Annotated in this window: 46 protein-coding genes, 1 other RNA gene and 3 pseudogenes (1 of these 50 running past the window's edge); 22 read left to right on the plus strand and 28 right to left on the minus strand. The window is 41.0% G+C overall.

The annotated features are described in order from the left end of the window. Positions 1-141 precede the first annotated feature (141 nt). The 3 genes and pseudogenes from RM368_RS22390 to RM368_RS22400 all read left to right on the plus strand — a co-directional run. Positions 142-1,023, plus strand: a pseudogene (locus RM368_RS22390) (ribonucleoside-triphosphate reductase, adenosylcobalamin-dependent); the annotation flags it as partial. Positions 1,024-1,311: 288 nt separating this feature from the next. After that, positions 1,312-2,385, plus strand: a pseudogene (gene nrdJ / locus RM368_RS22395) (ribonucleoside-triphosphate reductase, adenosylcobalamin-dependent); the annotation flags it as partial. 197 nt (positions 2,386-2,582) lie between these two features. Then, positions 2,583-2,804: a hypothetical protein gene (locus tag RM368_RS22400; RefSeq protein WP_322696078.1), complete on the plus strand. Its 222-nt coding sequence runs from the start codon at positions 2,583-2,585 to the stop codon at positions 2,802-2,804. A 427-nt stretch (positions 2,805-3,231) separates the two neighbouring features. Here the strand turns inward: RM368_RS22400 and RM368_RS22405 are convergent, their stop codons facing one another. Next, positions 3,232-5,001 carry a WD40 repeat domain-containing protein gene (locus tag RM368_RS22405; RefSeq protein WP_322696079.1) on the minus strand — a complete coding sequence of 590 codons (1,770 nt, stop codon included), beginning with the start codon at positions 4,999-5,001 and terminating at the stop codon, positions 3,232-3,234. 405 nt (positions 5,002-5,406) lie between these two features. Then, positions 5,407-5,802: a hypothetical protein gene (locus RM368_RS22410; protein ID WP_322696080.1), complete on the minus strand. Its 396-nt coding sequence runs from the start codon at positions 5,800-5,802 to the stop codon at positions 5,407-5,409. Positions 5,803-6,141: 339 nt separating this feature from the next. On the opposite strand from RM368_RS22410, the gene RM368_RS22415 reads away from it, so the two are divergent. Further along, positions 6,142-6,819, plus strand: a complete 678-nt coding sequence (locus tag RM368_RS22415) for an SDR family oxidoreductase (RefSeq protein ID WP_322696081.1) — start codon at positions 6,142-6,144, stop codon at positions 6,817-6,819. A gap of 1 nt (position 6,820) precedes the next feature. Here the strand turns inward: RM368_RS22415 and RM368_RS22420 are convergent, their stop codons facing one another. The 3 genes from RM368_RS22420 to RM368_RS22430 all read right to left on the minus strand — a co-directional run bounded on the left by RM368_RS22420 (position 6,821) and on the right by RM368_RS22430 (position 9,723). Beyond that, positions 6,821-7,873: an aromatic ring-hydroxylating dioxygenase subunit alpha gene (locus RM368_RS22420; RefSeq protein WP_322696082.1), complete on the minus strand. Its 1,053-nt coding sequence runs from the start codon at positions 7,871-7,873 to the stop codon at positions 6,821-6,823. Positions 7,874-8,056: 183 nt separating this feature from the next. Continuing rightward, positions 8,057-8,494, minus strand: a complete 438-nt coding sequence (locus tag RM368_RS22425; protein WP_322696083.1) for a secondary thiamine-phosphate synthase enzyme YjbQ — start codon at positions 8,492-8,494, stop codon at positions 8,057-8,059. A 59-nt stretch (positions 8,495-8,553) separates the two neighbouring features. Then, positions 8,554-9,723, minus strand: coding sequence for a pyridoxal phosphate-dependent aminotransferase (locus tag RM368_RS22430; protein WP_322696084.1), 1,170 nt, complete (start codon positions 9,721-9,723; stop codon positions 8,554-8,556). A gap of 753 nt (positions 9,724-10,476) precedes the next feature. Between RM368_RS22430 and RM368_RS22435 the strand changes: the two genes are divergently transcribed. The 3 genes from RM368_RS22435 to RM368_RS22445 all read left to right on the plus strand — a co-directional run bounded on the left by RM368_RS22435 (position 10,477) and on the right by RM368_RS22445 (position 13,182). Beyond that, entirely contained in the window at positions 10,477-11,469 is a 993-nt protein-coding gene (locus RM368_RS22435) for a hypothetical protein (protein WP_322696085.1), read from the plus strand. A 285-nt stretch (positions 11,470-11,754) separates the two neighbouring features. Next, on the plus strand, positions 11,755-11,946 hold the full coding sequence (locus RM368_RS22440; RefSeq protein ID WP_322675070.1) for a hypothetical protein: 192 nt from the start codon (positions 11,755-11,757) through the stop codon (positions 11,944-11,946). 90 nt (positions 11,947-12,036) lie between these two features. Further along, positions 12,037-13,182 carry an AI-2E family transporter gene (locus RM368_RS22445; protein WP_322696086.1) on the plus strand — a complete coding sequence of 382 codons (1,146 nt, stop codon included), beginning with the start codon at positions 12,037-12,039 and terminating at the stop codon, positions 13,180-13,182. A 229-nt stretch (positions 13,183-13,411) separates the two neighbouring features. Here RM368_RS22445 and RM368_RS22450 read toward each other — a convergent pair whose 3' ends face one another. After that, positions 13,412-14,308 (minus strand): DUF4231 domain-containing protein, encoded by an 897-nt coding sequence (locus tag RM368_RS22450; RefSeq protein ID WP_322696087.1) that lies wholly within the window; start codon positions 14,306-14,308, stop codon positions 13,412-13,414. A 427-nt stretch (positions 14,309-14,735) separates the two neighbouring features. Between RM368_RS22450 and RM368_RS22455 the strand changes: the two genes are divergently transcribed. Further along, entirely contained in the window at positions 14,736-15,905 is a 1,170-nt protein-coding gene (locus RM368_RS22455) for a homocysteine biosynthesis protein (RefSeq protein ID WP_322696088.1), read from the plus strand. A gap of 137 nt (positions 15,906-16,042) precedes the next feature. On the opposite strand, the gene RM368_RS22460 is transcribed toward RM368_RS22455, so the two are convergent. Then, complete coding sequence (locus RM368_RS22460) at positions 16,043-17,065, minus strand: hypothetical protein (RefSeq protein ID WP_322696089.1); 1,023 nt, start codon at positions 17,063-17,065, stop codon at positions 16,043-16,045. A gap of 378 nt (positions 17,066-17,443) precedes the next feature. On the opposite strand from RM368_RS22460, the gene RM368_RS22465 reads away from it, so the two are divergent. Next, positions 17,444-18,337: a tetratricopeptide repeat protein gene (locus tag RM368_RS22465; RefSeq protein WP_322696090.1), complete on the plus strand. Its 894-nt coding sequence runs from the start codon at positions 17,444-17,446 to the stop codon at positions 18,335-18,337. A gap of 159 nt (positions 18,338-18,496) precedes the next feature. On the opposite strand, the gene RM368_RS22470 is transcribed toward RM368_RS22465, so the two are convergent. The 3 genes from RM368_RS22470 to RM368_RS22480 all read right to left on the minus strand — a co-directional run bounded on the left by RM368_RS22470 (position 18,497) and on the right by RM368_RS22480 (position 20,543). Beyond that, positions 18,497-19,117, minus strand: coding sequence for a TMEM165/GDT1 family protein (locus RM368_RS22470; protein ID WP_322696091.1), 621 nt, complete (start codon positions 19,115-19,117; stop codon positions 18,497-18,499). Positions 19,118-19,361: 244 nt separating this feature from the next. Beyond that, positions 19,362-19,529, minus strand: coding sequence for a DUF29 family protein (locus RM368_RS22475; protein WP_322696092.1), 168 nt, complete (start codon positions 19,527-19,529; stop codon positions 19,362-19,364). A 54-nt stretch (positions 19,530-19,583) separates the two neighbouring features. Further along, complete coding sequence (locus RM368_RS22480) at positions 19,584-20,543, minus strand: protochlorophyllide reductase (RefSeq protein WP_322696093.1); 960 nt, start codon at positions 20,541-20,543, stop codon at positions 19,584-19,586. A 585-nt stretch (positions 20,544-21,128) separates the two neighbouring features. Between RM368_RS22480 and RM368_RS22485 the strand changes: the two genes are divergently transcribed. The 3 genes from RM368_RS22485 to recQ all read left to right on the plus strand — a co-directional run bounded on the left by RM368_RS22485 (position 21,129) and on the right by recQ (position 26,779). Next, the gene (locus RM368_RS22485) at positions 21,129-22,520 is read left to right on the plus strand and encodes an AAA-like domain-containing protein (RefSeq protein WP_322696094.1); all 1,392 of its coding nucleotides are present in this window, start codon (positions 21,129-21,131) and stop codon (positions 22,518-22,520) included. Positions 22,521-22,674: 154 nt separating this feature from the next. Next, entirely contained in the window at positions 22,675-24,249 is a 1,575-nt protein-coding gene (locus tag RM368_RS22490; RefSeq protein ID WP_322696095.1) for an AAA-like domain-containing protein, read from the plus strand. A gap of 367 nt (positions 24,250-24,616) precedes the next feature. Continuing rightward, positions 24,617-26,779, plus strand: coding sequence for a DNA helicase RecQ (recQ, locus tag RM368_RS22495; RefSeq protein ID WP_322696096.1), 2,163 nt, complete (start codon positions 24,617-24,619; stop codon positions 26,777-26,779). 229 nt (positions 26,780-27,008) lie between these two features. Here the strand turns inward: recQ and RM368_RS22500 are convergent, their stop codons facing one another. Next, the gene (locus RM368_RS22500; protein ID WP_322696097.1) at positions 27,009-27,533 is read right to left on the minus strand and encodes a pentapeptide repeat-containing protein; all 525 of its coding nucleotides are present in this window, start codon (positions 27,531-27,533) and stop codon (positions 27,009-27,011) included. A 162-nt stretch (positions 27,534-27,695) separates the two neighbouring features. On the opposite strand from RM368_RS22500, the gene RM368_RS22505 reads away from it, so the two are divergent. From RM368_RS22505 to RM368_RS22515, 3 genes and pseudogenes are all read left to right on the plus strand, one after another. Next, positions 27,696-28,268 (plus strand): Uma2 family endonuclease, encoded by a 573-nt coding sequence (locus tag RM368_RS22505; RefSeq protein WP_322696098.1) that lies wholly within the window; start codon positions 27,696-27,698, stop codon positions 28,266-28,268. Positions 28,269-29,193: 925 nt separating this feature from the next. Beyond that, positions 29,194-30,429: pseudogene (locus tag RM368_RS22510) on the plus strand (glycosyltransferase family 4 protein); the annotation flags it as partial. Positions 30,430-30,924: 495 nt separating this feature from the next. Further along, positions 30,925-32,658 (plus strand): NFACT family protein, encoded by a 1,734-nt coding sequence (locus RM368_RS22515; RefSeq protein ID WP_322696099.1) that lies wholly within the window; start codon positions 30,925-30,927, stop codon positions 32,656-32,658. A gap of 86 nt (positions 32,659-32,744) precedes the next feature. On the opposite strand, the gene tnpA is transcribed toward RM368_RS22515, so the two are convergent. Next, positions 32,745-33,158: an IS200/IS605 family transposase gene (gene tnpA, locus RM368_RS22520; protein WP_322696100.1), complete on the minus strand. Its 414-nt coding sequence runs from the start codon at positions 33,156-33,158 to the stop codon at positions 32,745-32,747. 550 nt (positions 33,159-33,708) lie between these two features. After that, positions 33,709-36,342 (minus strand): DNA polymerase III subunit alpha, encoded by a 2,634-nt coding sequence (locus tag RM368_RS22525; protein WP_322696101.1) that lies wholly within the window; start codon positions 36,340-36,342, stop codon positions 33,709-33,711. 193 nt (positions 36,343-36,535) lie between these two features. On the opposite strand from RM368_RS22525, the gene RM368_RS22530 reads away from it, so the two are divergent. Next, complete coding sequence (locus RM368_RS22530) at positions 36,536-37,828, plus strand: dicarboxylate/amino acid:cation symporter (protein WP_322696102.1); 1,293 nt, start codon at positions 36,536-36,538, stop codon at positions 37,826-37,828. Between the two features lie 20 nt (positions 37,829-37,848). Here RM368_RS22530 and RM368_RS22535 read toward each other — a convergent pair whose 3' ends face one another. From RM368_RS22535 to RM368_RS22550, 4 genes are all read right to left on the minus strand, one after another. Further along, positions 37,849-38,028 (minus strand): hypothetical protein, encoded by a 180-nt coding sequence (locus RM368_RS22535; protein ID WP_322679176.1) that lies wholly within the window; start codon positions 38,026-38,028, stop codon positions 37,849-37,851. A 1,028-nt stretch (positions 38,029-39,056) separates the two neighbouring features. Next, positions 39,057-40,118 (minus strand): hypothetical protein, encoded by a 1,062-nt coding sequence (locus RM368_RS22540; protein ID WP_322696103.1) that lies wholly within the window; start codon positions 40,116-40,118, stop codon positions 39,057-39,059. Between the two features lie 395 nt (positions 40,119-40,513). Then, positions 40,514-42,226, minus strand: coding sequence for a diflavin flavoprotein (locus RM368_RS22545; RefSeq protein WP_322696104.1), 1,713 nt, complete (start codon positions 42,224-42,226; stop codon positions 40,514-40,516). A gap of 152 nt (positions 42,227-42,378) precedes the next feature. Next, positions 42,379-44,118, minus strand: a complete 1,740-nt coding sequence (locus RM368_RS22550; RefSeq protein ID WP_322696105.1) for a diflavin flavoprotein — start codon at positions 44,116-44,118, stop codon at positions 42,379-42,381. Between the two features lie 1,083 nt (positions 44,119-45,201). On the opposite strand from RM368_RS22550, the gene RM368_RS22555 reads away from it, so the two are divergent. Next, positions 45,202-45,657, plus strand: coding sequence for a helix-turn-helix domain-containing protein (locus tag RM368_RS22555; protein WP_322674311.1), 456 nt, complete (start codon positions 45,202-45,204; stop codon positions 45,655-45,657). A gap of 506 nt (positions 45,658-46,163) precedes the next feature. On the opposite strand, the gene ssrA is transcribed toward RM368_RS22555, so the two are convergent. The 10 genes from ssrA to petL all read right to left on the minus strand — a co-directional run bounded on the left by ssrA (position 46,164) and on the right by petL (position 53,464). Continuing rightward, positions 46,164-46,556, minus strand: a transfer-messenger RNA (tmRNA) gene (gene ssrA, locus RM368_RS22560). Positions 46,557-46,727: 171 nt separating this feature from the next. Next, complete coding sequence (locus RM368_RS22565; RefSeq protein ID WP_322696106.1) at positions 46,728-47,675, minus strand: F0F1 ATP synthase subunit gamma; 948 nt, start codon at positions 47,673-47,675, stop codon at positions 46,728-46,730. A gap of 96 nt (positions 47,676-47,771) precedes the next feature. Continuing rightward, on the minus strand, positions 47,772-49,286 hold the full coding sequence (atpA, locus tag RM368_RS22570) for a F0F1 ATP synthase subunit alpha (RefSeq protein WP_322696107.1): 1,515 nt from the start codon (positions 49,284-49,286) through the stop codon (positions 47,772-47,774). Between the two features lie 233 nt (positions 49,287-49,519). Beyond that, the gene (atpH, locus tag RM368_RS22575) at positions 49,520-50,074 is read right to left on the minus strand and encodes an ATP synthase F1 subunit delta (protein ID WP_322696108.1); all 555 of its coding nucleotides are present in this window, start codon (positions 50,072-50,074) and stop codon (positions 49,520-49,522) included. Beyond that, positions 50,071-50,643, minus strand: coding sequence for a F0F1 ATP synthase subunit B (locus RM368_RS22580; protein ID WP_322679161.1), 573 nt, complete (start codon positions 50,641-50,643; stop codon positions 50,071-50,073). The genes atpH and RM368_RS22580 overlap by 4 nt, the downstream gene beginning before the upstream one ends. A gap of 187 nt (positions 50,644-50,830) precedes the next feature. Then, positions 50,831-51,262 carry a F0F1 ATP synthase subunit B' gene (locus RM368_RS22585; protein ID WP_322679160.1) on the minus strand — a complete coding sequence of 144 codons (432 nt, stop codon included), beginning with the start codon at positions 51,260-51,262 and terminating at the stop codon, positions 50,831-50,833. A 181-nt stretch (positions 51,263-51,443) separates the two neighbouring features. Next, positions 51,444-51,689: an ATP synthase F0 subunit C gene (atpE, locus tag RM368_RS22590; protein WP_012411162.1), complete on the minus strand. Its 246-nt coding sequence runs from the start codon at positions 51,687-51,689 to the stop codon at positions 51,444-51,446. 148 nt (positions 51,690-51,837) lie between these two features. Continuing rightward, positions 51,838-52,599 carry a F0F1 ATP synthase subunit A gene (gene atpB / locus RM368_RS22595; RefSeq protein WP_322652708.1) on the minus strand — a complete coding sequence of 254 codons (762 nt, stop codon included), beginning with the start codon at positions 52,597-52,599 and terminating at the stop codon, positions 51,838-51,840. 60 nt (positions 52,600-52,659) lie between these two features. Further along, positions 52,660-53,100 carry an ATP synthase subunit I gene (locus RM368_RS22600; RefSeq protein WP_292873069.1) on the minus strand — a complete coding sequence of 147 codons (441 nt, stop codon included), beginning with the start codon at positions 53,098-53,100 and terminating at the stop codon, positions 52,660-52,662. A gap of 268 nt (positions 53,101-53,368) precedes the next feature. Beyond that, positions 53,369-53,464, minus strand: a complete 96-nt coding sequence (petL, locus tag RM368_RS22605; protein ID WP_099101760.1) for a cytochrome b6-f complex subunit PetL — start codon at positions 53,462-53,464, stop codon at positions 53,369-53,371. Positions 53,465-53,690: 226 nt separating this feature from the next. Here petL and aroB point away from each other — a divergent pair, with 226 nt between their 5' ends. The 3 genes from aroB to RM368_RS22620 all read left to right on the plus strand — a co-directional run bounded on the left by aroB (position 53,691) and on the right by RM368_RS22620 (position 56,189). Further along, positions 53,691-54,857, plus strand: coding sequence for a 3-dehydroquinate synthase (gene aroB / locus RM368_RS22610; RefSeq protein WP_322696109.1), 1,167 nt, complete (start codon positions 53,691-53,693; stop codon positions 54,855-54,857). Positions 54,858-54,921: 64 nt separating this feature from the next. Next, positions 54,922-55,500, plus strand: a complete 579-nt coding sequence (locus tag RM368_RS22615) for a Uma2 family endonuclease (RefSeq protein ID WP_322696110.1) — start codon at positions 54,922-54,924, stop codon at positions 55,498-55,500. A gap of 368 nt (positions 55,501-55,868) precedes the next feature. Next, a complete protein-coding gene (locus RM368_RS22620; RefSeq protein WP_322696111.1) occupies positions 55,869-56,189 on the plus strand; it encodes a hypothetical protein in 321 nt (106 codons plus the stop codon). A 157-nt stretch (positions 56,190-56,346) separates the two neighbouring features. Here RM368_RS22620 and RM368_RS22625 read toward each other — a convergent pair whose 3' ends face one another. Continuing rightward, on the minus strand, positions 56,347-56,562 hold the full coding sequence (locus RM368_RS22625) for a hypothetical protein (protein WP_322696112.1): 216 nt from the start codon (positions 56,560-56,562) through the stop codon (positions 56,347-56,349). Between the two features lie 466 nt (positions 56,563-57,028). On the opposite strand from RM368_RS22625, the gene RM368_RS22630 reads away from it, so the two are divergent. Then, on the plus strand, positions 57,029-57,340 hold the full coding sequence (locus RM368_RS22630) for a hypothetical protein (RefSeq protein WP_416212252.1): 312 nt from the start codon (positions 57,029-57,031) through the stop codon (positions 57,338-57,340). A 223-nt stretch (positions 57,341-57,563) separates the two neighbouring features. Beyond that, on the plus strand, positions 57,564-57,671 hold the start of the coding sequence (gene trxA / locus RM368_RS22635) for a thioredoxin (protein WP_322696114.1). It continues 231 nt past the right edge of the window; only the first 108 of its 339 coding nucleotides appear in the window; it begins with the start codon at positions 57,564-57,566; its stop codon lies beyond the right edge, outside the window.

Consider the following 57,671-nt stretch of genomic DNA (forward strand, 5'->3'; position numbering starts at 1 on the left):
TCACGCACGGTTCTGAAGCCGAGTCACATTGGCGACAATGTGGCTTAGGGTAATACAGACTGGATAGCCAAGCCAAAGAACTTTTCCGGAGCTTATAATTGCACTTCTACCAATCTCGAAGACTGGAGTGCCTTCGGCTTAATGATGGATCTAGCAATGATGGGCTGTGGCACTGGAGCCGTCTTAGAACCACAATTTATTAACCAGTTGCCTCCGATTCGCAATCAACTGAATGTCACTGTAAAAGGTGAAATTGGCAGCACTCCTGTCGAACAGCAGCGTGAATATACTGAAACTCATATAGAAGGAAATAACGTCACTATTCACGTTGGAGATAGCCGTGAAGGTTGGGTTGAATCATATCAAGCCTTATTAGAACTCTCCACTGATGAGCAATTTTCAGCAGAAGTTGAAGTATTAGTTGATATCAGCGATGTCCGAAAAGCAGGAGAAACTCTCAACGGCTTTGGAGGAGTTGCTAATCCTGTAAAATTGCCCGGACTTTATCAGCGTTGTGCTTCCATCCTGAATAAAGCTGTGGGACGGCAATTAAATTCAGTTGAATGCTGTCTGTTAATCGATCAAGCCGCTGTAACAATTGTTGCCGGTAACATTAGGCGATCGGCTGGCATGAGGCAAGGTTCAAGCGTTGATAGTTTGTTCGCCGATGCCAAAGATAACTTATGGCAGCAAGATGAAAATGGCAACTGGCGAATCGATCCAGAGCGTGATGCACTACGTATGGCAAATCATACCAGAGTTTTTCACCGTAAGCCAACCTTAGAAGAATGTATTGGTGCTGTCGGCAAACAATATTATAGTGGCGAGGGAGCGATTCAATGGGCTGGTGAAGCTGTAGCGCGATCGAATATTGATTTGCTGCCAACACAAGCTTTGAAAGTTGAGTTTTTACAAGCTTATGAACAAGGAACAGCAAAACAGTGGTTAAAAGAACGTTATCCAAATCTGGATGCTAATGAGCTAGAACATCGTTTAGCTCGCTATGGGCTAAATCCGTGTGGTAATTGATTTTGCCTCACGTTAAAAACCTCGCAAAAACGGGGAAAGCTGAGATGCTAATCCCGTGGTAATCAAAGGAAGTAAAAAGCCTTTGACACCGTACAGCGTAGAGAGTGAAACTAGATTAGATCAAAAATTGGTGTCTAGAATATAATCTCTCCAAGAGTGCGGGGGCGGATGTAAAAAATACTTTTATTATCTGAAGTCACATCTGCAAAATGTACGCGGAACTACTGCAAATAATTAAGCAGTAGAACTAGGGGATAAAAAGCCTCTAGGGTAACAAATATGGAAATCATAGGTAGTAATTTCCACTGCAATTTGTCAGAGGTTCACCTCAATCAGATTGACCCACATAACCACAAACAACAAGAAGAAGCTTTCACTGCTGGAGCGTTATCTGTAGCGGCACTTTTAAATCACAAATTCCTGGAACCACGCTATCAATACAGCCGTGAATTAGACCCAATTGTGGGAGTTTCTTTTACAGGTTTATTTGATTTCTTTGTCCATGCTTTTGGTGTTAATTGGCTGCGCTGGTGGGAGGAAGGAAGACCCGCAACGCCGCAAGGATTAGCTTTCAAGCGTGAGGAAGAGAAATACCTCAGTTCTTGGAGAGATATTGTACATCGGGTGGTTTGGGATTATTGCGATCGCCACAATCTCAAGCGCCCAAATCGTTGCACCACAGTCCAACCCAGTGGTACTAAGGCTTTATTAACTAATGCTAGTTCGGGGTGGCATCCTCCTAAAGCGCAAAGATTTATTCGTCGCATCACCTTCGGTAAAAATGACCCAGTAGCCTTAGCTTGTATTGATTATGGTTACAACGTCATTCCCTCTCAATCAGACAAAGACGAACAAGGCAATTTGCTTAACGATCCCTTCGATCCACGGGTGAGTGAATGGCTAGTGGAAATCCCTGTTTCTGTAACTTGGGCTGATTTACCAGGAGCTGATGAAATTGATGTTTCTAAGTTTTCAGTCTCAGCCCAATTTGATTTTGTCCTCCAGGTTCAACGTTGGTATGTGACTCACAACACATCAGCTACTTTGGAACTTCGCTCTGATGAAATTGAGCCTTTAGGACAGCGCATTTACGAAACCATTCAGAATGATGAGGGATATATTTCAGCTGCTCTTTTAGCGCGTTTTGACGATTTGCAATCATTCCCACGTTTGCCGTTTGAACCAATAAATAAATCAACTTACGATCGCTTAACTCAAGAGGTGAAAGTGCGACGCAAAACAGATGATTTCTGTGCAGTACTAAGCCGCTACGATTTAGGCGAAATGACAGAGGCTGGCCCTAGTGGTTGTGATTCTGATAAGTGTATGTTTCCCGATCAGCAACCAAGCTCATAAGGCGAAATGATCGGGGAGTAGGAGTGGGGGAGCAGGGGAGAAATCAATTCAAAATTCAAAATTCAAAATTCAAAATTAAAGAACTTCTGCCTCCTGCCCCTCTGCCTCTTCTGCCCCATGCCCCATACCCAATGCCGTAACACGTTACGATCAATTAAGAAGTAATAATTTTTTACGGCAGTGCCAGGAGTCTTTTTATGTTCATTAATGAATTGTCACCTCTATTCAGAGAATTTACTCGGCATCCAGTCTCATTTGTAGGTGGGTTTTTCTCTGGTGTGCTTCGACTCAATCTTGCAGACGATCCAGTTAAAAGCTGGTTAGATAAACAGATCCGCTCAAATAGTTACACCAGCAGCACCACAACAGATGCACATAACGGCAAAGCCAGTGGTCCTCAGCAGATTTCGATTGACTAAAAACTCCAACCTGACATAGTTGAATTTACTACAAAATAAGGAGTCAGTGCTGCCGATGGTAGCGCTGACTCCTACTTTTTACAATCAACATCTTGGCATTTTTTTGCAAGGTGTCTATTAGACCTCTTGCAAAAGTCATTTTTGCAAGAAGCGGGAAAAGGGACTCATGTTAAAGGGAAAAGGTTTTTTATTGTTCCTTTCCCCTTTTCCCCTTACCCTTTTCCCTAATTTTGCAAGGTGTCTATTCTACTCTTGCAAAGAAGCAAGCTACGGAGAAAGTGTGATGATGAATTACCAACTACGATCAAGGGACTTCCAGAAAATAAATTATCCGATTTACTCAGATCGTATTTTTCTTTCTCCCCCTGCTCCCTGCCCCCTGCCCCCTGCCTACACCAAGATAGGATATTTTTTTAGTTGGAAGTCCCTAACTGCGTTGCCAAATTTTAATTGTCTTATCCAAACTGCCACTGACTAACATTTCGCCGGAAGCTGTGAACGCTAATGCTGTGACTATATTCCCATGACCTGTAAACGTAGCCAGCAATTCCCCAGTTTGTAAATGCCACAACTTGATGGTTTTATCAGCACTACCGCTAGCGATAATTTGTCCATCAGGACTTAAAGCGATCGCATATACTCTATCTCTATGTCCTTTCAGGGTATGAAGTAATTCTCCAGTCTCCAATTGCCAAACTTTAATCGTTTGATCCCAACTACCACTCACGAGCAGTTTAGCATCTGCACTGATTGCTAAGGAACAAACGATGTGAGAATGACCCATGAGGGTATGCAGTGGTTGTGCATCTTTTAAACTTTTGATTCCCGTTTGCGGTGAGGTGCGCCAAACTTTGATTTTGCGGTAGCTACCTGTAACCAGAGTTTCGCCGTCTCGACTTAAAACTAGGGAATGAGCAGCTGTATCATCTAAGGAAAGTGCGATCGCAACTTGACGATGCATCAAATCCCAAAAGAGAATTTTTCTGTCATCTCCCCCTGTGGCTAACATTCTGCCATCTGGGGTGAAAGCAGCACACCGCACTACTCCATTGTGTTTGTGCAAAATATCTATCAAGTCTAAAGCGCCTACGTGCCAAAGCTTAATTGTCGAATCTGCACCGCAACTTACTAAAGTCTGTCCATCGGAACTAAAAGCTAGGGAATTCACTTCATCCACCAGCCCAGATATTACCCAAGGATACTCTGATAATGTCTCTATTAATTCGCCCTTGCTTAAATCCCAGAGTTTCGTTTCGCCACGACTACCACTTGCCAAAATGGGTAAGGCTTTGCCATTATTACACCCGGAACTGAAAGCTAGGCAATTAATCCCTCTGGTGTGTCCTTGCAAAGTCTGCCAGCATTCCCAGTCACCGACTATAGCCTTGAGACAATGTTCTGATGGTAGAGTTTGTATTGTATCTGCGATCGCTCTTTCATTAATTACTGGCGACGTGTCTTTTTTACCCATCAGTGATTCTAAATACCAACTTAACCCCCCTGCATATAACAAATTACTTGGAGTGACATACAGTTTTGGTTCGCTAAATTCAAGTTGATTTGTCGGTAAAAAGCCTGTTATGATGCTTTGCTTTTCGTAACCTAAATTACCTGTAGATGGATAAAATAAACAGAGAAAAATTAATACTTGGTGATTTTTTAAATCTTCTTGAGTAACTGACCACCTAATTTTGTCTTTCTTAATACCATTAAAACTTTCTCCATCCGCAACGTAAACTTGAACACTTAGCTGAGGACGATCTTTGAGTATATAAGGAAATTTACTTTCGCAACCCAAATTTCCCTCGTCATCTAAAATCATGTTTTGCAAAGTATCTTGTGACACCTTTTTTACTAACTTGCCCAAGCGTTCAGTTATTACCCTGTCAACAATATGCTCCCGGAAAAGATAATCTTGGGCTTGTTGTTGGAAGTATTTGGGAAAAGGTATCGTCCAGTCAGGAGGCTCAGGATATTCCGGCGGCGTCGGCGGCGGATTTTTGGCGAGAACTTCTGCTTGTTGACGAGAAAGTTCTTGGAGTCTAGCCAATGGCTCGCCCCAAAAGGCTATAACTTCAGTGTGACAACCTTTAACTTGACTTTCCAGCAAAGATAAGTCATAAGTTTTAGGTTTTTTCACACGTTGAAGGAAGTCAATTTGTTGAGCTTTGAGTAAGCTAATCCAATCCATCTGCATTCCTGCGGCAAACTATTGCATACCTACGGTAAGCTATACAAATGCAATTACTCAAGTTTATAACCTTAGTTAATTAAAAATTCAGTAATATTAACAGTCTAAAAAAACACAGCCATTGACAAATGTTTCCGGGAAAGAGATAGATGGATAGCACTTAGACATTTCATTAACTGATGCAGTTGAAGTATATAGAATTAGATGATATCAGTCAATTCTAACGGAGATAGAAATCGAGATACTGTTTCTAGAGAAACACTTCTAGCTGCAAAAGAAAGTTGAATTTGAGACAGATTTAAAGATTGCAGTCACGTTAAGTCAGCAAATAGCTACATAAAAATCACCTAGTAACGATAATTCTCGGAAATATCCTCTGAAATTGAAATAAATGGTGAAGATTGGCTAATTTTAACCTTTGCGTTTTGGTTGTCTGAGTGTAGTACTTACATCAGATGAGTCGCCAAAAGTATCCCTTGCTTCGATTTGTTTAATTTTCATTTGTAAGTTCAAGTCATCACTGCTAACGATTGTTTCTAAATTCGCTAATCTCCGTTCTAACAGTTCTATTTGTTGCTGTTGCAAATAGTTAGTTTTGGATTTTTGCTCATCAGAACGCCAAACTGCAACTGTACCAACAGCCGCGCCACCAATTGCAACTAAAGGAAGAATAGCACCGCTCCTAGTAACAGCTGACAGTGGCACGCAAACTCCCAGAATGGCGACTGTAATTACCCAAATTCTTGTGGTAGCAGATAATCTGACATCTTGGTATTGTTCGAGATTGGGTTGAGATTTTTTAGCCATAAGTTTATCCACAGAAAAATTATTTGCTACATTTGCACAAATGTTTACTAAATTACTTCCTACAATGGGGTTAAGTATAATTGCTATCCTAATATTATTTTTGTAATTATGGTTACTCAGTTATTTGCGATCGCTAGATTAGGATGGCTGGGAGTAGTTGCAATACGGTTTGATTAAAGGGGAAAGGGGAAAAAACCACAGATGCGATCGCTATGGTATAAGTCCTGTAAATGCTACCGCTCCAGTCATCCGTACATTCCCATCTCACTCGCTTGAGTAATTATTAAATACTGCCAATCCTCTGATAAAATCCTTTGAGCGTAAATAATTAAATTTATTATGACAAGTGCATCCTATATTTTTCTAGCTGGAGCAAGTCGCGGTGTTGGTCGAGAAATTGCTCAATATCTCACAGCACAACAGCTAAAAGTCAAAGCACTCCTGAGAACAGCAACAGTTGCTAGTGAACTAGAAGCAATGGGTATTGAAGTAGTTCAAGGAGATGCCTTGAATATTGGCGATGTCGAACGCGCAATGCTAACAGATGAACCTATTCACACCGTTATCAGTACAATTGGCGGTTTACCATCAGATGTAGAAAGGCCGGATTATCCTGGTAACAGAAATCTGATCGATGCAGCAGTTAAAGCTGGGGTGCAAAAGTTTATTCTTGTATCCTCCATTGGTGCTGGCAGTAGTGTTGTTGCTGCCTCACCCCAAGTTTTAGAGGTACTGGGAAAAGTTTTAGCTGAGAAAGACAAAGCCGAACAACACTTAATTGCCAGTGGACTCACCTATACAATCATCCGTCCTGGTGGACTAAAGTCAGAACCAGCAACGGGTAATGGTGTTTTGACCGAAGATCCACACGTTATTGGTAGCATCAATCGTGCAGATGTGGCGCAGTTAGTGGGTCGCAGTTTAAATAGCCAACGCGCCAATAATAAAATATTGTCAGCCGTAGACCGAAATATGCTATTCGGACAAAGAGAATTTGCGGAATTTACTTTGGAGTAATTTAAGCACGCCAGCGCAGTATTTGACTCTTGACAGGATTAACAAATTCTCGTTTTTCAGCAACAGAACGAGCATACTCCCGCTTTAACTGGTAGTACCACTGCGCCTGCATATCTGAGTCTTTAATCAGCCGCAGCACAGGGTTATATTTCAAACCAATTTGCTGCTTTTCTACCACCGTTCGATCTTGGCCAATGAAAGTCCGCGCCAGCACGTGTAACAGTGGCTTGAAAAAGCCTACCCAAGGAAGTGTCCAGTAAAGAGCAAAAGTTACCTCCGTTTCTGTGTCTGAAATTGGTGTAACTGCCGTCAAATTAACGACTCGATTATTACCAATGGTGGTTTCTTCAATTCTGACTCCAGGTAAACGAAAAGAAATCTCTGTTTCTGGGACACCACCGCCAATCAGCCAGTATAATCGACCCCCATTCGCAGGTAATCGGTGTCGTCGCATCGTAAAACCGTAGGGCGAAGCATCAAATTGCTTTACTTCTTCGTGCAATTGCTCATTTCGCCACCACCAAGCGCGATGAACATAAGGTGAATGAGCCGGGTCCATTAGACCTACTACTGCATGATCTATGAAACATGGGAATTTTACCACTTCTACAAACTGGTGCGATCGCCCATCAAACCCTGGAATTACCGGAATTTCCATCTCAGATGCAGGTTGAGGGTTATCGGGATCGGGCATATATATCCAGATATTTCCTTGGGCTTCGCGAACACTATATGACTGCACGTCGAAACGACTCAAATCCATTTGCTGCTCCTCAACAAGAGAAGGTATCGCAGTACAGCGCCCAGCAGAGTTAAAGCGCCAACCGTGGTAACAGCATTCAACTTCTTGCCCATTGAATCTCCCACAACTCAAGGGCACACCACGATGGGGACAAATGTCCGTCATTGCAGACACTTTGCCATCCTGGCTGCGAACTAACAGCACCGGTTCTCCTAAGAAAATGCGGCTAATCATCATACCTGGCTTGATTTGATTGCTAGGCAGAGCATAGTACCAAGTATTACGTAATACAAAATTATCGTTATTTTTCATAACTAATGGCCTCTGCCTTTGACACAACAAAAGTCCTGGTTTGTGGAAAGGAAGGTGATGCTGGAAAACATTCTTTCAGGTTTTTAATTGCTGTAAGTAAATTCAACTGATGTACTGATTAATTGTGTTCGTAATTCTCTCAGATTTAGGTTGTTCTAAGAGCATTGCAGGAGTGAAATTGCATTATTCACCAGAAATTTGTACAAATACCGTTCTTTTACGCGGGCCATCCAACTCAAAAAACAACACAGATTGCCAGGTTCCCAAAGCTAATTTACCATCCACAATGGGAATTATCTCATTTGTGGTCAGCATCATTGCCATTAAATGAGAGTGAGCATTAATCGGCTCATCTTCTGGGACATCTCTTAAATGCAAGTCATTATGCAAATAGCTGTCTGATTCTGGTGCGATTTTTTGCAAAAATACTTTTATATCTTCTAATAATCTGACTTCATTTTCATTGATAGATAAAGCTGTTGTAGTGTGTCGAGAAAATACTAAAGCTTGTCCATTTTTAATTGATGTTGAGGCAATAAAATCTTGAATTTGTGGGGTGATATTATGAATATTAATTTTTGGCTCAGTTTCAATTTCAATTAACTTATGAATAATTGGCATCTGTTGAATTTTATATTTGGGATTGGAGGCAGGGGGCAGGGGGCAGGAATGGATGACTTTTAACTCCTAACTATAGTTTCCAAACCTTGTACTAATCTTTCTATACCTTCTTTTGCTGTCTCTTTTTGCAGCGCCCCATAGGCAACGCGTAGATAGCATCCGTCATCTATTCCAAAAGTTGTACCTGGAATAACTGCGACTTTATGTTCCTGGATCAGTTGTTTGACTAACTCAAAAGCATCCATCTGGGTATGAACTTTGAGGAAAAAATAGAAAGCGCCATTGGCAGGGATAATGCTACATAAGCCTTGTAGACGATTAAGGGACTCTAATACTAGTTGGCGTACTTGAGCTATAGCTCCTATATGACTCTTCAAATATTCCTCTTTTGCCTGCAATGCCCCTAAAGCTGCATATTGAGAAATGACTGGCGGACAAATCAAAATTGTATCTTGGACTTTTTTAACAGCGACAAGTAAGTGTTTAGGAATCACCATGTAGCCAATGCGCCAACTCGCAAAACCGTATGCTTTAGAAAAACTATAGAGAGAAATGGTGTATTCGCTGCTATTACTAAATGAGCCAGGTGAAACGTGTTTTACACCGTTATATGTAAAGTATTCATAAGCTTCATCGCTGATGTGGTAAATACTGTGAGTAGCACAAATTTGATTTACTTGGCGCAATGCAGCTTCAGAATAGACAACTCCAGTGGGATTATTTGGTGAAATCGTCACCACAGCCCGTGTTTTAGGAGTAATTGCTTGAGCGATCGCTTCTGGGCATAGTTGGTAATTTTCATCTGTCGCCACTAACACTGCACGACAACCAGCCATTGCGATCGCCATTTCGTGGTTGAAATAGTAGGGGGTATTCAGAATAATTTCATCGCCTGGGTTAGTTATAGCAAGAATGGCATTCATAAATCCCATATTGCTCCCTGCTGTCACAACGATGCAGTTTTTCCCGTTGATTTCAATTTTGTTGAAGGCTTGCAATTTTTCCGTAAGTGCTGTCAGTAGAGGGGGAATTCCCTCAACTGATTTGTATAAATTATTGGCAGGTTCGGCTAAGAATTTGGCTAAAAATTCTATGGCTTCATGTGGTGGGTTGTAAGAAACAACACCTTGTCCTAAAGAGATGGTTCCAGGAGAGTTTTTAATCAGTTCCCCAACCACAGGAATAATTGGCGATTGTACCGCCTGCATACGAGAGGTTAGGGATTCCATATTTTCTTGCCTATGTACCTGCTTTTAGTATAAACCTCTTGGCATTTGTGCTTTTTGCACTCTTGGGGAAAAGGGTGCATGTTATAGGGGAAGAGGACAATACAAAACCTTTTCCCCTTCTTGGAACCGCACCCTCCCCTTATCCCCAGAGGGGGCCCCACCTTCCCCTTTTACCGACAAATGCCAAGAAGTCTTATCTCTTAATAGGTGAACAATCCACTAGTACAGCACAGTGGAAATCCACCCCTGACGCTCGTTCGCTCTTGGCGTCTCGTTTGCGTTAGCGTCTCTGAAAGATAAGAGAAGCGACGTGACCCTCTGATGCCATTTTTTGCTCGTAGCGCTAGGAGTTGCGGCATGTTGTGTCTGCTATCAACTATCCGCTATCTGTGTTGTTTTTTGCTGCATAAATTTCTGTTTTTAACCGATTTATACCTTTAAAATTTTCTTTTAAAAGCAATCAGGTATACTTAAACAGGTTTAAAGAAAATTTAGACTAGGACTTACGCAAGTGTCACAAAAAAAATCGGATTTGTAGTTTGTAGTAAAGGCTAAAGCCCTTATTTTGAGGACTAAAGTCTTCACTACGAACCGAAAAGAATATGCCAGTTGCGTAAGTATTGTAGACTCTACTTTACGGAAAATTTACAGAGATTTTAAGCTGGATTGATATTAGTGGATATCTATATTTTGGAGTGTAAGTTAGAATGCCATTAGAAAGTTAAAGCTTACATACTATTAATTAATCAAAATATGTTGATTTCAGAACGTGGTATTATTACCTATGCTTACGGAGCATCTTATTATATAGAAATGGCAAAGTCATTAGCACGTTCTCTACGTCTTCATTCACCAAATATTCCGCGTGCTATTGTTACCGATCGCGAAGATGATAAAGATTTGCTAGAGCTTTATGATTGCGTTATAAATCTGAGAAAAGAATACGGTTCTAACGTACAACAAAAGTTTCATCTTTATGATTATTCTCCATTTAAATACACACTTTGTATTGATAGTGATTGCATAGCAGTAAGGGATATTAATTTCATTTTTGATGATTTTAAAGGCAGAAGTTTTAGTGTGGCAGGTAATGTATATCTTCAAGCAGGTGATAAAGATACATTCGTTGATGTAGATAACACACTCAAACGATTTAATCTGACAAAATTACCTAGATTTAATGGAGGTCTCTATTATTTTGAAAAAAACGATACTGCTAAGGCATTTTTTGAAACAGCACTAGAATTGGCAAGGGATTGGCAAAAGCTAGGTATTAGTGAATTTCGTGGTGATGGCCCTAATGATGAACGTATTTTTGGTCTAGCTATGATGCTACATAATCAAAGTATGTTTGAGGATAAAGGTCAGATGATGCGAACACCTATCGGTCTTCGTGGTTCTTTTAATATAGATGCTATTAAAGGTAAATCTACTTTTCAAAAATACAATCAGGTAGTGTCTCCGGCTCTTGTACACTTTGCCTGCGTTTGGGGAGAGCATCCCGTATATCATCGTGAAGTAACAAAGTTAAAAAACTTAGATAAAGATGCAGCCCACCAGGTCAAGTCTAATATATTTTCCGCAATTCAATATAAGTTTGGCTATCAGATTGCTTTATTAAGATATATAGCTAAACGTGTACCGAAAAATCCTAAATATATTCAAGCTAGAGCGAAAAAACTTTTGATACAACTGTCTGAGTTGATTAAAACTAAATATAGAATTGAGGCAGTTCAGAGCAAATAAAGTTTGTTAAAACTCTGCATTGCTTTGTGCTTGATTTAAATGACTCAAAGGCTGCTTTGGTTACTTTATGTAAAGCTTTAAGAGTGTAGAATGTGCTGTCTGAGGTTCAGGCAGCACTAACAAAGTGTAATAGCGATCGCGGCCTTACATCCTTTGCTCCTGACAGGTACTAGAAATTATATTTTTGTGAAAACTACAAGGATTGTATCTGTGGGTTTATTCTAGAAACTACACGGTACAGCCCAAATTTGTATGTACCACAAAAATCTGTATTGCCGTACTTTTATGGAAAATCAACTAGGATTAATTCTAAAACTGCTTTTACTCTCAGCTTTGTTATCAGTATTGATTAAGTATGCAGGGCCAAGTCTACCAATTCCGGCGACAGCAACCAACGCGCTGATTATAGTATTCTTGCCGATTGCGATCGTAGCGATCGCTCTACTGTGGCGATTTCAAGCAGAAAAACAAAATTAACTCAATAGTTTTACGCACAAGTTCCTAAAATCAGCTAACCTAGCTTAATTACAATAAAATTGCATCTTGGCAACGGTTAGGAGTTAGCCTGTGAACCTAGGTCAATGGATCGGCTTAATCGCCATAGTTCTTTCTTTATACATCTTGTGGCAAATTCGGGAAGTGCTTTTGCTGATGTTTGCCGCAGTTGTGTTAGCCACCACCTTAAATCGGCTAGCGAAACGCTTCCAAAGCTTTGGGATAAGGCGCGGATTCGCCGTCCTCCTAGCAGTAGCTATCTTTTTTGCAGGTGTCGTGGGTTTTTTCTGGCTAATTGTGCCGCCATTTGCCCAGCAGTTTCAAGAACTAACCTATCAAGTTCCTAAAGGGTTTGGACGCTTTAATAGTTGGCTTGATGCCCTGAGAACTCGTATTCCTGACCAGTTAGTTCCTTACATCCCAGATATCAATAGTCTCATCCAACAAGTACAGCCCTTCGTCAATCGGTTACTGGGAAACTCCTTTGCTTTTGTATCTGGTTCTTTAGAAGTCGTCCTCAAGATTTTGCTAGTGTTGGTTTTAACAGGAATGATGTTAGCCGACCCTGTGGCTTACCGCAAAGTGTTTGTACGGCTTTTCCCCTCATTTTATCGGCGGCGGGTAGATGGAATTTTAGATAAGTGTGAAGTTTCTTTGGAGGGATGGATTACAGGCGCTTTCATTGCCATCTTTGTAGTAGGCGTGATGAGTCTGATTGGCTTATCAATTTTGCATGTCAAGGCAGCACTTGCTTTAGCGGTTTTAGCGGGATTTTTTAACTTGATTCCCAATCTAGGGCCAACCATGAGTGTAATCCCAGCAATGGCGATCGCCTTCTTAGATGAACCTTGGAAAGCGATCGCTGTCTTGATTCTCTACTTTATTATTCAACAGATTGAGAGTAATTTCATTACGCCTGTTGTCATGGCGCATCAAGTCTCATTGCTGCCAGCTATAACCTTAATTGCCCAGCTATTTTTCGTCACTTTCTTTGGCTTTTTAGGATTATTTCTAGCCCTACCCCTGACTGTTGTCGCTAAGATTTGGTTGCAAGAGGTATTAATTAAAGATGTTTTAGATGAATGGGGAAATAATCACAAAAAAGAGACTGAGTTTGTAATAGTTTCTGAATCTCCTAGAACAGATGATAATTGGACGGCTGAAAATCCAGATATAAATGAGAACCCCTCGATTGATGATGATATCTTGAAAAAATAAGATTAGTCACTTGACTTTCAATGCGGCAATAGGGTTCGGTTAAGGTTTTTTGATGAAAATTTTAGATCGAGAAGATGCTAGAAATCGCCGTCAAGACGAAAGACTAATTATTGTAGAGACGGCGATTCATCGCCTCTCTTGCCTTAACTCAATGACATGAGTTATATGAAGTCTGAATAAATCCTCTTTGAAAGAATAACCATGAGCATAAACACAATTAGCTAATCAGCTATTGTTTGTTCTGATTTTTTACCTCTGCTTCTGCTTCTGCTTTGTTTGACTCATTAGATGAAGCTGATTCTGTCTTCTCTGATTGAGTCTCACTAGTTTGTTGCAATTGGTTGAGATGAATATTGTTCACTTGAACAATAAAATATTCTAATGCCTGACTTGCCTTTTGTTGCTGTTGGGTTTCGTCAGATAAATCATAACAACGATAAGGTGGAGTCACGCCCAATATAAATTTCTCTTGTTCCGCTTCTAATAATTCAACGGCTGTATTAGCAGCAAGCGAATTCTTCTGAAAAGGAAAAGAGGTAACTATACTAGCAACTATAGAAGCAATAGCTGGGCAAAGCACAGGGAGCCACTTCAGCCAAGCTTGTCCTGCTTCTAATTTATCTACCAGAACTAAAATCGGTGTGACTCCTGATAAGATCACTGTCGCAATTTGCAAACTATAGTAAAGGTTTCTTGATACACCCCTAACTCTTTTATAATCGTCAATTAAGTCTTGGCTGTATTGTAAAGCCTTCCCTCTTGTCAGAGTCAGCGTATCTTTATCCCAAGAATTAGGATTGGTCAATAAATAACTATAGAGTTCAGCTTTTTTGGTGAGTTCAGATTTAGAAGCGGCCTGCTTATAGTTTTGATATACTTGTCTATTGATGAGCAACAAAAAAAATAAAAAAGTTAGAGATACTGCCCCAGAAATTACGATTATTTTATCATCTGAAAGAAAAATAATAAAGAGTCCAGCAGAGACAAAAGCTGCAAGTAATAAATACTCTATCACCTTCAGGTTGAACAACTTTTTTTCATCTAATGGAGAGGATAAATTTTCAATCCTATCGGAAATCTTATTTTGGTTTCTTTGCTCAATATTAGCTAATTCTGAAGTAGTCATTGTCTCTTACTCAATTCATTATCGGGTCAAATGTTTCTTTCGGTTGACGTAAAATTATTTAAGTCTAGTAAGTCCACTTAATCCCAACCATACATACATTTGATTAATAATGCAAGGCTTCGTTTATGGTAATTTTACGTAGGATAAAAAATATTTTGGATACAGGCAAATTGTTTGCCCCAAAAAATATATCATTTTAATTTTGCAATCCTTGAATTCTTTTTTGGAATTTTATCCTTATTCGAGGTGTTAAGCTGTCGCGCAGAGATTGGCGATCGCTATTTGGAGATCAAATTATTCAAAAGCCTCGATCGTCTGCGCTCACAAAGAGCAATGAAAATTTTTTTTCCCTACTCCCTAGTTACAGACGCGATTAATCGTGTTTCTCCCTATTCACCATTCAGCAGGAAGCGCAAGCACTGAGAAGATGCGAACAATTGCAGAAATTAACGAAAAAATTAAGCGCCAACGTGCAGTGGTGTTGACAACTGAAGAATTAAAAGCACGAGTTGTAGAAATCGGTGTTACTAAAGCTGCTAAAGAAGTCGATGTAATTACCACTGGTACTTTTGAGCCAATGGAATCAAGTGGTGCAATTATCAATATGGGACATACCGATCCCCCAATAAAAATTCGGCGTTGTTGGTTAGATGGCGTGCCAGCATATTCTGGTTTTGGGGCAGTAGATTTATATTTGGGTGCGAGTTGCGCTGTGGAGACGACGGATGGGGAAGAAGTGCGAGAACGTGGTGGTGGTCATGTAATCGAAGATTTGATTGCTGGTAAATCTATACACGTGAAAGCGCAAGGACAAGTAACGGATTGTTACCCCAGAGCAAATTTTGAAACTACAATTACCAGTGACACAATTAATCAGTTTTATTTATTCAATCCGCGCAATCTCTATCAAAATTTTATTGTTGGTGTAAATGGTGGCGATCGCCCCCTCTTCACCTATCTCGGCCCTTTACAACCGCGTTTGGGAAATGCTGTTTATTCTAACCCCGGTGCGATTTCCCCCTTACTCAACGACCCCGATTTGCAACTCGTTGGTATAGGTACTCGAATTTTTTTAGGCGGCGGTATTGGCTATGTCGCCTGGGAAGGCACTCAGCACTTTCCCTTACAAAAGCGTTTAGCTAATCGTACACCGATCGGGCCTTCCGCCACTTTAGCTTTAATTGGTGATGCCAAACAAATGGATGCTCACTGGGTGCGGGGGTGTTACTTCAAAAGTTATGGCCCCTCATTAATGTTAGGGGTTGGGGTACCACTACCTGTATTAAATGAACAAGTAATTGAACACTGCGCCGTCCAAGATCGAGACTTAGTAGCCCCAATAGTAGATTTTTCCATTCCCCGGCGCGTCCGTCCCACGTTTGGTTTGGTGAGTTACGCCCAACTCAAATCTGGGTGGATCGCCATAGAGGGCAAAGCAGTACGCTCTGCCCCCTTAGCGAGTTTGTTTTTTTCTAGGCAAGTCGCCTTAGAGTTGAAAAAGTGGATCGAAGCAGGGACGTTTACCCTGACAGAACCAGTTTCTCCAATTCCGATGGAGCGATCTTTTCTACCCCAAGACCGGCGGACGGATTTTTAGATCGTGGGGAGCAGGGAGCAGGGGAGAAATCAATTCAAAATTCAAAATTCAAAATTCAAACATTGTAGAACTTCTGCCTCCTGCCTCCTCTTTCCCAATGCCCCATGCCCCATGCCCAATGCCCCATGCCCCATTCCCTACTCTTGAGTCGGTTTCGGTCGCTTGATGGGTTTAGGAACAGGTGTTCTTGGTATAGGTTTTGACACTACTGAAGGGTCGCCGCCTGTACTTGTTTTTTTGATGGGACGAGGGGTTTCGCCAGTGCGTCTGGGGGGGAATGGTTTTCTACCACCAGCACCACCAATGCCAGCACGAGGCCCACCTTTAAATGGTGGTTTGCGTTTTTTGGGTAAATCAGCGATCGCCTCAGCTTTTTCTACTACTAAAACGTCTGCTTCCCGCTTGGCTTGGAAGTCCCAGAATTTTCCCACTGCTTTGGTAGTTAGCACACCCCTCAATTTCAACTTAAAATATTTGGGTTTGTCAGTTGATTTACGTGGAGCCTGCCTAATTTTGACTACCAAGCTTTTAGCATCAAAAGATTGGTATACTACTTCACCACGAACAGAAAAACCACCATCAGTAACTTGTGATGAAGGTCTGGGGGCAGTTGTATTTAGTTCAGAGTTCTCGGATAAGCCATCATCGAGTGTCTGTAATTGCAACTCCAAATCCGATTCGTCCTCATCTGTTGAGCTTTTAGCCAGATTTTCTGGCTCCCAAACTCCGACGATTTGGATGTGCAACGTATCATTTTCTTGTCTAGTACGTGGATATACTACCCACAAGTGTTCTTTTTCTAAGTCTAGATGATTCTTGACTAAGCTCATAATCCGGCCTAGGAGGACGGCATTGAGTTCTACACCATCTGCGGTCAGCAGCGTACCTTGAGTAAATTGTTCGCTGCTAGCATGATAGCGACCCCGGACTAAGCCGATCGCTCGATACTGCATCGGTTCGCTGGGAGGTGGAATCGGTTGCTGGCGATTAATCAAGTTCCCATTTGAGTCAGTCTCGCTGGTGTTGACAGGCAAATTGTCAACTTGTTTAGAGGACTGGGCTGCTATGCGAACATTAGCGCCTGCCTCTACGTTAGTTGGGCCCTGGTTAGAGGCAGAAGAATTAGAAGATTCAGGCAACGGCATCAGGTCGGAATTCATAAAAACTCCTTGCGGCACAGACACATCCCATTGTGGGATTTTACAAAGGCAGCTGGAAAGAGCATTTGTGCGACTGATGAAAGTATATTGGCTTTTCACAAAATCACACTAGGGTACTCTATACAATCCTAAAGGCGCTAAATTTAATGTATAAACACTAAATGTCTAATTTAGCGGCTTTACACTAGTTTCGGAAGCATATCATAGCTACAATTCTGACGGCTCCTCCTAAAGTCATCACTTACTTTAGCAGTGTGGATAGTTAATTGTTATAAAATTCACAGGCAATTGGCGGTATTCCGCAAAGTTTTGAAAATTTTTAACTTTACGATTTGTGTAAATGATAATGTCATTAAAATTTAGGAGAAAGACAAAACCGTGTCTCAACCGCGCAATCGTTGGATAGTTCAAGTCGTCTTAGCGGTGGCAATTCTTGCTTTTGTGGGTGTTTCGGTGATTCCCATAATTGGAGCATTTAATAATACGCCACCCTCAAGTCAGAATACCGCTAGCACCAGAGGTAGTTCGTCCTCTGCTGACCAAAAATCAAAACTGGAAGACGAAGCACGAGGTTATGAACAGGTTTTGCAAAGGGAACCAGAAAATCAAACTGCGCTTAAGGGTCTGTTACAGGCGCGGCTGCAATTACTGAGTCAAAAAGATAAAAGTGAGGTTAAACCAGCTGATATCCAAGTTGTTATTGAACCTCTAGAAAAGCTAGCAAAACTGAATCCCGAACAGTCAGAATATTCAGTGTTACTAGCTCAAGCCAAACAGCAAATTGGCGATCGCGAAGGAGCCGCTCAAGCTTATCGCTCGATTTTGTCCACGAAACCAGGTGATTTGAAGGCTTTGCAAGGAATGGTGGCTTTATTGATCAGTCAGCAACGACCCGAAGCAGCGATTGGTTTGTTGCAAGAAACCCTATCTAATGCAGCCCAAGCAAATACAATTCAGCCTGGAAGTGTAGATATAGTAGCGGTGCAGGTGCTATTAGGTTCTGTTCATGCTTCCCAGAAACGCTACGCTCAAGCTAGCTCTGTATATGACCAGGCAATTAAGAAAGATCCCAAGGATTTTCGCCCCGTCGTGGCAAAAGCGATGCTCTTGAAACAACAGGGCAAAGATGCAGATGCAAAACCTTTATTTGATAGTGCCGCAGCTTTAGCACCTGCTAAGTACAGAGACGAAATTAAGAAGGCAGGAACAGTTTCTCCCATTCCTAACTCTGCTACCCCTCCCGCATCTTCACCAGAAAGTACGCCTAAGTAATGGGCATGGGGTATTGGGAATTGGGAATTGGGCATTGGGCATTGGGCATTGGGCATTGGGAAAGAGAAGGCAGGAGGCAGAAGTTCTACAATTTTTGAATTTTGAATTTTGAATTTTGAATTTTGAATTTTTAATTGATTTCTCCCCTGCCTCTTCCCCTCACGCTCCTTCAATGGCAGCAACAATACCAAATACTAAAAACAGGCATCCGCCAATCAGGGTGAGTTGACGCTCAGAAATGCGTCCGGCAATCATTTTGCCGCCGATAACTGCGATCGCAGCACAAATGGCATGTCCTAAAATTGCACCTATTGCCACTCCGATGGGGTTATTGCCTGCGGCTAGGGCAATGGTGGCAATTTGGGTGCGATCGCCCCACTCTGCCATAAATGTCAACATAAAGGCTTCTATGATAATTGCCAAACCAGTCTTTTGCTTTGGTAACTGCAAATCTGCTTGTTTTACCGCAGTTTCAGCTTCTTGTACAACTTCTGTATCACAAGCAGCATTGGACATCTTACTAGCGTCATACAACAGCTTGATACCGAAGGCAATAAATAAAGCTATTTCGGCGTAATGAATATAAACTTTTGGCAACAAAGATACTGCTTGTCCAAATATCACCGAAAGGATTGTCATCGCCGCTAAAGCAGCTGTCACACCTGTAAATACCAGCCGCCGCGGGTGGTGCATTGCCAAAATTACAGCAATAAAAAATGTTTTATCGCCTAGTTCTGAAACTGTAATTAGTAATAAACCTGCGGTAAAAGCTGTTAACACTCTCTCAAGCTCCTGAAGAATCGTTTACCGATGTGAAGCTTGATGAGAACCAAAAGACCTCACCAAGTTTACACTTTTCGGTGTGAACTTAGTGAAGGTCTCGCTTTCAAATATTGATTATTTGCCATCTGAACCAGGCTCATCGCCAGTATGTTGATTCAGATGTACTGGCTTTTATGTTTTTATGCCAGCAGCTACTCCCCTTCTATGCGATCGCAATCATACATATTTTTCATGTATTAAGTCAAGGTGATAGGAAATGGAGAGGTATAACTTGAAAGTGAAACTCCCATTCAACGTTTGCGTAATCCTGATTTTGCAATTTTTCTACAGTCGTTTCTAGCCATTGCAAGTAATCAGTTTCATATAGAGTTTTGGAATGCGCCTTAAGAGAAGACATGGCAGTTTCCATCAGAAATGTTTAGATAATTTTTTGCATCACTTTACAATTAACATCTTTGTTCCGTCACGCAATTCCAACCAACTTGGCGCTTAGTTCCCATACGCGATCGCCTTTTTCGTCATCGCGGGCTTGAGGAGAGACTTTTTGCACAAAAGACTTGCCATCTTTCTTCTGGCGATTTCCCCAACTCCAATAAACACCGGATTGATTATACTCAGGATCGGCAACCACGGCAGCAACTCGTTCTCCCGCTAACTCTTGAGACACATATCCCCCAGTGATGTACTTCTGGAACAAGGGGAAGATTTTCTGAAACAGGGGATAGTGGTTTCTAAATAACGGCGTTTCTGCAACACATCCCGGATAAAGAGAACTGAAGATGATACCGGTTGACTGGTGATAGCGCTCGTGCAGTTCCCGCATAGTCAGCACGTTGCAAACCTTGCTGTCTTTGTAAGCTTTAACTGGTTCAAATTTTTTGCCATCAATCATCGATATTGGCTCTTTAAATCCTTCTGCAAAGCCTTGCAAATCGCCTAAATCGGGACGTGGTGGAATCTTTCCACCTAGTTCGTCTGGATTGTGCGTAACTGTTCCTAAAATTACCAGCCTTGGCTCTAAAGATGATTTCTTCAGATCCTCTATCATCAGGTTGCACAATAGGAAATGCCCTAGATGATTTGTAGTGACAGTTAACTCGTAACCTTCTGGACTGCGTAACGGCTCTTTGATTAAGGGCATATAAATTGCAGCATTGCACACCAAAGCGTCTAGAGATTTGCCAGTGGCTCGGAAGTTCTTCACAAATTGTCGAACACTTTCCAAGGAGCCAAGGTCAATATGTATGCTGGTATAACTGTTGTAGGGGATTTCCACATCTTGAGCAGCTTTTTGTGCCTTCGCTAAATCCCGACACGCTAATACCACATACCATCCCCTTTCAGCAAGAGCTTTTGCAGCATACAAACCCACCCCTGAAGAGGCACCCGTAATTACAACCGTTGGCTTTTGATGTTGTTCCATTCTGTTTAGCTCCCATTGACTGTCTCTAGAATCTCATACCAGCGAGCCATCGTTGTCACCAGGTTTTTCAGGGCTGTATTTAGGCTAAACCAACGCCTTTCCATCACTCTGGTGAAAACAATAATCGAAGCAAAAAAGTGAAACTATGACTAAATCAAGGTTTGAGGCTTTATTTTCTAATATAAATTCACAAATGTAAATGTAGCCAAAACCTGGAAAGTGAGGTTCGTAAGCCTTGCAGCAATTGCTTTCTCCAAGAGTGATGGAAGAGGGCTAAGTAAGTGGGCGAGAAAAGCCCTAAGTATTTTACGAAATGTAAATACAGCACATACTTTACAAATTCGTTATTTCACCGTTTTTACAAAACTAAACATACATTGGTTTTATCGTGCTTCCCGACTTAACCTCTATACAAAAAACCTTCAAAAAAGTAATTACAATCACATTTTTGGTATACTACTGACGAATGCAATATCAACTTTTTTTGTTTTTAAATATTTTTTCTTCAGATATATTTCAGATGTATATTACTACTAGGCTGAAAAGTATAAGTCAATTGCCTAGCTGTTTAACAATTTCTTTTTTGTGGATAAGCTTCTACAATCTGTAAAAAAAATTCTCCAAGACAAGCCTCTCGATCCAATTCAGTGGTTTGTGCTTTATCAATCGTGGTTGGGTAAAACTTATGGTGAGATGGCAGAGGTATCAGGCTACGGCAACAATTATATCAAGGAAATTGGTTCTGAGTTGTGGCAAGACCTTTCGAGCGCACTTGGGGAAAGAATAACGAAAAAAAATTTACATTTAGCTTTGAAGAAACACTTGCAAGACGAGATAGATAATCAAAAAAATCAGATCCAAGAAAAGTTTAGTGAAGAATCTAGTTTAGAAATAATTTCTCCAGACTCTTTTTCAGCAAGCAAGATAGAATTTCCTAGCGGCCCTGTAGCACTAAATTCTCCTTTTTACATCAATCGCCCTTCCCTAGAAGAACTTGTTTGTAATGAGGTTTTACAACCTGGTTGCTTAATCCGGCTCAAAGCACCTAGAAAGATGGGAAAAAGTTCTCTACTCAATCGGATGATTGCTTATGCTAAAGAGCAAGATTATCAAACTGTTTATTTAGACTTTCAAGAAGCTGACCGAGATGTTTTTGTTTCTCTGGATAAATTTTTGCGTTGGTTTTGTGTAAATGTCAGTAGGCAGTTAAATCTCCTTCCTTGTGTAGATGATTTTTGGGATATAGAAATGGGCAGTAAGGTAAGCTGCAAAATCTATTTTGAAGCTTATCTGTTGCAATACATTAATGATAATCCTTTAATTTTGGCTTTGAATGAAGTTCATCGGATTTTTGAACATCCTAATATTGCCCAAGACTTTCTGCCAATGCTGCGATTTTGGCATGAACAAGCAAAGCAAGATCGGACTTGGCAAAAACTACGGATGGTAGTGGTTTACACCACAGAAATTTATATTCCGCTTAAGCTTAACCAATCGCCTTTCAATGTCGGCATAACAATTACGCTGCCACCATTTACCCTTAAACAAGTACAGAGTTTAGCATTACGTTACGGACTAGATTGGGCAGGAAACTCGGAAGGGGCAAAACGCCTTGCACCCCTACAAGCAATGGTAGGAGGACATCCCTATCTGGTGAGCCTTGCATTTTATCATTTATGTCAGGCAGGAATGACGCTAGAGGTATTATTAAAAACTGCATCTACACCAGTAGGAATTTACGGTCAGCATTTACGAGAACTATTGACACTACTGCAAGAAGAACCAGAATTAATGTCAGCTATGGAACAGGTAATTGCCACAGATGAAAAAGTAGAGTTAAACGCGATCGCTGCTTATAAACTAGAAAGCATGGGTTTGGTTCAACTAAACGGCAATCAAGCTAGTACCATATGTGAGTTATATCGTCTTTATTTTAGCCAACAGTTTGGAAAGCAAAATAATGGTAATATTTATTGATAATTTACCAGCTAGTTTTGAGTGTTAATAGTAAAGACTAAAGTTCTGATTACGAACCTAATTACTCATTGATATTATCAGGATTTTATTAACTGTTACAATACAAATGTGTTGATTGAGATATAGAAAAAACTTAAAATTAAAAATAAATTAAATGAAAAATTATCGATATCAAGTTGGTGGTACTCTCACTAATGATGCTCCTAGCTATGTAGAGCGCAGAGCAGATGTGGAACTTTACGAAGCTTTGAAACAGGGTGAATTTTGCCACATCCTAAGCTGTAGACAAATGGGTAAATCTTCACTTATGGTAAAAACAAAGCACCGCTTGCAAAAAGAGGGCTTTAGATGTGCCACCGTTGACATGACTAATATTGGTTGTGAAAATATAACTCCAGAGCAATGGTATAAAGGAGTTGTCGGTGACTTATGGTTGAGTTTTAAACTGTTAGGAAAAGTTAATTTAAAAACTTGGTGGCAAGAACAAAACGATCTTTGTTTAGTTCAGAAAATCAGTCGGTTTATTTCGGAAGTTTTATTAGCTCAGTTTCCCAACGAAAGGCTATTTATTTTTATTGACGAAATTGATAGTATACTCAATCTCAATTTCTCTGTTGATGACTTTTTTAACATGATTCGATTCTGTTATAACCAACGAGCAATTAATCCAGAGTATCATCGAATAACATTTGCAATTTTTGGGGTTGCGACACCTTCAGACTTATTTATATATGGAAATAATACTACCCCGTTTAATCTTGGTAAAACTATAGAAGTCAATGGTTTTACCTTTGAAGAAGCTCAACCACTATCTTTGGGATTAGATATTAAAGACAATCACCCTCAGAAAGTTTTGAAAGAAGTATTAGCTTGGACACAAGGACAACCATTTCTTACTCAAAAGCTGTGTCGGCTACTTGTGAGTTTATCTCAAGACGATCTAGGTAGAAAGCTAAAAATTCCCCCTGGTACAGAAGAATTTTGGATAGAAAATGTGGTGCGATCGCACGTCATCGAGAAATGGGAATCACAAGATGAACCGGAGCATTTGCGAACTATTCGCGATCGCATCCTCAGAAACGAAAAATATGCTGCCAGATTGCTAGGAATTTATCAACAAATCCTTCAAGGAGTGAAAGTACCAGCCGATGATAGTCGAGAACAGGTAGAACTTTTGCTATCTGGTTTGGTAATCAAAAAACAAGGTTTTCTCCAAATAAAAAATCGAATTTATCAAGAAGTTTTCAATTTAGAATGGGTTGGGAAAAAACTAGCTTACTTGCGTCCCTACTACGAAAACTTCAATGCATGGATAGCCTCAGAGGAAAAAGATAAATCTCGCCTATTACGCGGACAAGCCTTGATAGATGGCCAAACTTGGGCAAATTGTAAAAGCTTGAGCAACTTAGATTATCGATTTTTAGCTGCTAGTGAAGAATTAGATCGGCGAGAAGTACAGCAGGCTTTAGAAGCTGAACGCGCTCAAGAAGTAGAAGCACGACTTGCAGAACAACAAAAAAGGCTGGCTCAACAAAAGAAAAATGCCACAATAGTAACACTTTTGCTCGTGGGGATGACCATCAAATTAGTGATTTCTATAGTGTGGGGAGTATCGCTTTTACGAAAGATTGATGCTTTAGAATCACAGCTAAAATGCACCGATATTACTACAACCCTGCAATTTCCTCACTGTCCAAAGTCAAGAGCTGCTAGGGAAACCTCAGAATAAGGAGCGTTAAAAAAACTCTCAATAACCCAAGTGTAGCCAATGTATAGGTTAGTTATCACGAGCAAATTTCAAACAGCTTTCCGAAAATTTCTCGTCGTAATGCTGACTTACTTATGACGATGTTTATTAGCTCAATACAAGTGCGATCGCTAATATTGTAGCGGCAGTCTTTAAAGTCAAGCGATTGCTCATGTATGATGATTGATTTAGTGCGACGCCGAATAGCCCGCACTTCGACTTGGCTCAGTGACCATCGTAGACATCGCCAACAGAAACGCAGTCCGATCGAAGCTGCCGATGATGTGAGTTAAAATCCTGATATCTTTAATAACTACCCACGCAGAACGGCCCCGAAAAAGCGATCGCTATGCTTCAGTATCCTCATCTCGAACAAGCGCTAAAATATCACTTCGGTTATGACCAATTCCGCCCCGGACAACGGCAAATTATCGAAGATGCGCTGCAAAATCGAGATTTAATGGTGGTGATGCCGACTGGTGGAGGGAAATCTTTGTGTTTTCAGCTACCAGCATTGTTAAAAAATGGGCTAACGGTGGTGGTGTCGCCGTTAATTGCTTTGATGCAAGACCAAGTAGAAGCACTGCGAAATAATAATATTAATGCGACATTTCTCAATAGCAGTTTGAACGCTTACCAAGTGCGATCGCGCGAAGAAGCCATCCTCAGCGGTAAAGTAAAATTACTCTACGTCGCCCCGGAACGTCTCCTCAGTGAAAGGTTTCTCCCGTTTATCGATTTAGTTAAAGAAAAAATCGGTATTTCTAGCTTTGCTATTGATGAAGCGCACTGTGTTTCGGAATGGGGACATGATTTTCGTCCAGAATATCGCCAGTTGAAATCTCTGCGAAAACGCTATCCTGATGTGCCTACAATCGCTCTCACCGCCACAGCAACCGATCGCGTCCGTAGTGATATTATTCAACAATTAGGTCTGAAGCAACCAAGCATCCATCTTGCCAGTTTTAACCGTGAAAATCTTTATTACGAAGTTCGTCCTAAAACTAAATATGCTTACGCTGAATTATTAGAACTAATTCGAGAAACTGAAGGTTCGATAATTATTTATTCTTTAACTCGAAAAAAAGTTGATGAATTAACTTTTAAACTACAAAATGATAAAGTTATTGCTTTGCCTTATCACGCTGGATTAAGTGATGAAGAACGTAGTAGCAATCAAACGCGATTTATTCGAGATGATGTCCGGGTAATAGTGGCAACAATCGCCTTTGGGATGGGAATTAATAAACCCGATGTCCGGTTGGTAGTTCATTTTGACCTGCCCAGAAATATAGAAAGTTATTACCAAGAATCGGGTAGAGCCGGTAGAGACGGAGAACCATCTCGATGTTCAATATTTTTCAGCTTTGGTGATGTTAAAACAATTGAATGGAGTATCGATCAAAAAGCCGATCCTCAAGAACAATTGATTGCTAAACAACAACTGCGGCAGATGATCGATTACGCTGAAGGCACTGATTGTCGGCGAACAATTCAACTGGGTTATTTTGGCGAAAGGTTTCCTGGGAATTGCGGTAACTGTGACAATTGTCGTCACCCCAAACCCGTGCAAGATTGGACAATTGAAGCTATGAAGTTTTTATCTTGTGTGGCGCGTTGCAAAGAAAGGTTTGGAATGCTACACATAATTGATGTGTTGCGAGGGGCAAAAAAAGACAAAATTATCCAGTACGAACACGATAAACTTTCTACCTATGGTATTGGTAAAGATAGAACTGTAGATGAATGGCGAATGTTGGGGCGATCGCTTTTACATCAAGGGTTAATAGAACAAACTAGCGATGGTTACTCAGTTTTAAAACTAAATGCCTTAAGTTGGCAAGTAATGCGAAAACAACGCCCAGTTTCGCTAGCTGTAACCACGGTGCAAAAGATTACCTGGGAACCGGAGAGTGAAAAAGCAGAAGTTGCAGAAATATTATTACAGAAGTTGCGATCGCTACGTAAACAATTAGCTGATGAGCAATCTGTACCACCTTACGTCATCTTCCACGATTCCACTTTAAAATTGATGGTACAGGTGCAACCCCAAAACTTAGCTGAATTTGCCAAACTTTCTGGTGTAGGTAGTCACAAACTCGCTCAATATGGTGAAAAATTTCTTACAGAAATTCGCGCCTACCGCCAAGAAAAAGGTTTGCAAAATAAATCGGCTAATAATAATTATGTACCCTCTAGCAACTCAGCTTCTTACACAGAATTACAGACATTACAATTGCATCAACAAGGTTTAAATATTGCTCAAATTGCCCAAAAACGCAATCTTAGTCCGGCAACAATTAGCAATCATTTAGAAAAACTAATTGAAAAAAATCAGCCAGTTGATTTAAATCAATTAGTACCTTTAGAACATCAACAAAAAATTTGGCAGGTTTTAGAAGTACTCGGTGACATTTCCCTCACTCCCATCAAAGAACAATTAGGTGAAAGCTACACTTTTGATGAAATTCGCTTAGTACGGAGTAAGTGGCGGCGTGAAAATCGCAAGTGATAATTAAATTTTAGACGATGTTTTCAAAGTATTGGGCGAATAGAATTCGCGGCTACACAAGCAAAGTCCACCTCCGTGGACTAAGAAAAAATCAAGATTTTAAACTCACGGAGGTGGGTTTTGTCTGTATAGCCGCGATTTCTAATCGCTAGGGCTATTAATTGAGACTTTACAAATATCCTCTTATTTTGTTGCGAATGCACCCGTCATGGCTGCAATTGGAGATGAACTAAAACTCCCCGAAAAAAGGGCCGCTTTTAATAGTACCATTGGGCATAGTGGTTTCCCAAATTAAATTACCGAATCTACAAATATTGATCTCAGAGACATCAGCCGAACGAAAGTTAGCATGAGCCAAAATGGCGTAAGAAAAACCACCGATGTTAGCTCCACAGAAGGTAGCACGACTAGCATTTATATGATTTAACTCGGTTCCCCTCAAATCGGCTTCAGTCAAGTCGCACCAAGACAAGTTGGCGGAATATAAATTAGCATCCCTGACAATAGCACGTTTCAACCAAGCGCCTTCCAAGGAAACACCAAACAAATCGGCTCCAGTCAAATCAGCTCTACACAGATCGGCTTGTCTCAAATAGGCTCCGCGCAAGTTGATATCTCTCAAAATAGCGCCTTCGAGGTCAATCGAACTGTCAAGGGGAACACCCTCGGATTGAATCAACTCAATCCCAGCGAAGTTTCGCTCTCCATCAGCATACCGAACCAGCAACTCCTCAGCAGTTATTTCCCAAGGCATGATTTAACCTCCAAGTCTTTTTCTAATCTCAAATATATGGATGTGTAAGCCTTTCTGGGCGGTTTATGTCTAGAAAAAAATAGCCCTGTTGAGTATACTCTGTGAATTTTCAAACATCCTTTTATGATTAAAATACAAAAACAAGATGAAAGGAGTTAGCCAATGAGTCAGATGCTTAATACAGGAGTACGCTGGACAATTCATGATGTGGAACTATTTGCAGAAAATGAAGGGACGCGCTACGAGATAGTTGATGGAGAATTATTTATGACTAGGGCACCTCACTTTAAACATCAGCAAACTTGTGGCAGAATTTTCCAACAGCTTAACATTTGGTCAGATTCTACTGGTTTAGGAGAAGCTGTAATCAATCCCGGCGTTTTGTTTTCAGAATCAGATAATGTGATTCCCGATGTAGTTTGGGCTACTAAAGAAACTTTGGCGCTAACATTGGATGAAGCGGGACATTTTACTGGCGCACCAGATTTAGTAGTCGAAGTCTTGTCTGAAAGTAAGTCAGACGAAAGGCGGGATAAGGAAGCTAAACTTAAACTTTATTCTTCCAGAGGAGTAAAAGAATATTGGATTGCTGATTGGCGATCGCGTAAACTAGAGGTCTATCGGCGCGAACAAAGTCAACTGAATTTGGTAGCAACTTTATTTAGTAATGATAATATCATTTCTGGGCTATTGCCTGGTTTTAGCTGTACTATAAACCAGTTTTTTCCTGTATAAATTTTAGGTTGAATGGAAAAACAGCTTTTATTCTTTTCCCAAAACACAATCTGTATAATAAATTGTTCAGATATCGCCTTGCACCAATAACTAAGTTTTCTCCTCATCAAGGCGATATCTATAACTCGTCAGTTTACATTAAGAAAAACTGGGAATTTCCGAGTTAGAATCTTGTTATGTCATAGCAGACTTGGAAGACTGAGTGTTTTGGTTTTTGACAGGCAGAATTACAGATACCAGCTTAGGCAGTGCTAGACAGGCAACAGTATTTAATATTGTCAGAAATATACCATCTATCAAACTCATATATTAATCTTCTCCGTTTGAAAATTGGTGGTGACTATATTTATTAGTTTGAAGCAAAATCAGTATAATTGCGTAAAAACAGAATTTAGATTTCTTTTAGAGAATATAAGCTAAATATATATATTTTTATCAAAACAGAATAAAGGCGTCAGTCGCCAGAATACAAGAAAGGTATTTTGAACGAAAAAGCAGATAGCGTCGCGTCAAGATTGCTGAATCCTGAATTCTGAATTCTGAATTCTTTTTCAAGTCTTCTGACTTCCTACTCCAAGATATGTTAGGGGGTTAAACCCCCTATTTACCAGATATATCCTCGCCCAAGCCAGAGATATGAGTCTCTAGCAAATTAAAATTGCCATATTTATGAAACTAGAGCTAGACATGAATAAAAAAATCTAATCTTTATCTATCAAAAGGATGAGATATAGATATAACAATTTCCTATATCTAAAGAAACTAAATGTTTGTTTTTAACCTATCTGACAGAGGATGTTAAAAAAAATTAGACATAGTAAATTAAAATCAATAATAATCAAAGTTCCTAAACAATTCAGGAAAGTGTGCTATACACGTGCTTGGAACAATCTAAAACTTTGTTAAAATCAGCAACACACAAACTATGAACTCTACCACCGAAAAACGTATCGCCTTGATTTCCGTCCACGGAGACCCAGCGATTGAGATAGGGAAAGAAGAAGCTGGGGGACAAAATGTTTATGTGCGTAATGTGGGTGAAGCACTAGCGCAGCTGGGATGGCAAGTTGATATGTTTACCCGCAAAGTGAGTCTGGAGCAAGACTCGATAGTTGAACATAGCAACAATTGTCGAACTATCCGTTTAAAAGCTGGCCCCCTTGAGTTTGTGCCGCGAGATGAAATTTTTGAATATCTGCCAGAATTTGTAGATAATCTCCTCAAATTTCAAATAAAAAACGAAATTACATACGAATTGGTTCATACTAACTACTGGCTCTCTAGTTGGGTGGGGATGCAGTTAAATAAAATCCAAAAGAGTAAACAGGTTCACACCTACCACTCATTAGGAGCAGTCAAGTACAACACTATAGAAAATATTCCTTTGATTGCTAGTCAGCGATTAGCAGTGGAAAAACAAGTCTTGGAAAAAGCAGAGCGAATTGTAGCAACTAGTCCGCAAGAAGAAGAACATATGCGATCGCTAGTTTCCACAAAAGGCAATATCGATATCATTCCCTGTGGTACAGATATTCAGCGCTTTGGCTCCATTGCACGAGAAGCAGCTAGGGCTGAATTGGGGATTGATAAAGAAACCAAAGTTGTACTATACGTGGGGCGCTTTGATCAACGCAAAGGTATAGAAACTTTGGTACGGGCGGTAAACGAGTCTCAACTACGCGACTCCAAAAATATCCAGCTAATTATTGGTGGTGGTAGCACTCCAGGTAACAGCGACGGAATTGAGCGCGATCGCATTGGGCAAATCGTCAACGAATTGGGAATGAGCGACTTTACCACCTTTGCTGGTCGTCTGAGTCAAGATGTTTTACCAACTTATTACGCTGCTGCCGATGTTTGCGTTGTTCCCAGTCACTACGAACCCTTTGGATTAGTGGCGATCGAAGCGATGGCAAGCGGTACACCAGTGATAGCAAGCGATGTCGGCGGACTTCAGTTTACTGTAGTTAATGAAAAAACTGGTTTATTAGCTCCACCACAAGATGTAGATGCTTTTGCCTCTGCGATTGACCGAATTCTCTTAAATCCAGAATGGCGAGATGAATTGGGTAAAGCTGGTAGAAAGCGTGTCGAAACTAAGTTTAGCTGGGATGGTGTTGCACATCAACTGAGTGAACTTTACACCGAACTGATGCAGCCACAAACAGTAGCATCAACAGCGAAAGAACTAGTACACTCAACCGCCGAATTAGTGCAATCAGCAGCAAAAGAACTAGTACACTCAACCACAGAACTAGTGCAATCAGCAGCAAAAGAACCAGTTTTAGCTGCTAAATAACGCTTTTGTTTAACAGATAATGGTGAGTGAGTAACTCGGATAAAATTTTGGGTTTAAATTTGGCAGCGTAGGCGTAAAGCCTGCGGCATAGCTACGCTTCGGGCGTAGCCTCTCCAAGAGTTGCCCGCCGTAGGCATCGCCTGAGCTTGGAAAACTCAACACCAAAAACAAACTGTATAAAAAACGAACTTATCACTTAAACGCAGAAGCTTATCTGATGATAATTTCTGCGTTTTTTGATTCGCAGCTATCACCAAAGCAAGTAACCGCTATGATAGGTGAGGTCTGTTATGCTTTAACTAAACAAAAATAAAAGCATAGCGATCGCTACCATTTGAATGTTAACAACTAATCGCTTTGCAACCAGTTGACTTTACCACTCTCACAGCTGCTTGTAGCGAAATCCGCGCTAACTGGCTACCATCACGCTTAGAACAAGTTTACCAGCGCGATCGCTACACTATTGCTGTGGCATTACGCACCCTGAAACAGCGAGATTGGCTACAGATTTCTTGGCATCCCCAAGCTGCACATATTTGCATCGGCGATCCGCCACCGCGATCGCCAGATACTTTTACCTTTAGCCAACAATTAATACACCAATTGAATGGTTTAGCACTGGTAAGTATTGAAGCGATCGCCCCTTGGGAACGTGTGATTGATTTACAATTTGCCCGTCGTCCTGGAGAAAGCGCTCTATATCATGTTTATGCAGAAATCATGGGCAAGTATAGCAACGTTATTCTCACCGACGCTAACAATATAATTATCACCGCTGCCCATCAAGTCAGTCAGCAACAATCTAGCGTCCGTCCCATCCAAACCGGACAATTTTATGAAACACCACCGAAACTAACTGGAAATGTCCCCTACTTGAGCGAATCTCAAGAACGTTGGAAAGAACGGGTAAGTTTAGTACCAGGAGCAATCAAGCGGCAATTGCTCAAAAGTTATAGTGGCTTGAGTGCTGCACTAGTGGAGTTAATGCTGCTAGAAGCAAATATTGTACCAGAAACATCCACCCATACTCTCAACCCCGACGACTGGCGACGGCTATTTGAGCGTTGGCAAGAATGGCTGCAAGCTCTAGATTCCAAAGAATTTCAACCCGCTTGGACAAAAGATGGTTACACCGTAATGGGTTGGGGTGCAGTTGAAAAGGTCAAAAATATCCAGGAGTTACTCAATCGCTATTACAGTAACCAGATTAACCAACAGTTATTTTCCCAATTACGCCATCAGTTGAGTCAGAAGTTGAATAATATTCTGGCGAAATTACACAATAAAGCTCAAACCTTTGAGACGCGCTTGCAGCAATCAGATCGAGCCGATGAGTATCGACAAAAAGCTGATTTATTGATGGCTCACCTGCAAAACTGGGAACCAGGGATGAAAGAAATTATCATTGCTGATTTTGAGACAAATTTGCCAGTAGCGATCGCTCTCCAACCAGATAAAAATGCCGTCCAAAATGCCCAAAGTCTTTACAAACAGCACCAAAAGCTCAAACGCGCTCGTGCTGCTGTCGAACCTTTACTATTGGAAGTACAAACAGAAATTGAGTATTTAGAGCAAGTAGAAGCTGCGATAAGCCAAATAGACACCTACCAAACAGCAGAAGATTTGCGAGCTTTAGAAGAAATCCGCGAAGAGTTAATTGGGCAAAAGTATCTTGAAGATCCAGAATACCGCAGTCGCAGTGCAAACGAACCTCCCAGCACTAACTTTTATCGTTACCTTACCCCTGGTGGCTTTGAAGCATTAATCGGTCGTAACAATCGCCAAAATGACCAATTAACCTTTCGTGTAGCTGGGGATTATGACATCTGGTTCCACGCTCAAGAAATTCCCGGAAGCCATGTGCTGCTACGTTTAGAACCGGGTGCTGTTGCCGAAGAAGCTGATTTGCAATTTGTAGCTAATCTTGCTGCATATTACAGTCGCGCTCGTCAGAGTGAGCAAGTGCCAGTAGTTTACACTCAGCCAAAACACGTCTACAAACCCAAAGGAGCAAAACCAGGAATTGCCATTTACAAGCAAGAAACCATACTTTGGGGAAAACCACAATTAACAATTCAAAATTCCAAATGACGCTCTCTACTTCACCAAAACCTAAATCAGTTATTTTAGTTTTTCTTTGCTTGCTTTTTTCTCTGGGTGCAAATTGATTAAATAAATCAGCTTTGAGTTGCCCTTTCTAAATGGGAATTTACTGTGCCTTCAAGATGATGTATTTTTTGATTTTGAACATATATAACAGCTTGCTCAAGTTGCTTACTGCCCAAGGAGAATATACCATATCCTTCTTGCCAAGTAAATTTTTCTGATGTAGGGCAAAGATTGTGATTGAAATGGTGAGAACTACTTCCTTTAATTTTTTTCACAAACTCTGCGATCGCGATTGTTGGGGGGATAGATACTACTAAATGTATGTGGTCTTCAATACCTCCAATGGCATGGAGTCTACAATTTAAACTATTGGATTTATTAATGATGAAATTATAAAGCTCAGTTTCTTTATCGGAGGTAATTAGAGGTTGGCGTTTTTTTGTTGTCCAAACAATATGATAATAAAGCCGCCACAGAGACATAATATTTTTTAAATTTTGTATTTATTTACATACATTTATGTTTCCCTTATTGCTAGAAAAAATTATCATATTAGCAGTGTCCGTCAGCCAGGGAAGTAGGAATCAGCAAATCAGCCAGTTCACGAAGCCAGCCAGAAGGCAGCAGCCAGCAGCAGCCAGCAGCAGCCAGCAGCAGCCAGACAGGGAATGAAATTCCCTGTCTGAAAGCTAAAGTCGTCTTCAGACGACTATCTGAAACTAGTGAACAATTAAACCAAGTTTTTTCTAGTCCTCTTCTAGAGGACTTGCACTATTAGACAGGGAATTCTATTCCCTGGCTATTCTGGCTATTCTATTCCCTGGCGGTCTGGTTGGTAAACCAATGAATTTGGTTAGCGGGATGGTACGATAACTTTTTTACGAAGCGACTTTCAAAGAGTATCGCCCCCGACTAAAACCCATCAAACCCTGGTATTATTGGCGCATCTTCCTTAATATCACGTTTTTAATTTAAACGTGGGTTCTCTACACCCTATACCTTATCCCCTACACCCTCTGAATATCCCTCCTCTCAATTCGGTAAACTCTCAATCCGCATCAAATCCAATTCGCTCTCAAATATTTCATCAATTGGCAACATTTGACCATCAGCAGTCATAAATTTATGGTCTTTTGTTGCCCGAATCACTGAACCATCTTCCAAGCAATACTCAAACACCTCTTGCTGTCCGCGATCGTGCCACTGTGCTATAGGTTGCGTGTAAATATTTCCATTATCATCAACGCTATACACAGTACATTCAATACCCTTTTCGACAACTTCTCCAATCGGCATTAATCCATATTCTACTGTCAATATTTCCGTGTCATAGCTTAAACAATATTCCGCAAACTTTAACATTTGCTCAAATAATTCATCCGCAACTTTTTTCTGAACGCCATTTTTAGCTGCGCCATCCACGAACTTTTCTCGCTGCTTTTGCATCTCAGAAACTTTCTTTTTACCCATCGCCCGACGCAGCAAGTCAGCTTGTCCTAAAGAATATCCCGCCATATCTTGAGCAATTTTCATGATTTGCTCTTGATAGACCATAATTCCATAAGTTTCGTCTAATATTGGTTCCAGAACTTGGTGCTGATAATCAATTTTTTCTCGACCATGTTTGCGGTTAATAAATTTAGGAATTAGTCCCGCATCTAATGGTCCCGGTCGATAAAGTGCCAAAATAGAAGAAATATCTTCTATATTAGAAGGCTTCAAATCTCGCACTATCTGACGCATCCCAGAAGATTCTAATTGAAATATCCCTTCTAACTCACCTGCTTCTAATAACTCATAAGTTTTTTGTACATCTTTTGGGAGAGTGCTATGTTCGCCTTTAGCTAATATCCTTTGGGCTTTTCTTTCTTGGCGAGGAATTTCATCAGGATCGACCCGATATCCTCTCGTTTCTTCAATTAAGTCAAGGGTTTTTTGAATCAGCGTTAGGTTCCGCAAGCCTAGAAAATCCATTTTCAACAAACCCATTGATTCCAGGTCTTCCATGAAATATTGGGTAATCACAGAACCGTCATTATTTTTTTGCAGCGGCACAATTTCATCAAGTGGATCGGCAGAAATTACCACACCTGCTGCATGAACACCAAAAGTTTTGTTAGTTCCTTCAATTCGCATGGCCATATCAAGCCAATGGCGAACGTGCGGGTCTTTATCATATTTATCTTTAAACTCTGGTTCTGGAGTTTTATCGGAAACCATCACCTTGAGTTTCGTTGGTTTTCCCCTTACCACAGGAATTAATTTCGCCATTTTGTCAGCTTCCCCGTAGGGAATATTTAATACTCTGGCGACATCTTTCAAAACTGCTTTAGAAGTTAAACGGTTAAAAGTAATAATTTGGGCAACTCTATCTGCACCATATTTCTCAGTTACATAATCAATCACTTTATCCCGTTGTTCAATACAGAAATCTGTATCAATATCAGGCATTGATTTCCGTTCTGGGTTCAAGAAACGCTCGAATAGTAATCCATGATGTACAGGATCAATATTAGTAATTCGCATTGCATAAGCAACTAATGAACCAGCCGCCGAACCCCGACCTGGCCCCACAGGAATATTATTATCTCTAGCAAATTTGATGTAGTCCCAAACAACTAAAAAGTATTTGGAAAAACCCATTTGCTGAATCATTTTAAGTTCGTATTCCAATCTTTCTTTATAGACGGAATCGACTTCATGACGAGATTTGCGATTTAAGCGTTCTAAAAGTCCACTCCATGCAACATCTTCAGCGTAAGTATCAGCAGTATGACCAGAGGGAATGGGAGGTGTAGGAATTTGAGGCTCACCCATGATATGGTAAGGCTCAACTTTATCGGCGACTTCTTCAGTAGTAGCGATCGCCTCTGCAATTACATCATCCGGCAAATGGTCGCGAAATAGCTGCCGCATCTCTTCACCAGACTTGAGATACTCTGTGCCGCTATAACGCATCCGCTTATCTTCAGCAATTAACTTGTTAGTTTGAATACATAGCAACGCATCATGGGCTTCAACGTCAAAACAAGAAATAAAATGTGAATCATTAGTAGCAACAATTTTAATGCCTAGCTCCCTAGCAATTTTCACTATTTCTACATTCACAATCCGGTCTTCTTGGGAGCCGTGGTCTTGAATTTCTAGATAATAATCATCACCAAATACATCTTTATACCACTGAGCAACTTTTCGGGCGGCATCTGGTCTATTACTGAGAATCGCTTGGGGGACTTCTCCACCCAAGCAAGCGCTAGTAACAATCAAGCCTTCATGATATTGTTTTAGTAAATCTTTATTAATACAAGGACGAGAAAAAATTCCTTTACCTTGAACACCTTGCAAATGAGAAATTGTAGTTAATTTGACTAAATTTTTGTAACCTTTGGTATTTTTAGCTAAAACTACTTGATGATATTTGGGACGATGACGTTCTTGTTTTTCAAGATCGCCGTTTAGGATATACATTTCATTGCCGATTATCGGCTTAATATTTTGACTACGGCAGATTTTGATCAGTTCAACGGCTCCATACATGACACCATGATCGGTAAGAGCGATCGCTTTCATTCCCAGTGCGATCGCTCGATCTACCAACTCTGGTAGCTGACTTGCCCCATCAAGCAAACTATAGTCACTGTGAATATGTAAAGGAACAAAGGACATAAGCACCTCCAACCACAAGCCAAGATATCTCTAGGGGCCTACCTTGTGGTATACCCTTTCGAGCCAGATTTTGCAAAGCAACGGAATCTTAGATTAACAGTTTTTAACCAAAATTAAAGCTGTTCTTTTTCGGGAATTATCACTATTATTAGTGTTGTTTTAATAGTTACAGCAGTTAACCAGTATCTAGCCAATGAGTCAAACAGAGAGAACTACTTCGCCTGAAACCAAAGCTAGCCCTTGGTGGCAGCGTATCCCTCTCACGTTGCAAATTCTCATCGCCTTAATAGCGGCAGTCAGCGTCGGAATTGCCCTTGGTGCAGGGAATCCCAATCCCAGCAACGCCGCTTTAATCAATAATTTAGCAATTCCGGCAGAATTGGTGCTAAAGGCTCTCCGCGCTTTGGCTACACCCCTGATTTTGGTAGCGGTGCTGCATACTTTGATGACTACCAATATCCCTGGTACAGCCGGACGGCGGTTAGCAGTATTGCTTTTAACCAACACTACCGTAGCTATTTTGGTGGGACTTTTCGTAGCAAATGTCTTGCGACCAGGAACTTGGGGCAATGTAGCCACCTCAACAAGTACGGCAATAACTGCTCAGAGTCTCGATCCTTGGGGAATAGTCAAAGATGCTGTACCGGAAGCTGTTCTCAAGCCATTGGTTGATAATAATGTTATCCAGTTGATTGTGATTGCTCTAAGTTTTGGCATCGTTCTGCGGGCATTAAAATCTGAACAAATCGCCCAAGGTAAGAATGGGTTCCAGCCGATAGAGGATGTCATCGGAATTTTATTTGAAGCGGTAGTCCGCATCCTCAATTGGGTAATTGCCTTAGTGCCGTTCGCAGTCTTTGGAATTGTAGCTAAAACTGTTGCAATGCAAGGATTTACACCGTTTAAATCTTTGGGTGCATTTATCGTCGCCGTATTGTTAGCACTGGTATTGCAAGCGTGCTACTACCTCACCAGAGTAAAATTTGGTTCTTGGGTACACCCGCTAAAATTCCTCGCTGGTGGTTCTGATGCCTTTTTGACAGCTTTCTCAACTTCTTCCTCGGCGGCAGCAATGCCCGTAACTTTTGAGGTTTTACAAACAAAAGTCGGTTTAAGGGAATCTTCTGCTGCGTTGGGCGCATTAGTCGGGGCAAATTTCAATAATGATGGCACTGCCCTCTATGAAGCAATGTCTGCGTTGTATATTTCCCAACTGATTGGGCAACATTTGAGTTTAGGACAGCAGTTAATTGTCATCCTTACCTCGATTTTTGCATCTGTAGGTGCGGCGAATATTCCCAATGCAGGACTGGTAACGATGACATTGGTGTTCACTTCTGTTGGCTTACCTACCCAGTACATCGCTTTGCTAGTTACTGTAGACTGGTTTTTGGATCGCTGCCGCACCGCAATTAATGTTATGGGAGATATGACTGTCAGTACTTTACTTGATGGCAAAAAGCCACGTTCTGTAGACGAGGCTTAGTTTGCCAGCTTTTTAAATATCTAATGCTGTTGAGGTCCTTTGGCGTCACATTCTTTAGTCCAGCAACGTTCTAAAAGTTGCAGACGCCAGACTAATACGAAACGTTGGGGATTTAGTATTAATTTAGTATCGCGACTAAATAAGGGCTGGTTCAGATACTGCCAAAGAGGAAATTTAATTTTGGTGTGTTTTGGAGTCATAAGAACAAGAAAAATAATATAAAAGTTGTGTCTAGGAATTACCTAATACTGTTTTTCTAGTTAAAGGCTACCCTGCGTTTTTGCTATTGTCTTTGTGGCAATTGCGGAATTTCACCAAGTGAATTTATGTTGTTTACGCTTTAATACTGAAATTGCACGCACCATTTTCCTGAATCCATATCCCGTGAAAAGTCATACCATTTCACGAAATTTAGTATTACAGATACCTTAGTAAGGGCTTACACAATAAGACTTGTAATTAGGACTGACACACTCTACAAATCACCTATAATATGTGTTATGCAAAATGAACGTTTCAGGTGCTGAACACAGGCTTTATTTGGTCGCATATTGACTGTGTTGGGTGTTAGATATGGCTCAAAAGTCAAAATCACCTACAGAATGTATGTATTGTAGATAAATCAAGGTGATTTATGTTACTAACTGTGAATTTACAGTCAGTTTGATCAAAAGGCTGGTTCTACAGTAATTATTGGTTCTTTAAGGCAGCCATAACTGGCCCATGGATTTTGATACTAGACGATAGTGAAATTAGCAGCAGTCAGAGTTGCCAAGATTTTATAGCACAAGTCTTGGTGGTTAGGACATCAACAGACGATAAAACTTAGACATAAAAAGGCTTTTCACCCAGTCCCCAGTCCCTTGCTATATCAGTAGTCACGATGATGTTGTGACTTCAGAAACTCAGTTGCCTGAAGGTTAGACCACCAGACAACAGATCGTTACAATTGACGCCACAGAGGTGTCTTTGCCATTACCGGGGTACTGTGGAATACATCGTTACCGTTGCCTTCAAGTTGGCGATCGCCAACTTGCACAGTAATATTAGCACTATTGGTGAGCTGGCCATCGCTAATGGTCTGCTCTATTAAGGTATTTGTGTCAGTTTCTAAGACATTTATATCAGCTTCTAAAAAGAGAATTTTTTTAATAACTCAAGTTGCTAATCAAAAACTACCTCTTTTTAAGTACAAAAGTTTCAAATATTTTATTTGGCTATGTTTGAGCTAAGTCCGCTGGTCTTGCTTCCTATAACCACTAATGTGGACTCCTATATCTATACCTTTAATATTGCAACTTATGTACGACAACAGCGTATAAATAAAGATAACTATGCCCAGCATCTCTAGCACTTCTTCTATAGTCGTTATGAAGACATAAACCATGTTATTGGGGGTGTAGTAATATTCATAGTATCCGCCTATCAATTCACTAAAAATTGCACCTGCCACGTAGATTGTTCCAGCAATGAAAAATAAGCGTCGTGTTTTGCTAGGAAGATTAGACACAAATCGCCCAAACACTAGCAAGAATCCGAGTACGAAGATAGCACCCACAATCACCCAAGCGTAGTACAAAAAACCACTGGTATTGAATGTAGCTCGCAGTGGTGTAGTTAGTCTTTCATGAAGACTGATCAATTCGTCTAAGAACAAACCAGCAAAGACTATTGATAATCCTCTCCATGCCCAGAAGTCTTTATTCTTAGTTGACTTCTGAGCTTGGAAAATGATTTCTAGCAGAATAGAACAAAATAGTAAAGCTCCTCCAGAGTAAATTGTAGGAATACTATCCTCGCTGTTGAGGTCGAATATAATTCTAAAGATATCTCTCCCAGGGAAGTCAGGTAGATAGTAGACATTGTAATTAGCAAAAAGACTGACAAGAGCCAAACATAAAACCACGCCAAGCAGGAATTTGAGGGTTTTGTTGGCAGAAAGATATACTTTGAATTGATGCGATGATTGCAACAGCAAGATCGCATCTTCTGGTTTTATCGAACTCGTTGACTCAATTACAGATATGCGATCGCTCTTACCATTGTCTGAATAAGATTGGTTTTTTAAAATTTTGCGTCGCTCTGGCAATACAACGTTTAACATGAAGTATTCAATGGTTTGCTGCTTAACAAAACCATGCATTGCCAGAATTTCTCCCAACTGTTCACCACTTAACTTTTGTGTCTTGAGTGCTGTGTCTAATTGATCTGGAGTAATTAGTTCAGCTTCAACCAAGTACGTCCCAAGCGGCTTAAGCTGAAAATTTTGCGCGTCTATTTTCCTAATCAATTAGGATCTCCTTATTTTCACTGGCTGAATGTAATAAATTTTTAAGCTTAGTCATGAAACATTACAATAATTCATGAGATCGGATTTTAATAGCTTCATAACCTTTACTTAATCATATTTTGTATATGCTAAATTCTCTACGTGTAAATTTATGCTAAAGAAAAGATGAATTTATTATGTAGATACGTCTGTTTAACCATTGCTGTTTTTTCTAAACGCATTCTTCTCAACAAAAAAAATTAATCCACCTATCACTCTCATGTGTAGGTGGATTTATCAGATGTGCAGACATCTAGCGTGGTTGATTGTATCCCTAGCACACTGAGTAAGTAGCAAAAATGCTGCTAGAGTCGCATTGCACGGTAATCTCCTAAGTTAGAGAGTACCAATAAAAGTTAATAATGAGTGCCGGTTTTGCGATGGTTAATGGCAGTTACAGCATCAGGCTTGAGTAATTTTCCTTCATCTACAGTTGCATACACAACCCAATGATCGCCACATTCTAGACGTTGGTTGACCGAACATTCCAAATATGCTAATGCATCAGTGAGGACGGTACAACCGTTATCTGCAACTGCTGTACTAAAGTTGGCAAATCGATCTTCCCCAGGCGCGAAAGATTTACGGAAATGTTTCATGTAATCTTGATGATTGCCTTCAGGTAAAATATTTAAGGCAAACTTACCGCCTGGATACATCAAAGATTCGATCGCTCGCTCTTTAGCGATCGCCACTGTTATTCCGGGTGGGTTGAAGGTGGCTTGAGAAACCCAAGCGCCTAACATTGCGGTAGACACTTCTCCAAGTTTCGCTGTCACCACACAGACGGAACCAACAATCCGACCAACAGCCTGTTCCACTGGAGTCGCGGCTTGTTGGGGTACGCGTACCTTTTTAGCCTTTTTCAGTGCTTGGGCAAAGTCTGTACCGAGTTCTTCACAAAACTTGAGAGTGACATCATCAGGTTTAAACTTCACCTTCAAAGTGTCAAAACCAAAGCGATATCCAGCATCCCGGAGTTTACCTTCAATTAAGTCAAAGGCTTCGCCACTCCAGCCGTAGGAACCAAAAACTCCAGCGAGTTTACTGTTGTCACCACTCGATAGCACAATCCCTAAAGCAGTATGAATCGGAGTTGGCGCATGACCACCAATAGTAGGAGAACCGATGATAAAACCCTCTGACTGTGCGAGGTTGATGCGAATTTCATCAGGGGTAGCAAATTCGCAGTTAATCGATTTGACGGCGACTCCACCTTTAGTTAATCCCAGAGCGATCGCTTGTGCTAAAGTTGCCGTATTCCCGTAAGCTGAAGCGTAAAGTAAGGCAACGGAAATTTCGCGATCGTTGTGAGAACGGCTCCACTCTGCATAAGCTTTGGTAAGTTCAATTAAGCCGGTGCGTACCAAGGGCCCGTGACCTACAGCATACATTCTCACCTGCAAATCTGATATTTTCTCCAAAGCTGCCTGCACATGAGGAGTTTGGGGAGCCATCAGGCAGTTAAAGTAGTAACGCTGGTCTTCTTTGAGCGCTTCCCAGTTATCATCAAACACATCATCACCACAAAGATGAGTTGCAAATAACTTATCTGTGTAGAGAATTTGGGTTTGCTGGTCGTAGGTACAAAGTCCTTCCGGCCAACGCGGACTCGGAGTGGGTAAGAATTTCAAAACATGACCCTTGCCTAAATCCAGAGTTTCTTTCCCCCGCATCACCAAGACATTTAAATCTTGCTCTAAGAAAGCAGCACGCAAATTGTTCGCACCAGGAAGAGAACAGACAAAAGTTACCTGTGGTGCTAGTTCTAAAATTGCTTTGAGGGTTGCAACTCGATTGGGACTAAAATGACCCAAGATTATATAATCCAAACTTTGCAAATCTAAAGTCTGCCGCAATGCCTTTAAATAAATTTCGGTAAAGCTTTCTGGCGGTGGATCGATAAGTGCGGTTTTATCAGCTTCAATTAAATAGCAATTGGAAGTAGTACCTCTTTCAAGTGCGTATTCAATTTCAAACCGCAGACGTGACCAACTACGCGCTCTGATAGCCTTAGTATTGGTAGCAATTGGTAAAACTTGTACGTCGCGTGGCTTGGAATTGGTCATAGCTGTTAAAAGTTAGCGAATAGGGCATTGGGCATTGAAAATTGGGCATTGGGAATAGGGCATTGGGCATTGGGAATAGGGCATTGGGAACAAAGATAAATAACCCATACCCCGTACCCCATGCCCTATGCCCCGTGCCCTATGCCCTATATTTAGTAGTAATTACCTACTTTGCGATGGCGAACGGCTGTCAATCCATCGTTTTTGGAGACACGACCTTCTTGGACGGTGCAGTATAATATCCAGTGGTCGCTGCATTCCATGCTGGTCTGGATTTCACATTCCATGTATGCCAAAGCATCAGTCAGAATCGGCGAACCGTTTTTCGCGGTTTGAGTTTTTACCCCAGCAAAACGATCGGCACCAGGATGCAAGCGCTTGAGGAAATGTTTCTTGAGTTCTTGATAATTGCCTTCTTCCAAAACGTTGAGGACGAAGCGATCGCCTACTTGCATTAAGGAATCAATGGCGCGGTCTTTCGCAACGGCAATTGTAAATCCTAATGGTTGCAAACTCGCTTGCGTTACCCAGGATGCCAGCATTGCACTTGAGACATTATCTTTTTTTGTAGTGACTATATATAGTCCGCTGCTAATGCGACCTAGTGCCTTTTCCATGTTGACATCGAGGGACTTGATTTGCTTGATGTTGCGATCGCGCACTAGCAATTGTCCGATGTCTTTACCCGCTTCTTCACACAACTGGAATGTTGATGCAGTGGGAGCCTCTTTAATCCGAATGGGTGGGAAAGCTTCTTTGATGCCAGAGTCAAGAAATTGTCTGCGGAGTGTATCAATGGGTTCATCATCCCCACCGTAACATTCAAACAGCCCAAGAAATTGCTTGTTCTTAGCGACAGCTAGCACCGAACTGATACTAGCTTGGGCGGCGGCGGCGGTAGTCGAGGGCATACCGATAATGATGCCAGCTGCTCTCCCGGCTAGTTCTTGAATTTCTTGGCTCCCAGCAGTACTCAGATCCAGTACTTCTACGCCAACGCCAGTTTTCAGGATACCTTCGGCAATTGCGTGACCAAGGCGTTCGCCATATCCATATTCTGAGACAAAAAACAAGCCAACTGTTGTTTCTGCTTTAGCTTGTCTTTGGCTCCAATTTTCGTAGCACCCGGTTAGAACATCTAAATGGTGGTATAATAATGGCCCGTGACCATTGGCGATTATATTAATCTTCCCTAGTTCGCCCATCCGCTTCATCGCATTCAGTAGCGAACGAGCGTTAGGGCCCATCAAGCAGTCGTAATAAAACCTAAAGTCCGCTTCGATCGCTTCTAAATCTTCGTCGAAGGTGCGATCGTCACAGAAGTGCATCCCAAAAGCATCACAGGTGTAGAGAATTTGGGTTTTGCGGTCAAAGCTAAAGATTGTATCCGGCCAGTGCAGGTTAGGCGCACTCACGAATTCCATTTCGTGTCCTTTGCCGATATCGATGCGATCGCCAGTTTTCACAACCCGCTTGGAAAAAGGATCGTGTACTAATCCCTCAAGGAATTGCAGTGCAACTTTTGAGGCTAAAACAGTGGCTCTAGGAGCTAACTGGAGGACATCTTCTACTAAGCCGCTATGGTCTGGCTCTGTGTGACTAACAATTATATAATCAATTGTTTTGGGGTTAACAAGACCTTTGAGAGTTTCTAAATACAGATCGCGAAACTTCTGGTGAGAAGTATCAATCAAAACTGTTTGTTCGCCCCTAATTAGATATGAATTGTAGGTTGTACCGTTTTGCAGTCCAAATTCGATATCAAAGCGATCGCGATCCCAGTCAAGAGAGCGAATCGCCGTTGTGTTAGGGGCAATTTCTACAGTTTGTATAGTTAGCCGATGTTGAACGTTCTCTGCGTGGGCCTTGCCGGTCGTAGACATCGATACCATTATTCGTCTCCGAGCGCAAATTAACAGGTTTTTCTTCTGCCCCCATTCTCTCTATTATTTTTATTTGAAGTTGTAATGAATATCAGTTTTTGAAAATTTTAACTTGTATCAATTATTGCTGTTTTTTAGCAAAAAATATGACTCAACAAATATCCTAAATAAATATTAATTTATCCCTAAGTTTCACTGAGTACTTATTTTTGCTATTTATCTGGTTTTATCTTAATTTAAAAATATCATAGTCATTAGTTTTTTAACTAATAAAACATAATTTTACCATTATTAAATTGTTGGTCTATCTACCAAATCGAGATTACTTTTAATACTTCATATTGTCAAAGGATATGTTTATAAAGTAGAAAAATTTATGTTTTTCAGGTACTCACTTAATTAAAAAAGTAGGAAAAGTAGGAAAGGTAGGAAAAGTAGGGCAAACTTATTAGGCTGACAAAAAGGGTCGAATCGGCTGTTAACATTAGTTTATTCAATGGGTATTCAATATGTTGTCTTAATCAAAAATATGGTGCAGAGAATATAAACTTTATGTAAAGTCGATAAAAAAGATATTTTTTTGAAGATAATCAAGGCAAATTTCCAGAGACTAGTTGAATAAAAAGAAAGTAGGCTTGTATATATTTTTTTGCTCATCTAAAAGGAAACTAGCAGAAAAATAATTTTTAAAGTTTCGGTAAACCTCCGTAAGCATAAGAAGAATCTCAGGAATTTAATGATACAGTCCTTTATTATCGACTTTAAACATTAATCAAGATCGCGCCAACAAATTTTTCTTGTTATAGCTATAAGCTACAGCTTTAGGCTATCAGATAAGTTTACCTATATAGGTTAATGTGTAATCTCGATGTGCCGAACTTCTTATCAAAATCCATTGTTGATGAAAAAATGCAAATTTTGATAGTTTTTCCAAGCCAATACCGATCGCGTAGTAGCCTTATAGACGCCGACATCACTAATATTTGTAGTTAAAATATTGAAAATGTATTATAAAATACCTAAGTAATTCAGTATACAGGCGTAAATAGATACAAAAATGACAAAAATTGATTTTGTAAAAGGTTATTGTTTATGGGATGCCGATTAAAAGTATTTCTCACAGAAGAAGAAAAGCTGACTTTAGAAGAATTGAGAAAAGCCAAAGATGTTCCTCAACGTACTAAGGATCGCGCTCAAGTTTTACTGCTGAATACTCGCGGCTTAAAAAATGAGCAAATTGCAAAAGGCTTGAATTGGGCGATTTCAACAGTGCGTCAAACCCTTCATCGCTGGGAAAAAATGGGTTTAGCAGGTTTATGGGATGCTCCTGGCCGAGGAGGAAAACCACGATATTCAGAATCAGATTTGGTTTATCTCGAAAATTGTTTAGCTCAAGAATCAGAGACTTATAACTCTAAACAATTAGCAAAAAAACTAGCATCTGAGCGTCAAGTAAACTTGAGTGCAGATCGACTACGACGGGTACTGAAAAAAAGAGGAAGAAGGCTTGGAAGCGCACACAAACCCAGAAACAGCGTGATTAGCTGATTACACCATCTTGGAATCGGATCGCTTGTTTCGTTTGGGTAGCGATCGCTAGATTGTGTTGAAAACCAAGATTATATTCTTGACAAGTTCCTGCTTTTTGCAAAGATAATACTTGTTGCGCTTCTTTGTGTTATTTGGGCTTGGGCGCTGTTGAGGTCTACATATTCTTGTTTAAGGTTTGCCGAGAAAGTTGTAGAGACACCTTAGCGCAGCAGGATAACAGTCCAGTTTCGCATCTTTACCAAAAATTTTGGGCTTCACTGAACGGTATTGCTATTTTATACCAATTCTGTATGAAGATGCGCCAAACTAAATAAGAAACGAACCGCAAAGGGCGCAAAGAACGCAAAGAAAGAAGCCAAGAGAATTTAGCGCAGCCTCACAAAGAAATGGTATTAGCCGTTGAACTCAAGTTAACTGTGCATTATAGAAAATTATGATGGAGTTTTCCATAAAACAAAGTCCACTTACACATTACAGTGTCAAGTGGACTTGTTAACTATTTTTAGTGGATCCGAGCAGAGTCGAACTGCTGTCCAAATTGGGTATTGACCCCCCGCTCATTCACAGGTTTAGCCTTTCTGACCCTCAAGGCGGGAATCGTTCATTATCCCGAACGTAGGATGCTCTGATTTAATCTTAGCCAGCAAGCCAACCAGAGAACGCTTACTAGAGCATCCGTTGGGGGTTGGTCTTCAGTTTTTAACGGAGTCAAACTAAAGACGCTCGAACCTGTAAGAGGTTTTTAGGCAGCTGCTACTAGAGCAGGCTTACGAGCAAAGCTAACGATGTTATTCGCATTTACTTTTTGTTTGAGCCTTTGATTTGCGAGAGGAGACTCACTCTCGACCTGAATCACAGAGCAGCGTTCGCCAACCTGTCGAAACCGTGACGGACCCATGCGCTTCATATTTCAATTATAGTACGCGATTCTTAATTCGTAATTCGTAATTCGTAATTCGTAATTATCAAAGTCACGATATATGGCTGCCATTACTCAAAATAGCCAATCGTTAATGGTTTTAAAATTAGCGATTGGCTATTTATGACGATCCACAACAAGTATTTTTCTAAGTTAGTGCTTCAGCACCGCCCACAACTTCAAGGAGTTCTTGGGTAATTGCAGCTTGTCGAGCTTTGTTGTAGGACAGCGTGAGAGTGTTAATTAGTTCACCAGCGTTGTCACTGGCATTACTCATAGCTGTCATCCGGGCTGCTAGTTCGCTAGCTGCCGATTCTTGTAGCGCCCGCAATAGCTGGTTACTCAGATACAAGGGCAATAGAGAATCGAGAATCTGCACGGGATCTTGCTCGAAGATCATGTCAGGAGCCAACGTGCGGACTTCCTTAGTCACTTTCTCGCGTTCGACTTCAAATTTACCACCACGAGTTGTCAAGCGGAAGATTTCATCATCGCCTGCTTCTAGACCTTGGGGATCGAGGGGCAGTAAGGTTTGTACCACAGGACGGGAGCTAACTAAGGAAATGAATCTGGTATAGATTAATTCGATGCGATCGACTTCTTCTGAAAGGAACAAGGAAAGTAGTTGATCGGCGATCTGATTGGCTTCTGCTGCGGTGGGAATTTGCTCTAAGCCGCTGTAGGTGGCATCAATTGGCTGATTGCGGCGTTGAAAGTACTGTGTAGCTTTGCGTCCGACGATCACAAATTGATAGTCTAAACCTTCTGCCTGGATTTCTTTAGCGCGGTTTTCTGCACGACGGATAACGTTACTATTGTAGCCGCCGCATAGACCGCGATCGCCTGAAATTACCAATAACCCGACTGATTTAACTTGGCGTTTTTTCAGCAGTGGTAGGTTTGCTTCTTCAAAGCGCAGACGGCTTTGCAAACCATACAATACTTGTGCCAAGCGATCGGCAAAGGGGCGAGTTGCTAGCACTTGTTCTTGCGCCCGGCGCACTCTAGCCGCAGCTACCAGACGCATGGCTTCTGTAATTTTTTTGGTGTTTTTGACCGACTGAATGCGATCGCGTATTGCTTTTAGATTGGCCATATTCTTGAGTTAGGAGTTAGGAGTTAGGAGTTAGGAGTTAAGAGCTAGGAGTATTTCATTAACTTTTAACTCTTAACTCTTCACTCCTCACTTTAATTACGCTGCTGCTTTGAAGGTCTTCTTGTATTCGGTAAGTGCTTCCTTTAAAGCAGCTTCTTCTGCATCACCTAGCGCTTTGGAGGCTCTTACTCCTTCGGCGTACTTACCAGTCTTTAAGTACTCGCGCAAACCTTGGGTAAAGGTTGTGACTTTATCTACGGGAACGTCATCTAAGTAACCATTGATACCAGCGTATAAAATTGCTACTTGCTCGTATACTGAGAGTGGCGAATTTTGTGGCTGCTTGAGGAGTTCGCGTAACCGTTGACCCCGTGCCAACTGGTCTTGAGTGGCTTTATCTAAGTCAGAAGCAAATTGAGCGAAGGCTTGCAGGTCGTCAAATTGGGCTAGTTCCAATTTAATCTTCCCGGCAACTTTTTTCATTGCTTTGGTTTGCGCCGCAGAACCCACGCGGGATACAGAAATACCGGGGTTCACAGCCGGACGGATACCAGCGTTGAACAAGTCAGAAGATAGGAATATCTGACCATCGGTAATAGAAATTACGTTGGTGGGGATGTATGCTGAAACGTCACCAGCTTGGGTTTCGATGATTGGTAGGGCGGTCATACTGCCTTTACCTAATTCGTCACTTAGCTTTGCTGCTCTTTCTAGCAAGCGGGAGTGAATGTAGAATACATCTCCAGGGTAAGCTTCGCGTCCGGGTGGACGACGCAGCAGTAGTGACATTTGGCGATAAGCTTGGGCTTGCTTGGAGAGATCGTCATAAATTACCAGGGTAGCTTTGCCTTTGTACATGAAGTACTCGGCAATAGTTGCGCCTGTGTAAGGAGCTAAGTATTGTAGGGTTGCTGGTTCGCTGGCGCTAGCGGTGACGACGACGGTGTAATCAAGTGCGCCTTTTTCTTGCAATGTTTGTACTACGTTAGCGACTGTGGAAGCCTTTTGACCGATCGCAACGTAGACACAAATTACATCTTCTTCTTTTTGGTTGATGATTGTGTCGATCGCGATCGCAGTTTTACCGGTTTGGCGATCACCAATAATCAATTCCCGTTGACCGCGACCAATAGGAATCATTGAGTCAATAGCTGTGATACCCGTTTGCATGGGTTCGTGTACTGACCGACGAGCAATGATACCGGGCGCTGGAGATTCAATCAAACGGCTGTCTGAGGATTTGATGTCTCCCTTACCATCGATGGGGCGACCCAAAGCGTCTACAACTCGTCCAATTAAGGCTTCTCCTACCGGAATCTGAGCAATTCTACCAGTAGCGGTTACAGAGCTACCTTCTTGAATTTCTAGCCCTTCACCCATAAGCACCGCGCCCACGTTGTCTTCTTCTAAGTTTTGGGCGATGCCAATTGTGCCATCTTCAAATTCTAAGAGTTCCCCAGCCATAGCCTTTTCCAGACCATAGATCCGGGCAATACCGTCACCTACTTGTAGGACGGTACCAACGTTAGCAACTTTGACCTCTTGATCGTATTGCTCGATTTGTTGTTGGATAATGCTGCTAATTTCGTCAGGTCTAATTGATATGCTCATGTGTCTATCTTGTTTGCTTTCGAGACGGGAAAATTCAATAGTTAGGAGTGGTGAGTTAAGAGTGATGAGTTAAGAGCGATGAGTTAAAAAAGCAAAGGTTAAAAGTTAAAAGTCAAAATAAATTATTGTTTACTTAACTCTTAACTCCTAACTTCTGTACAGGCGCGATTAATCGCGTCTTTACTCCTAACTCTTGTACAGACGCGATTAATCGCGTCTCTACTCCTAACTTTCTAGCTATTAGTTAAGCGCAATGAAAGGCGGCGCAACTGACCCCGGATACTAGCGTCAATTACCTGCGAACCTACTTTAATGATCACACCACCAATTAACTCGCTGTCTACCTTGGTTTCTAGTTCTACCTGGCGAGCATTAGTTATAGCAATCACTTTTTCTGTGATTGCCTGCTGTTGAGCTTCTGTGAGGGGAACGGCTGAAATCACTTCCGCTAATACGGTTTGATTCAGCTGCCGCAACAGCGCCAGATATTGTTGAAAAATCGATTCCAAGAATGCAATGCGGCGTTTGTCTACTAGCACCAACAAAAAGTTGCGTAAGTAGGGGTTAGAGCCTTCACCGAGTATTTGTTTGATCAGAGCTTTTTTGTTCTCAGGCTGAATAAACGGGTTGCCAAAGAAGTTTTGTAGCTGTTTGTCTGCTCTTAACAGCCCCAGTAAAGTCCGCGCATCTTCCCCGAACTCTTCTGTCAAATTTTTCGATTGCGCTATTGACAAAAGTGCCTGTGCATAGGGTTGGGCTACTTCGGCTGTTGCTACTTGACTTGTCATACATTGCCTCCCAGTTGTGCGATGCTGCGGTCAATTAAACTTTGTTGAGCATCGTCGGCAATCCCGCCTTTGAGTTGCGATTCGACTTTTTGCAATGCTAGTGCAGCAACTCTTTGCCGCAGTTGAGCGATCGCTCGCTCTGTTTCGGTATTTAAATCTGCTGCTGCTGTTTGTTTCAGGCGTTCTACGTCTTGCGCTGCCTTCGCTAACAAGGCTTCTTTCGTCTTTTGGGCGTTTTCTGTGGCTGATTGGCGGATGCGTTCTGCCTCTGCCTGAGATTGCTTCAATTGCTCTTGCGCTTGGGAAAGGGCAGTCTTTGCCTCTTTTAAGCGCCCTTCTGCTTCCTGAATTGCGGTGGCAATATTGGATTGTCGCTCGTTCAGGATATTGCTTAAAACCTTACGTCCGAAGTAGAATAATATGCCAATCAGAATCGTTAGATTGATCAGATTGGTTTCAAAAATGTCTAGGTTTAGACCGAAACCACCTTCTGCTGCGCCTTCTGCCAATTCAGAGTGAACAGCGTTCGCTTCTGCGGCAAGTAATAAGAATGTCCCCATGATACCCATTTACAAGTGCGCTGCTCGCTTGCTAATACGTTGTATTTTTCCCAAGGGAAATTAAGTATCTTTTCCCCGAAGGGAAATTAAGTATCTTTTCCCCGAAGGGAAAAAGTGCCTTTTTTGACACTTAATTAAGCGCTCTGGACTAGGGGCCAGTTGCGCGTATGCTTTACACAGAACCAATCTCCTTAGCTTATCTAACTGGAGTTGGCCCTAATAGTTTTTCTAGAATCTGCCGGCTTAGAGCATCAACTTGTTGCTCTAAGGAGCTAAAAGCTTGTTGCTTTTGTTGTTCTATTTCAACAGAAGCTTGTTCTCGTTGAGACTGAGCTTCCTTTTGGGCTTCAGCAATTTTCTCGGCAGTAATTTTCTTAGCTTCCAGTTGAGCTGCTTCTAGAGTAGCTTGCGATTGTCTGCGAGCGTCTGCGAGTTGCTGCTCATATTCGGCGGCTAAACGCTCGGCTTTTGCCAAGCTTTCTTTCGCCTCAAGGGTATTCGTTCGGATATAATTATCGCGATCGTCTAGTACCTTGGTCAGTGGCTTATAGAAAATTGCATTCAACAAAGCTGCTAGTAGCAGGAATTGCAATGCCATGAAGGGCAAGGTAGCATCGAAATCAAACATTTGTCTCCTCTTTGGCTGGAGTAGCAGTGTTCATGGCTAGCAACGTCATCCAACCTTTGATATTTTAGAGACCCATAGCCAACAAGGGTCAACTGAACATTATAACTATTGAGATACCTAAAACATTTCGATTGTAGAGGCGTGATGGTTCACGTCTCCACACTCACAAAAATTTCAGGTATTAGCCGAAAGGATTAGCAAACAGCAATACCAGGGCAATTACTAGACCATAGATAGTCAAGGATTCCATGAATGCCAAGGTTAATAGCAGAGTACCGCGAATTTTTCCTTCTGCTTCAGGTTGACGAGCAATACCTTCTACTGCTTGTCCAGCAGCGTTTCCTTGACCAATACCAGGGCCAATTGCAGCTAAACCAATCGCTAAAGCAGCAGCGAGAACTGAAGCAGCCTGAACTAATGGATCCATGTTGATTTTCCTTGCTTTGATTACAAAACTAACAAAAGTGCGTTAACGATTAGAAACGTGATTTTCACGCTGCACATGAGTTCTTTGATCGCGCTTTGCGATGTTTTGAGCGAATATGCTCTTGGAACTGTGCTATCAACTGAGAAGTTTAATGCTCCTCATGTCCTTCTTCACCATGCCCCTCCATTGCCTCATGAATGTATGCTCCGGCTAGGGTAGCAAAAACCAGGGCTTGAATGGCACTAGTAAATAAACCCAAGGCCATTACAGGCAGAGGTACAAATAGAGGAACTAGCAGCACCAGCACCGCTACTACCAATTCATCCGCCAAAATATTACCAAATAGTCGGAAACTTAGGGAGAGGGGCTTGGTGAAATCTTCGAGAATTGCGATCGGCAACAAAACAGGTGTTGGCTCTATATATTTCTTAAAGTAACCTAAACCCCGTTTGCTAAAACCTGCGTAAAAGTACGCTAAGGAGGTCAGCAATGCCAATGCGACAGTCGTATTGATGTCATTGGTGGGAGCTGCCAATTCGCCCGAAGGTAGCTTGATGAGCTTCCAGGGAATTAGCGCACCTGACCAGTTCGATACGAAAATAAACAAGAACAATGTGCCAATAAATGGCACCCAAGGGCGGTACTCTTTCTCACCAAGTTGGTTTTTGGCCAGATCGCGAATAAATTCTAGGGCATATTCCATCAAATTTTGGATGCCCTTGGGAATTCTTTGTGCGTTGCGAGTAGCAGCAATTGAAGCCACTACTAGAATACTAATCACAAACCATGAGGTGAGAAAAACTTGCCCATGAATTTTAAGATTGCCCAACTGCCAGTAGAAATGATGACCTACTTCTAATTCGGCGAGGGGAAAAGAATTAAAGGCGTTTAAGACACTAAGCATTTGCATTCTTCAAGCATTTTCCCCAACGAGCGAGGATGGGATTACTATCTTTGTGAGCCTGACTTTTTAAGAATCAGGAATGAACGCAATTTGCACCATATAGACGAGGAGCGTGGCTTTGTAAGTTAGAAATCCCAAAAAAATGGGCAAAATCTGTAGCTCACGCCATCGAGTTGCCACGATCATGACTCCAATAAACAGAGCAAAACGAGTTTTGCTCAGACTGGTTTTTTCACTACCAAGCTGCTCAACATCTCTTGCCAACATTTTTAAGTAAACCACACCTGTACACGCCCCAATTAAATAATTTAGGGCAATGTTTAAGGAATAAAAAATCCACACAGAGATAAAAATAACCCCCGTCAAGACAAGCGTGATTACCAATAATCGCTGAAAGAGTTGATAGAACTCTTGCATGGAGTTACCTGATTCTGTGTCTTCAGAACCAGTTTTAGCATCTTGTTGCGTTGTCGGAGTGGGCGCAATTGATTCGTCAGACAAGCTCACGGGACTTGAAACCAGTACAGTTAAATATGATGACTGCACATTCAGTCAGCTGAATCATATCACGATCCAGTAACAATACTTTAGGAAAAAACAATTAACTTCTTGTCAACATCAGGCAGTAAGTACCGACGGACTAAAGCCTACAGCAATTTTATTAAGTTCACGTTGCCGAAATTGGTGAAAAAGTAAAGGTTTTATAGCCTATTTGTCAACTGAGGGCAGGCAAGATGCCCGCCCCCACAAGAGTTTTGGGTTGAATATACCTCGATTAAATTATTTTGGCAGTCCGTAGACCGAACAGCAATCCTACAGATAAGCCAAAGAATAAACCCAAGAAGACGATATAAGATACAATTGCAAACATTTATTGCTCTCCAGAATACTTCCTAAATCTATTGAATCATTAGTTGTTGGGTATTGGGCATGGGTATGGGACATTGGGCATAGGGCATGAGGGTAGAGGAGAAATACTTACTAAAACTTCTTTGCTGCTTGCCTGCTTCTTAGCAATCTCCTATGCCCAATGCCCTATGCCCATTTCGTAGATTGCGATACAATACAGCCCACAAGCGCTTGTTTGGGGTTGGGCAATGACTTCTGTAATTAATGTAAATTTACCAGAGCAGTCTTATGAGATTGCGATAACTTCTCTTCTCCTGTCGGAGACACTGCACGAACGAGACGCTACACGAACGTCGAGCGACGCTAACGCACCTTCGAGTTTAGATCAACTGGGTCAACAGATGGCCAGTCTCAATTTAGGCAAAAAGGTACTGCTAGTTTCTAATCCGACGATTTTTAAGCATTTTGGCGAAAGAGCAATTACATCCCTAAAATCTGCTGGATTTGAAGTTGCTAGCTGCAATCTACCACCTGGTGAACGCTACAAAACCCTCAATTCCATCCAAAAACTCTACGATGTAGCCTTGGAAAACCGCCTAGAACGTTCTTCTACGATGGTGGCTTTGGGCGGAGGTGTAATTGGCGATATGACTGGCTTTGCGGCTGCAACTTGGCTACGTGGTATTAATGTTGTCCAAGTGCCTACCTCTTTGTTGGCGATGGTAGATTCGGCAATTGGTGGCAAAACTGGCGTGAATCATCCCCACGGTAAAAACTTAATTGGGGCATTCCATCAACCGCGTTTGGTTTTGATTGACCCAGATGTGTTAAAAACTCTACCTATGCGCGAGTTTCGGGCAGGGATGGCAGAAGTTATTAAGTACGGTGTGATTTGGGATGCCGAATTGTTTGCCCAGTTAGAAGCAAGTAAACGCCTCGACCAACTCCGCTATGTCAAACCTGACCTAATAACAAGCATATTAACGCACTCTTGTCAAGCAAAAGCTGATGTTGTTAGCAAAGATGAGAAAGAAGGCGGATTACGGGCAATTCTCAACTATGGACACACCATCGGTCATACAGTGGAAAGTTTGACTGGTTATCGTCTAGTAAATCATGGTGAAGCGGTGGCTATTGGTATGGTAGCAGCCGGTCAAATTGCTGTGGATTTAGGATTGTGGCAAAAAGAAGACACAGAACGTCAAAATGCTTTAATTCAAAAAGCGGGTTTACCAACTCAGCTACCAGATGGAGTAGATATTGAAGCAATTATTGAGGCGTTGCAATTAGATAAGAAAGTCCAAGCCGGGAAAGTTCGGTTTGTTTTACCAACAGAGATTGGTGTAGTAACAATTACCGATGAAGTGCCATCGGATATTATTCGGCAAGTGTTGCGGGGAATGCAAACAATTTGAAGAAGAATTCAGGTGTCAGAATAAAAGTTAGTTGCTCTGTCCTTCAATTACGAATTAATGAGTCATGATACTCCAAGCCAAAAATCAATTAACTTTGCAAGAGTTCTTGAATCTTCCACTAGGCGAGGGAGATATCACCTACGAACTTGTTGATGGTCAAGCAATTCCTAAAATGTCACCAAAAAAATTCCACTCTAAACTTACTCGTGCCCTTCTGAATTTGATTGAGCAATGCTGTCAGGGGAAAGGAGAAGTTTGCCCAGAATTAGCTGTTGCATTAACTCGTCGAGGGCGAGATTGGATGCCAATACCGGATATTTTATATATTTCTAATGAACGTTTACCCCCTGATTGGGATAAAGAAGGAGCATGTTCTGTTTCTCCTGATTTGGTGATTGAGATTATTTCCTCAGGGCAAACCTTTGGACAAATGGCGGCTAAAGCCAAAGACTATTTGGATGCTAAAGTGTTGCGGGTATGGGTATTAGATAGTAAAGCTAGAAGCATTACTGTTTTTTATCCAGATGCAGCACCACAAACTTATATGGGAGAAGAACTACTCACAGATTCTTTGTTTGAAGGACTACAATTTACTGTTGAGCAGGTGTTTCAAAAGGCGAAAATACCATTAGCTACTGAATAGCACAATTCTCTTGCTTTCAACGTCCATCAAAATTTTAAGTAGGGAAGGTTTGTCTAACTTTAACCAGTTGCTTGAGAAACTTATCTGGTTAATTTAGATAGTAGCTGTATTTACGCTGTACTGTACTAATAGCGATTACCAGTTAAGTGAGGTACAGATAATATTTTGAAACGCAAAGGGACGCAAAGTAAAGCGCAGAGGTACGCAGAGATTTGTACCTCAACAGACTAGGAAACGCTATAATATTTTAGCTGATTAATTCATCCATTTGTAGGAGGTAATTAGTAAGGGAATAAGTATACTTTATTTATAATCAGACCAATACGAATGTGGTTGGAAACTGTATTCATGCAACAGATGTATCAACTATGTTAAAACTAATATTTAGCGAATGTATAAAAATAAAACCTTTGGTGCTTTCAACAGCTTTTTTACTGGCTGTACAGACTTCTGCCAATGCTGAACAAGCAGTTCCTAGTTTGACTCCAAGACAAGCTCAACATTTTTCCCGTGACTTGGTTCCATATAATTCTCAAGAATTTTTTAGACAAGGAAAAGATTCAATTGAGAGAGAAATTCAAATTCTTAATCAAAGGCAACAGCGCCCAATTAAACCTATTCTGAAGATTGATTCAGTACCGCAAAGCAAAAGACCACATACTCAGCAAAAACCCCAACGTCTTATCTAAGTAAGAATCATCACTCTTCTATGGCTTTTGTTTGTCTTGTTAATTCTTAAGCTGTAGCACATAAGCTACATTTTCAGACATCACAATCACTATGCTTTGCTTTTGGGCAACAGAGGTTTTGTATTTCCAATAAATTTTGCAACAAAATTTTACAATCTTATTCGTCTAGCAAACTCATCAACGCTTGAATTTCAACGTCTTGCTCTTGCGGCTCTGATAATTGAGACTGTAGCTTTAATAATTGACTCTGTAATTCTTCTGCTACATGAAGCATCTTAGACTCTTGTGCAATTTTTAGCTGATTTTCTTTAATTTTGATTTGTTTAAGCAAGTCATTTTCAACATGAATTGAGTTGTAATGTTGAGCAATCATAGCTTTACATTTATTATCAATCTATGGAGTGCAATTAAATTTTCCACTTATGTATTATTCCACACTTTTGTCATTTTTTAAATATCTGGCGATTTAATCTCGCTCGTTTATAGTTTTTAGTGTGTTCTCTTCTCAAAGTTTTGGGAATATTGACTTCAGGTACTTCCAGTTCAAAAATATCTTATTCTTAGGGATGCCCAAATGTGCGCACCTAATACAAATGTACGAATAATTTGGGATAATTTCTTTTTTGTAAGTTACTAATATAGAGGTTATCATCGTGAGGGCATATAGCTAGCTGTGCCAGTTTACCTCTGTAGCATATTTATATTTTTATCGGCTTTTGTAAAAATGAAAATCATGAAATAAAATTGGCTGACTTAGGGCAAATCTTTAGACAACACATATTAACTTTTTGGTTAATTTTCCAAGTATTGTAGATATGTTAAATATTATTTTGAGCAATATGGACTTAAAGTTTATTAAGAAAAAGATTTATCTGTTTATAAAAATTATATCTACAGCGCTGATAACAAGCGCAATTGGATTGGAATCGTGGAATATTTATGCAGGAATAACTAACATTCATGTACCAAGCAGCCTTAATCCAATTTTTTGGATTGAGCGTTTTGCGATGATCTGCCATTTTATTGAAAGTATTATAGCAGCTTTTTATGCACCTTCAAGACAAAAGATGCCAATAAAATATGCAACTTATACTTTTTTTGTCGGCACAATTGGGTTGTTAGAATTATTTGGTCAGCAGGATGACTGTTGACGCTTCTACGCCTTGAAGGTATGGGTTTTTGGATAGTAATGTGCGTTATGCGATCGCACCCCACGCAAAAAGTAAGTAATTAAGTATACCCTTGCCGACAAAAATTATCTGCGGGAGTTTTCCTGTGAATATAGGTAACTAATGAATCTGACACTCAAAAGGGAGTATAGTTTGTATAGTTAGTTTTTTGCTGAAATTTAGTTTGCCACTAAGGAATTAAAAAATGTCTACAGATACTGACATAGTTACTTACGTTGAAGAAAGTGAATTTGATGTTGTTTTAAATGGAAGTGAAGAGAAAGTTGTTGTTGTTGATTTTACTGCTACTTGG

This window comes from Nostoc sp. DedSLP03 (genome assembly GCF_034530815.1).
Classification (GTDB): Bacteria; Cyanobacteriota; Cyanobacteriia; order Cyanobacteriales; family Nostocaceae; genus Nostoc.

Excerpts from the sequence above, each read along its gene's own strand:
- RM368_RS22630 (WP_416212252.1), top strand. The coding sequence starts at position 57,029 with ATGGACTTAAAGTTTATTAAGAAAAAGATTTATCTGTTTATAAAAATT.
- atpH (WP_322696108.1), bottom strand. The coding sequence starts at position 50,074 with ATGACAAGTCAAGTAGCAACAGCCGAAGTAGCCCAACCCTATGCACAG.
- tnpA (WP_322696100.1), bottom strand. The coding sequence starts at position 33,158 with ATGTCTCTGTGGCGGCTTTATTATCATATTGTTTGGACAACAAAAAAA.
- RM368_RS22490 (WP_322696095.1), top strand. The coding sequence starts at position 22,675 with ATGAAAAATTATCGATATCAAGTTGGTGGTACTCTCACTAATGATGCT.
- aroB (WP_322696109.1), top strand. The coding sequence starts at position 53,691 with ATGACTTCTGTAATTAATGTAAATTTACCAGAGCAGTCTTATGAGATT.
- RM368_RS22425 (WP_322696083.1), bottom strand. The coding sequence starts at position 8,494 with ATGCCAATTATTCATAAGTTAATTGAAATTGAAACTGAGCCAAAAATT.
- RM368_RS22585 (WP_322679160.1), bottom strand. The coding sequence starts at position 51,262 with ATGTTTGATTTCGATGCTACCTTGCCCTTCATGGCATTGCAATTCCTG.
- RM368_RS22550 (WP_322696105.1), bottom strand. The coding sequence starts at position 44,118 with ATGGTATCGATGTCTACGACCGGCAAGGCCCACGCAGAGAACGTTCAA.
- RM368_RS22440 (WP_322675070.1), top strand. The coding sequence starts at position 11,755 with ATGGAAAATCAACTAGGATTAATTCTAAAACTGCTTTTACTCTCAGCT.
- RM368_RS22480 (WP_322696093.1), bottom strand. The coding sequence starts at position 20,543 with ATGGAACAACATCAAAAGCCAACGGTTGTAATTACGGGTGCCTCTTCA.
- RM368_RS22460 (WP_322696089.1), bottom strand. The coding sequence starts at position 17,065 with ATGAATTCCGACCTGATGCCGTTGCCTGAATCTTCTAATTCTTCTGCC.
- RM368_RS22475 (WP_322696092.1), bottom strand. The coding sequence starts at position 19,529 with ATGGAAACTGCCATGTCTTCTCTTAAGGCGCATTCCAAAACTCTATAT.
- RM368_RS22410 (WP_322696080.1), bottom strand. The coding sequence starts at position 5,802 with ATGGCTAAAAAATCTCAACCCAATCTCGAACAATACCAAGATGTCAGA.
- atpA (WP_322696107.1), bottom strand. The coding sequence starts at position 49,286 with ATGAGCATATCAATTAGACCTGACGAAATTAGCAGCATTATCCAACAA.
- RM368_RS22415 (WP_322696081.1), top strand. The coding sequence starts at position 6,142 with ATGACAAGTGCATCCTATATTTTTCTAGCTGGAGCAAGTCGCGGTGTT.
- RM368_RS22450 (WP_322696087.1), bottom strand. The coding sequence starts at position 14,308 with ATGACTACTTCAGAATTAGCTAATATTGAGCAAAGAAACCAAAATAAG.
- RM368_RS22405 (WP_322696079.1), bottom strand. The coding sequence starts at position 5,001 with ATGCAGATGGATTGGATTAGCTTACTCAAAGCTCAACAAATTGACTTC.
- RM368_RS22565 (WP_322696106.1), bottom strand. The coding sequence starts at position 47,675 with ATGGCCAATCTAAAAGCAATACGCGATCGCATTCAGTCGGTCAAAAAC.
- atpE (WP_012411162.1), bottom strand. The coding sequence starts at position 51,689 with ATGGATCCATTAGTTCAGGCTGCTTCAGTTCTCGCTGCTGCTTTAGCG.
- RM368_RS22500 (WP_322696097.1), bottom strand. The coding sequence starts at position 27,533 with ATGCCTTGGGAAATAACTGCTGAGGAGTTGCTGGTTCGGTATGCTGAT.
- RM368_RS22580 (WP_322679161.1), bottom strand. The coding sequence starts at position 50,643 with ATGGGTATCATGGGGACATTCTTATTACTTGCCGCAGAAGCGAACGCT.
- RM368_RS22545 (WP_322696104.1), bottom strand. The coding sequence starts at position 42,226 with ATGACCAATTCCAAGCCACGCGACGTACAAGTTTTACCAATTGCTACC.
- RM368_RS22420 (WP_322696082.1), bottom strand. The coding sequence starts at position 7,873 with ATGAAAAATAACGATAATTTTGTATTACGTAATACTTGGTACTATGCT.
- recQ (WP_322696096.1), top strand. The coding sequence starts at position 24,617 with ATGCTTCAGTATCCTCATCTCGAACAAGCGCTAAAATATCACTTCGGT.
- RM368_RS22620 (WP_322696111.1), top strand. The coding sequence starts at position 55,869 with ATGTTAAAACTAATATTTAGCGAATGTATAAAAATAAAACCTTTGGTG.
- RM368_RS22535 (WP_322679176.1), bottom strand. The coding sequence starts at position 38,028 with ATGACTCCAAAACACACCAAAATTAAATTTCCTCTTTGGCAGTATCTG.
- RM368_RS22400 (WP_322696078.1), top strand. The coding sequence starts at position 2,583 with ATGTTCATTAATGAATTGTCACCTCTATTCAGAGAATTTACTCGGCAT.
- RM368_RS22505 (WP_322696098.1), top strand. The coding sequence starts at position 27,696 with ATGAGTCAGATGCTTAATACAGGAGTACGCTGGACAATTCATGATGTG.
- RM368_RS22525 (WP_322696101.1), bottom strand. The coding sequence starts at position 36,342 with ATGTCCTTTGTTCCTTTACATATTCACAGTGACTATAGTTTGCTTGAT.
- RM368_RS22555 (WP_322674311.1), top strand. The coding sequence starts at position 45,202 with ATGGGATGCCGATTAAAAGTATTTCTCACAGAAGAAGAAAAGCTGACT.
- atpB (WP_322652708.1), bottom strand. The coding sequence starts at position 52,599 with ATGCAAATGCTTAGTGTCTTAAACGCCTTTAATTCTTTTCCCCTCGCC.
- RM368_RS22625 (WP_322696112.1), bottom strand. The coding sequence starts at position 56,562 with ATGATTGCTCAACATTACAACTCAATTCATGTTGAAAATGACTTGCTT.
- RM368_RS22455 (WP_322696088.1), top strand. The coding sequence starts at position 14,736 with ATGCGAACAATTGCAGAAATTAACGAAAAAATTAAGCGCCAACGTGCA.
- RM368_RS22615 (WP_322696110.1), top strand. The coding sequence starts at position 54,922 with ATGATACTCCAAGCCAAAAATCAATTAACTTTGCAAGAGTTCTTGAAT.
- RM368_RS22435 (WP_322696085.1), top strand. The coding sequence starts at position 10,477 with ATGTTGATTTCAGAACGTGGTATTATTACCTATGCTTACGGAGCATCT.
- RM368_RS22430 (WP_322696084.1), bottom strand. The coding sequence starts at position 9,723 with ATGGAATCCCTAACCTCTCGTATGCAGGCGGTACAATCGCCAATTATT.
- RM368_RS22530 (WP_322696102.1), top strand. The coding sequence starts at position 36,536 with ATGAGTCAAACAGAGAGAACTACTTCGCCTGAAACCAAAGCTAGCCCT.
- petL (WP_099101760.1), bottom strand. The coding sequence starts at position 53,464 with ATGTTTGCAATTGTATCTTATATCGTCTTCTTGGGTTTATTCTTTGGC.